Raw genomic sequence first — 56832 nt, forward strand, 5'->3', positions numbered from 1 at the left:
GCAGACGTAGAACGGGGCTTCGCCTCCAGCCGCGCCAGATCAACGACCCCGCAAGCGCCTGCCAGGCCGGCGCCGTCCATCGGTAAAACTGCGCCATCACGACTGCGATGGCATGCTCACGCCGGGATTTCATCCGGGAGTCTGTTCGTCGTAACGAGCGGATCCGGAAACATCGCCGCCGCGACCTTGCCCGCGGCGCTCCAGTTCTTCCGGCATCGCTGCTGCCCAATCAAAAAACATTGGTACTGTCTGGCGGGCCATAGATGCCATCAAACATGGCCCGCCACTTCCTCATCCGCGTCGCTGCCTTGCGCAGGCGTGGCCGGCTCTTCGGCTTCAAAATACGCGTCAGTGCGCAGCGACGTCTCCGTCCCCAGGGCTGGCCGCTCCCACAGGCGCCGCGTCATCGGCTGCGGCCATCTGGCCGACTTCGACAAGTAACGCCTCGTCGCGTGCAATCACCTTCGGCAGATGCGTACGTAAGAACTCGACCCACGTCCGCGTCTTCGCGTCGATGAACTTGCGTGACGGATACAGCGCATAAACGTTCGTCTTCTGCAGCGTATATTCAGGCAACACGCGGACTAAGGTCCCGTCACGCAACCCGGCGATCGCCGAATAAAGCGGCACCATACCAATGCCCATTCCCTCGCGAATTGCGACGATCAGCGATTCCGCAATATTCACGTGCACGGGTCCGTTCACTTCCATCGTCTCGCTGCCGTTGGGGCCGTCGAGTACCCATTCGTGCGGCGGAAATGCCGGCGTGTGCAGGATCAGACACTCGTGATGCGCGAGGTCACAGGGCTGTTGCGGCGCGCCATGAGCGCGCACGTAAGCAGGCGATGCGCACAGGATGCTGAAAGTTGTGCCAAGCGGGAGCGACACGAGGTCGGAATTCGGCAGAGTCGAGGCGCTGATCACGGCGACGTCGGCGCTCCCTTCGAACAGATCGGGCATGCGCTGCGACAACGCCAGCTCGACGGTCACTTCGGGATAAAGCGCGCGATACCGGGAGATGGCCGGCAGCACGTAATGCTGGCCGATACTGGCAAAGCTGTGCATGCGCAACGCGCCGCTCGGGCGCTCATGAGCGCAACTCGCTTCTTCTTCAGCGGTGTCGACATCTGCAAGGATCTGCTGAGACCGCTTCAGGTAACGCTCGCCCGCTGTGGTGAGCGCGAGTCGCCGCGTCGACCGGTTCAGCAAGCGAGTACGCAGATGAGCTTCGAGTTCCGAGACGGCACGGGACATCGCGCCAGTCGTCGAATTGAGCGACTGCGCGGCGGCGGTAAAACTACCGGCTTCGACCACGCGCACGAACACTCGCATATTTTGTAACGTATCCATCGATCCTTCTATTTCACGGCTGAAGCCGTATTGTCCGCCTGTCCCGCGCACGCATTGTTGTTCGTTCTGGAAGGGACGTTCCGCGCCAGTCCTATTAATGCGCACAGCGCATGCTCCTACAATCGGCGCCTTGCCTGCCGGTGTGCGCAGCGTTCACCGGTGCTTCTTTCAGCGACAAACCGGGACGCGTTGCTTTCTCATGAAACGCCAACATGCGATCAAACCGATGGCGGATTCCCGCCGGCAGTGGAGCGTCATGTTGTCAACGCTCAGTCCGGCCGTCCGCGACTGGGCGAACAGCGACGGTCTGATCTGGCTGCATCTGCTGAAAACGGTCACCGCGGGGCTGCTCGCGCTGGGTATTGCCATGTCGCTGGATCTCCAGCAGCCGCGAATCGCCATGACCACGGTGTTCGTGCTGATGCAGCCGTTCAGCGGCATGGTGCTCGCCAAGAGTTTCTACCGGATTCTCGGCACCGCGGTAGGCACGGTCGCGGCCCTGGTGCTCGGCGCGCTGTTCGTCCAGCAGCCCGAGTTGTACATGCTCGGCATGATCGGCTGGGTGAGCGCCTGTATCGCAGCAGCGGTCCGGTATCGGCATTTCAGATGGTACGGTTTTGTGCTGGCAGGTTACACGGCCGCGCTGATCGGCATTCCGAATGTCACAGCGCCTCACGACCTGTTTCTGGCGGCGCTCACGCGCGCCGCGGAGGTGGCGGTCGGCATCGTGTGTTCGAGCGCGGTGAGCGCACTGATCGTGCCGCAGCGTTCCAGCCTTGCGTTGCGGCGCGCACTCCATCTTCGATATACAAATTTTACTGCGTTCGCTGCTGACGTGCTGGGTCGAGGAATCGAGCGCGGGCAGTTCGAACGGCGCTTTGCGGAGCTCGTCGACGAGATCGTCGGCTTTGAAGCGACGCGAACTTTTGCGGCCTTCGAAGACCCAGCCATGCGTTCACGCAGTTCGCATCTCGGCCGTCTGAATGGCGAGTTCATGGACGCGTGCGCGCGGCTGCACGCACTGCACCAATTGCTCAAACGTCTGCGCGTGAGTGGCCCGAGCCGGATGGTCGACGCCATCACGCCGTATTTCAGCGAACTGTCGGCACTGCTGGCCTCCACCCAAGGCACGAACGCTGATGCATCGCGCGTCGCCGCCGGGTTGCGGCTCTTCCAGGCGAGTTTGCCGAGGCGCGTGCGCGAAACGAGGCGGCCGCTGGAAGCCGCACCCGCGGAATCGCTAGCGGACTTCGATACGGCTGCGGAACTGCTATATCGATTTGTCGACGAATGGATCCGTTATTCCGAAACCTACGCGTCCTTGGCGCGGCGCAAGCGGGGATCAGAGCAGCGCACCGCCGGCCGCTACGTGAGCAAGACAAACGGCTTTGTAGTCGCGTTCACCTTTGCCCGATCGGCGGTGGTCATGGCGATTGCCGGCTGGTTCTGGATCGCCACCGACTGGCCGAGCGGCGCTCTGGCGGTGATCGGCGCGGCGTTGGTCTGTGCGTTGACGTCGACCGCGCCGAATGCATCGAAAATGGCCGTGCAGATGGCAGTCGGTGCGGTACTGGCAACCATGACCGGCTACCTTTTCACGTGCTATGTGTATCCGAACATCGATGGTTTTCCGCTGCTTTGCGCGATGCTCGCCCCTGTGCTTGCGCTCGGCGCCTTCATCGCATCGCGTAAGCGCGCGGCAGGGTATGGCATCGGCTTTTCGGTGTTCTTCTGCCTGCTTGCCGGACCGGACAATGTCGTCACCTATGCGCCCGATCTGCTGATCAACAACGGCATGGCGATCACGGCGTCGCTCCTGCTTGCGGCGGTCGTTTTCGCGGTGGTTTTCCCTGCTGATATGCCATGGCTCACCGAGAGAATCAAAGGTGATTTGCGTGCGCAAGTGGTGTCTGCGTGCAAGGACGAACTGCCCGGACTCAATCAGCGCTTTCAGTCGAGCACACACGATCTGACCTCGCAGTTGCGCATGCTGCTGACGCGGCGTTCCCGACGCCGCCGTGATGCCTTGCGCTGGATGCTCGTCACCCTCGAAGTTGGGCATGCCGTGATCGATTTGCGTAATGAAGCGGCGCGTGCCGGCTACGCGCAGGCTCTTCATTCGCGCTGGAGTGGCAGCCTCGCACAGACTTGTGATGACCTCGCGCGGCTTTTCGAGCGGCCCGACGCGCGTGGTCTCGAGCGCGCGCTCGTATCCGTGCGCTCGGCCACGTGGATCGTGCAGGACGTACTGGAAACCGTTCATGCCGACCGCGACAAGCGGCACGACCTGCAGCGCATTCTGAGTTGCCTGCACTTCATCCGCACAGCGTTGCTCGACAAAGACGCGCCTTTTAATGCGCGTTGACCCATGCGCGTTGGATCGGGCGTGCGCCCCGATCCTTCTGCCAGATGGAAAGATCACTTCCGTCCAGCCCCATTTATCCACGTAGGCTGCGGTCATATAGTTTCATCACTGCCACGCAGTCTCCCACGAGGATTTCCTACTGGCCGTAATCGTAAGTACTGGAGAACGAAATGAATGTGTTGAAGATTGCCCTGATTGCCTGCTCTTTGTCCGCTGCTGTCGCTCATGCACAAACGGCGCCGGCCGCTCCGGAACAACAGGTCGCACAAGCGAATGCACCGCGCGCGAACAGCATCGCCCCGCAAAACCGTGTCGCGGCACCGAAGGTCAGGGCGGAAGAGTGCGTCGGGCCGGTGAGTTTCTGCAATATCTACTTCGGCAGCTAAGCAGCGCCACGCGCAGCACCCGCAGTACCTGCAGTACCTGTCGTGACAGTTTTGCACGCGACGAAACGCCTGGCCGCGACGCCGTCCCAGCGAGACGCCGCGGCTGGTGCGACAATCTGGCTACTGAGCGAAGCACACCAGAGACGTGCGCACCGGTAGACTGGACTAGTGACTATGGAGAGACTCAGTTTCATGTACCAAGACCGGATTCGTTGCTCCGCGCTGCGCGGAAAAATCACTTCAGCCGCCGAGGCGGCGCTTCTGATTCAGGACGGCATGATCGTCGGCGCCAGCGGCTTTACGCGCGCGGGCGACGCCAAAGCTGTCCCTGTCGCACTCGCCGAGCGGGTCCGTCAGGAAGGCAAGCCGTTGCAGATTACGTTGATGACCGGCGCATCGCTCGGCCATGACGTGGATCGCATGCTCACTGAGGCGCATGTATTGGCGCGCCGCTTGCCATTCCAGGTCGACAAGACGCTGCGTGATGCGATCAATCGCGGCGAAGTGATGTTCGTCGATCAGCACCTGTCCGAAACGGTGGAGATGCTGCGCGCCAATCAGCTCGGCAAACTCGACGTCGCCATTATCGAAGCTACCGCAATCACCGAAACCGGCGGCATTGTGCCGACCACTTCGGTCGGCAACTCGGCCAGCTTTGCGATCCTCGCCGACAAGGTCATCGTCGAAATCAATCTTGCGCAGCCGCTCGCCCTCGAGGGACTGCACGACATCTGGATTCCGGGCCGCAGGCCGGATCGCGAGCCGCTGCCGATCGTGCATCCGCGAGACCGTGTCGGCACGCCGGCCATCGAGATCCGGCTCGACAAGATCGCGGCGATCGTCATCACTGATATGGCGGACAGCCCGTCCACGGTGCTGCCCGCGGATGCTGAAACCGAGCTGATTGCCGGTCATCTGATCGAGTTTTTTCAACACGAAGTGTCGCACGGGCGTATGCCTCGCCACCTGCCGCCGTTGCAGGCGGGTATCGGCACGATTGCCAATGCGGTGCTGGCGGGTTTTGTCGATGCGCCTTTCGACGCCTTCGAAATTTACTCAGAAGTGCTGCAGGATTCGACCTTCGATCTGATGGACGCCGGCAAGGTGACGTTCGCCTCGGGTGCGTCGATCACGCTGTCGGCCGCGCGTCAGGCGCAGGTGTTCGGCGAGCTCGAGCGCTATCGTGATCGCCTGGTGTTGCGTCCGCAGGAGGTGAGCAATCATCCTGAAGTGATTCGCCGGCTCGGTCTGATTGCGTTGAATACCGCGTTGGAGTTCGACATTTACGGCAATGTGAATTCGACGCATGTGGGCGGCACGCACATGATGAACGGCATTGGTGGGTCGGGCGATTTCGCGCGCAACGCGTCATGCGCGATCTTTGCGACGAAGTCGATGGCCAAGGGTGGCCGCATTTCGAGTGTCGTGCCGATGGTCCCGCACTGCGATCACAACGAACACGATGTGGACGTGGTCGTAACGGAGCAGGGGCTCGCCGATCTGCGCGGACTGGCGCCGCGAGAACGCGCTACGCTGATCATCGAGAACTGCACGCATCCGCTGTATCGCGATCTGCTTCGCGACTACTATCGGGACGCCTTGCAATGGGGCGGGCAAACACCGCATCAGTTGGACCAGGCTTTCGCCTGGCATACGCGGCTGCGTGATACCGGCTCGATGTTGCCGGCGGTGGAAGCACCACTCTAAACGCTAAGTAAAACCGGCGTCAGGTGGCATTCGCTCCCGACGCCGTAAGACATCAGGTGCTACGCTCAGGTGCCGCGCCGGACGAGCCGGATAAGAAACAGCAGAATGACGGCGCCGATTACAGCGGTAATGATCGAGCCGATCCAGCCGCCGCCGAGCGAAATGTGCAGCACACCGGCAAGCCAGCCGCCGATGAACGCGCCGACAATCCCGACGATGATGTCGACGATCAGGCCAAAGCCGCCGCCCTTGACGAGCACGCCAGCCAGCCAGCCGGCGATTGCGCCGATGATGAGCCATGCAATGATGCCGTGTTCCATAATCGAGACTCCATGGTTGAGTGTGAAAAATTCACGGTGACAGAGCTTAGTCGAAGGTTATGGGACAGTCCATATTCAGGACGCGGAATTAACATTGTCTAAATCTATTGCAGACTAAGTGTAGACGATGCGCGCGAATATGGGGAGCTTACGCGTGGAGACTCACTCTGGCGTCGGCTCCGCTTCTTTAGCCGTCCAGCTGACGCTCGATACGCTTTTTTCCATGCTGATGCGGCTTGCCATCTGTTCGAGTTTCGGCTGGTCTTTCGGATGCAGCTTTAATGTTGCCGTAACGCGAATGCGTCCTGTATCGTCGTCGACGTCTTCGCTAGTCAGGCTCTGGAACGACAGCGGTGTCGAATACATCGAGTTGGATACGGCGGTACGAATGTGAATCTCGTCAGCCTCCCGGCATACGATCGTCAGCACATATTCGCGCACCAGGTCCGCGTTCGAAACAGGCGTCGCGTTGATCATACGGCTCACTTCACGTAGCGCCGTATTGGTCAGCAGCACGACCGCGGTGCCGGCGAGCGCCGGACCGTAATGCCCTGCACCGCACAATACGCCGACCGCCGCCGAGCACCATAAGGTCGCGGCGGTGTTGATCCCCTGAATGGAACCCTTGTCGCGCATGATCACGCCGCCGCCGAGAAAGCCGACGCCGGATACGACATACGCGGCAATCTGCGTGATGCCGGCTGTCCCGTTGCCGGTCAGCACACCGAGCGTGACGAACAGGCATGCGCCGCTGGCGACCAGCGTGATGGTGCGCAGGCCGGCGTTGCGTTGGCGCATCTGCCGTTCGAGGCCGATCGCGACGCCGCAGCTGAAGGCGGCCAGGAGCCGCAAGACGAATTCAATGGTCATCGGTAAGAAAGGTTGAGGCGCGTGTTCGCACAGTGTGAACCTTACGCGTGACAGCCGCACGTATCCATGCATGGAACGCAGCTGCGGTCAGGCGTGACGAGGCAAGCGAGCCTGGGGCTCGCGCGCTGAAAGTCATGGAGCAACGGCCGGGCATCGAGCCATGCTGCGCTTCACTGGCAGTGAGCGGATATAAAACGAGGTATAAACGACGTGCACCGTCAGGCCCGAAGGCAAGACGGCGACAGGGAAAAGCTGGCGCGGAAATCTTGCGGATCAGGCGATCGGGCGGATCGAAGCTCGACTGGTACTACTGCTACTGTCCAAGATCGTGATTCCGGTTAAATGAACTGGGCGAATTTTAGGCAGCTCTGCAAAGTTAAGTCAAGCCGGGATGAGACCGGGCGACGGAATGCGCTTTCGGCTGCTTCGGAAAATTCCGCGACAGACTCGGAGTTTTCCCTGCATAAATACGGACTCCGAATGTTGACGGTGTCCATCCCGGAAAACACACTGTTTGCACACTTCGAAACATGTCGTGCGTTTTGGCGCTCAATCCGCGTTTCGCTTCTAACGGCTGCTCACGGTTTTGCCCACAAATTTTTCGGTTGTCCTTGCGCCATGCCAGGCGCATCCGATCCGCACGGCATCGTCTCTTTTCCGCTGTTCACCCAATTGAGGAATGCATGAAAGATAAGGCTCTTGGCATCATTGCCGGTGCATTGATTGCTGCGGCTCCCCTCGTGTCGTTCGCCGCCGGTCTGCCCGCGCCGTTTGAAGGCAGCAGCACGCTGCAGGCAGAGGGTGTCGTGAAGGCAGTCGACCAGGCTAAACATTCGGTGACCTTGCTCGACGCGCAGGGTGGCGAAGCTGCATTCACGGTCACCGATACGAGCAACCTGGCGCAGATCAAGCAAGGTGGCAAGGTCCACATCCGCATGATGCGCAATGCCATGATCAGCGTAACGCGTGGCGCCGATGGCCATGGTGTGGCTGCTCAACCGGTACCGCCGAACACGGCGCAGCACGTGACGGCCGAAGTTCAGGCTATCGACCACGCGTCCGGCATCATGGCTCTGAAGGGCCCGAATGGCGCGGTGTTTCCCAGGGCCGCGAGCCGGCAAAGATCGCCGGCGTGACGCCGGGTATGCAAGTGTCGGTGGCGTACGCACCGCAGGTCCGCGTGGCCGTGGCGCCCGTGCAGTAAATCTCATTAGCTGAAGCGGCGCGTCAGCGCCGGAGCGCGGATGTTCTTGACGGACGTCCGCGCTTTTTTGCGCAATCCAACATGACCTCGGCGCGCCGATACCTCGCGCGTGGTTCGATACTTCAGTCGGGCTCGCCGGGCACAAGGCGCAGTCGCGTGATCTCCGAGGGGGCCCCCAAACGCTTCGGCGGTCCCCAATAGCCGGTGCCGCGACTCGTGTAGACCCACAGGCCGTTCAGTCGTGCGAGACCGGCCGTGAACGGCTGCTGGAAACGCACAAAGAAATTCCACGGGAAGAACTGGCCGCCGTGTGTGTGGCCGGATAGCTGCAGCGTGAAGCCTGCTGCTGCGGCTGCTTCGGCAGAACGCGGCTGGTGCGCGAGCAGTACCTTGATGAGCACGTCACCAGGGGCGCCTGCGAGGGCCGCAACCGGGTCGCTGCGATGCAATGGGTCATGATGGCCTGCCGAGTAATCGGTGACCCCGGCGATCACGGCGCGCGCGCCGTCGTGTTCCACGATCACATGCTCGTTGATCAGAACGTTCAACCCCAGGCGCCGGAATTCGTCGATCCAGGCGTTCGCCCCGGCGTAATACTCGTGGTTGCCGGTCACGAGGAACGCGCCGTGACGCGCGCTGAGTCGCGACAGCGGCTGCGTGTGCCGGGTCAGTTGCGGCACGCTGCCGTCCACGACATCGCCGGTGACGGCAATCAGGTCTGGCTTGAGACGATTCACCGCGTCGACGATCGCGTCGACATAACGGCCTTTGATGGTCGGGCCGACGTGGATGTCGCTGATCTGGACGATCGTGAAGCCATCGAGCGCTGCCGGCAAATCGTCGATCGGCACCTCGATCGTCACCACCTTGGCGCGACGCCGGGCGTTGAACAGACCGACAAGTGTCGAGAGCAGCGCAAGCAACGGGACCGCTGCCGCCGAGCCGATGCGCCAGTGCGCGATTGCAATCGTGTTTGGCCAGATTGCATCGACGGTGAGCAGCGAGGCGAGCGCGAGGTCTCGCGCGAACGTCAGCACCAACAGCGACGAGAAGAAGCCCATCGCCAGCAGGCCGATCCACGCGAGGCGGTCGCTGAGCGGCTGCTGTTTGATGGTGCGCGCCAGCATGCCGAGCGGTATCAGAAAGATCGACAGCACCAGCCACAACGCACACAGCCACCGGCCTGTGGTACTGACCGGCATGTCGGGAATCAGACGAAAGCCGACGTAGATATGCAGCAGGATGCCAATCAGGATGAAGCGAACAAGAAACGATGAGCGGCGCATAGAGAGGATGGAGGCGGGAAGGGGCCGGCACGAGCGAAAGGACGGCGGCGGCTCGCCAACCGCAACCACTGAAATAGTGGACGAGCCGGACCATTCTACCGAGATGTGCACCCCCTTGCCGACGGCGCCAGATTTGCACCTACGAGGCGGCCGAATACGCCTATGTTTGACGGGGGCAAGCGGATATCGCATTGCAGCAATTTTCGTTGAGCATGCCACCCGTCTGCACTGCTGCGGCACCCTAATTAAATGGGCTTTGAATTGTGTTTCTAGTGGAGTATTCTCAAATAGAACCGGGTCGCCTCAGCGCCATCGCGGCCCAGGGGCGGTTGGTTTTGTTGTTGGTTGAGGGCGAGGCAGGAGACGCATCATGAAACTGCTTGGATCAGGCAATCAGGTACGCCACGTACTTCATGGGCATCACGTCGGACGAGAGGGCAGCCACGTCATGCTGCCGCTCGTGGGCATATCGTTGATGGCGATCGCCTTGTACTTCGGCGTGCGCGACATCGACTTCTCCGAGCTGGGCAAAAGCGCGTTATTCGACGTAGTGATGGTGTGCGTTGCGCTTGGCATCGCAGGACTGTTCGGCGTCGTCGGCGCGTGGTTGCGTTCCAATGGCGACGACGCCGATGAAGGCTTCTGCTTTATCGGCGCGGTGATCGGCGCCGTGGTGTTCTACGTGGCGCTCTTCAGGTAAGCGCACCGGAGGCCTTAGGCCCGTCAGACGATCTGGGCGGCTTCGTCGAAGGAGAAGCGCGGGCTGCGCGGGAACAACTTCGACGGATCGCCGTAGCCCAGATTAATCAGGAAGTTCGACTTCACGGTCGTGCCGGCGAAGAAGGCTTCGTCGACCTTGGCGGCGTCGAAGCCCGACATCGCCCCCGTGTCCAGACCGAGCGCGCGTGCCGCGAGAATCAGATAGCCGCCTTGCAGCGTCGAATTGCGAAAGGCCGTATCCGCGATCGCCTTGTCGTTGCCGGCGAACCAGCTGCGCGCGTCGGCATGCGGAAACAGTTTCGGCAGATGCTCGTAAAACGCCATGTCCATCCCGACGATCACCGTGACCGGTGCCGCCATCGTTTTCTCGAGATTGCCCGGAGACAGGGCCGGACGCAGCTTCTCTTTGCCTTCGGGCGTTTTCACGTAGACGAAGCGGCCGGGGCTCGAATTCGCCGAGGTCGGGCCGAGCAGCACGAGCTCGGTGAGTTGCTTGAGCACGGCGTCGTCGACCGGTTTGGCCTGCCAGCCGTTATGAGTGCGCGCTTCGCGAAAGAGTTGATCGAGCGCCTGATCGGAGAGAATCATGGTGGTAGTCCGTTGAGGTAGGAGAGTGAGAAGCAGGATGAACGTGGCGGATGACAGCGCAAGCCACGGGCATGAGCGGCATCGTCGTTGCCGCCATAATAGCCAGGGTTCTCACTCGCGCGCGTTTCGCGTGCGCAATCGTATTCAGGCAATCTCATGGCGGACCTTTTTGACGACCTTCCCGCGCCGGACGTGGACTGGTATCCCGAATGGCTCGCGCCCGAGGCCGCGGCACACGCTTTGACGCAACTCATCGGCGAAGTGGAATGGCGGCAGGACATGATGGGCACGCCTGCCGGTCGTGTGCCGCTGCCGCGGCTGACGGCCTGGCAGGGCGAGCCGGACGCGGTCTACGTCTACTCCGGAATTCGCAACGTGCCGCAACCGTGGACGCCAACCGTCGCCGAACTGCGGGCCGCCGCCGAGACAGGCTGCCACGCGCGCTTTAACAGCGTGCTGATCAACCGCTACCGCAGCGGCACCGACAGCATGGGGTGGCACGCGGACCGCGAGCCGGAGCTCGGCGCCCAGCCGGTGATTGCGTCGATCAGCCTGGGCGTCGCGCGCACTTTCGACTTGCGGCACAACAGGACCGGCGTCGTGCAGTCGTATTCACTCAAGGGCGGCAGCTTGCTGGTGATGAAGGGCAACACGCAAGCCGAATGGCGGCATCGCGTGCCGAAAGAGCCGCGCGTGGCCGGCGAGCGAATCAATCTGACGTTCCGTTGGGTGACGCCGCGCGCGGCATACCGCTAGCTTGTGGGACGAACCATACCAAAATTGGTATCGCCAGCGCGAATCATATGATTGGACGGTTAACGCCCCAGACACTACGCTACATCACGATCCACGCACCGTGAGGGCCGCAATCGCTGGGCGGGTTCGATGGATCGCCTACACAACAACGATCAGGAGACAGTCATGGCGAATATACGACGCGCCGCATGTCGTGCGTTGGGCGCGCTCGCGCTTTGCTCGAGCATCGGTGCGCTGATGCTGACAACGCCGGCCGCTTACGCGCAGGACAAACAGATCACGCTCGGCTTCGCACAGGTCGGCGCCGAAAGCGCATGGCGAACCGCCAATACCGAGTCGGTGAAGTCTGCGGCTGCGGACGCGAAGATCAAGCTCAAATTCTCCGACGCCCAGCAAAAGCAGGAAAACCAGATCAAGGCGATCCGCTCCTACATTGCGCAGAAAGTCGATGTGATCGCGTTCTCTCCGGTCGTCGAATCCGGCTGGGAGCCGGTGCTGCGCGAAGCTAAGGCCGCAAACATTCCCGTGATCCTGACCGACCGCAACATCGACGTGAAGGATACGTCTTTGTACGTGACGATGATCGGCTCGGACTTCATGGAAGAGGGCCGCCGCGGTGGCCATTGGCTCGAAGATCACTATAAAAACGACCCAGGTCCCATCAACATCGCCGAACTTCAAGGAACAGTTGGCTCGGCGCCTGCCAACGACCGGCATGCCGGCCTGATCGAAGTGATCAGGAGCGATCCCAAATTCAAGATCATCGCGTCGCAAAGCGGCGACTTCACGCTTGCTGGTGGCAAGCAGGTGATGGAAGCATTTATAAAAACTTATGGAAATAAAATAAATGTAGTTTATGCGCATAACGACGATATGGCGCTTGGCGCCATCCAGGCGATGGAAGAGGCCGGCATGCATCCGGGCAAGGACATCACCGTCGTCTCGTTCGATGCGACCAAGGGCGGCTTCCAGGCGATGGTCGCGGGGAAGATGAACGTCGATGTGGAGTGCAGCCCGCTGTTGGGGCCGCAACTGATGTCGGCAGTCAAGGACGTGGTGGCCGGCAAGCCGCTGCCCAAGCGCATCCTGACGCAGGAGACCGTCTTCCCGATGAGCGTCGCGGCGCAGACTCTGCCGACACGCAAGTACTGAGGCTCAGTCCGGAGGGTGGTTAATTAGCTATCCATACGATAGGTGAAGGGCGAAAACGAAGTACGGACGGATCGCAGAAGTTTCTCCAGTGGTGCCTGACCGCCTGGCTGCTTCGGTAGCGGGCGGTCTCTTTTCCGCTGAATCAGGTTGCGCCCAACCTGGCCCACCCGAGCCTACCCGACCAACGTACCGCCGATCGAGCGAGGTCTATGACGCATCCCGCTTCAGAACCGAATCCGCCGCCCGCCGGCACCGTTGGCGCTGACACAGGCGACGCTCGCACAGGCGCCTCGAATGCACGCGAGCCCATCCTGGCCACCGTCGGTGTCAGCAAAACGTTCCCGGGCGTAAAAGCCCTGCAGCGGGTGGACTTCCGCCTGTTCCCCGGCGAGATCCACACGCTGATGGGGCAGAACGGCGCCGGCAAATCCACCCTGATCAACGTGCTGACCGGCGTCGTTGCACCTGACGCCGGCACGATCCGTCTGGGTGGCGAGATCGTGGCGTTTGCTTCGCCGCAGGAGGCCGAGGCGGCCGGCGTGCGCACGCTGTATCAGGAAGTGAACCTGTGCCCGAATCTGTCGGTGGCGGAGAACATCTTTGCAGGCCGCCAGCCGAAGCGTTTTGGCGCGATCGATTGGCCCGACATCAAGCGCCGTGCGCAGGACGCGCTGCTTCGTCTCGACGTGACGCTCGACGTCACCCGATCGCTCGACGCGTACTCCATCGCCGTTCAGCAGATGGTGGCGATCGCCCGAGCGCTGTCAGTCGACGCACGCGTGCTGATTCTCGACGAACCAACCTCAAGCCTTGACGATGGCGAAGTTGCCCAGCTTTTCAAAATACTTCGCCATCTTAAACAATCTGGCATCGCCATCCTGTTCGTGACGCATTTTATCGAGCAGACCTACGCCATCTCCGATCGCATCACGGTAATGCGTAACGGCGAGCGTGAAGGCGAATACCTCGCACGCGATCTGCCCGCCGATCAACTGGTCGCGAAGATGGTCGGTCACGAGCGCATGAGTGCGCGGTTGCGCGAAGCGGCACATGACGGGCACGGTACCCATGAAGGGCCTCAGGGCAAGGAAGCCGTCCAGCCATTCGTCGAACTGCGCGGCGTCGGACGGCGCGGCACGCTGCAGCCGATCGACCTCGACGTACAGCCGGGTCAGATTCTGGGCCTTGCCGGTTTGCTGGGGTCGGGCCGCACGGAGACCGCGCGCCTATTGTTCGGCGCGGACCGCGCCGATAGCGGCACCATCCTGATCGAAGGCCAGCCCGTCAGGCTGCGTTCGCCACACGACGCCGTGCGTCATGGCATCGGTTACTGCGCGGAGGATCGCAAGAAAGAGGGCATCGTCGCCGAACTGTCGATCCGCGAGAACATTCTGCTGGCGTTGCAGGCGCGGCGCGGCTGGTGGCGCAAGATCAAACGGCAGCGCGCGCATGAAATTGCGGACCTGTGGATCGAGCGTCTCGGCATCAAAGCGACGGACGCCGAACAGCCGATCGGACTGCTCTCCGGTGGCAACCAGCAGAAAGCGCTGCTCGCGCGCTGGCTCGCCACCGACCCCAAGCTGCTGATTCTCGACGAACCTACCCGGGGCATCGACGTCGCCGCGAAGTTCGACATCATGGACCGCTTGCTGGCGCTGTGCGCGAACGGTCTGAGCATCCTGTTCATTTCATCGGAGATCGGCGAGGTGCTGCGCGTGAGTCATCGCGTGGCGGTGTTGCGCGACCGCCGCAAGATTGCTGAAGTGGCTGGTAAGGCTTCGAACGAAGACAACATCTATCGACTCATCGCGGGGAGCGGCGAATGAAGCTATCGAACTGGTTCGTGCGCGACGGTGCGGAGCGTCCGCTGATCGGGCCGTGTGTCACGCTGGTGTTGTTGTGTGGCCTGAACCTGTGGGTGAACCCGCACTTTCTGTCGCTGCGGATGCTCGACGGCCATTTGTTCGGTGCGCCAATCGACGTATTGAATCGCGCGGCGCCGCTGGCGCTGGTCGCCACCGGTATGACGCTTGTGATTGCGACGCGCGGTATCGATATTTCGGTTGGCGCGGTCGTGGCGATTGCCGGTGCCGCTGCCGCCACGATCCTCGCGACGCAACCCACACCGAGCGCCAGCCTGATTGCGCAAGCCCTGGTAGCGGCGTTGATCGTCGGCGTGTTGAGTGGCATGTGGAACGGGCTGCTGGTGTCGTTCGTCGGCATGCAGCCGATCATCGCCACGTTGATCCTGATGGTCGCCGGTCGTGGCATTGCGCAATTGCTGACGGCGGGGCAGATCATCCCGATTGGCGCACCCGGCTATCTGTTCGTGGGTGGCGGCTATTGGCTCGGCATGCCGTGCTCCGTGTGGATCGCGAGCGTTGCCGTGCTGGCCACTGCGGTGCTCGTTGAAGGCACCGCGCTCGGGCTCTTCATTCGCGCGATCGGTGTCAATCCGGTGGCGACGCGTCTCGTCGGTTTGCGCTCGAAAGCGCTGGTATTCGCGGTGTACAGCTTCTCCGGATTGACCGCCGCGATGGCGGGCATCCTCATCAGTTCGAACGTGCGCAGCGCCGATGGTAACAACGCGGGGCTGCTGCTCGAACTCGACGCGATTCTGGCGGTGACGCTCGGCGGCACGTCGCTGCTCGGCGGCCGCTTCAGCCTCACCGGCACCGTGCTGGGAGCGCTGATCATCCAGACGCTCACCTATACGACCTATTCGATCGGTGTGCCGCCGGAAGCGACGCTCGTCGTCAAGGCGGCCGTGGTGCTAGCAGTGAGTGTGATCCAGTCGCCCTCGGCACGCGCGCTCGCCGTGTCGCTCTTCATGCAGCGCGGGGTGGCGCGATGAGGCGACTCGCCGAAGCCTGGGCCCATATCGTCGATCCGCGCACGCTGCCGATCGCCGTCACCGTCCTGCTGTTTTGCGCATTGTTCGGTTTCGGCTCGGTGATGTACACCGGGTTTTTCTCGTGGCAAGTACTGCTCGATTTGCTGGTCGATAACGCCTTCCTGCTGATCGTCGCAATCGGTATGACGTTTGTGATCGTATCCGGTGGGATCGATCTGTCGGTGGGCTCGGTGGTGGCGCTGACCACCATCGTCGAAGCGGTACTGTCCGAACATATGCATCTGCCGGTCTGGCTGATCGTGCCGATCGTCTTGCTGATGGGTACGGTGTTCGGTGCGGTACAGGGCGCGCTGATTCACTTTTTCCGCTTGCAGGCGTTCATCGTCACGCTGGCCGGCATGTTCTTCGCGCGGGGCTTGTGCTTTCTGATTACGACACAGTCGATCACCATCAACGATCCGACGTTCCAGAAGATTTCCGCGTTTCGCCTCAACATCGGCGTCGGTTCGGTGTCAGCCAATGTGTTGATCGCCCTCATCACGCTGGCCGCGGCGATCTATGTCGCACATTTCACGCGCTTTGGCCGCAACGTGTATGCGGTTGGCGGCAATCCGCGCTCGGCGTTGCTGATGGGCTTGCCAGTCGCGCGTACGCGGATCGGCGTGTATGCGCTGAGCGGGTTCTGTTCGGCGCTCGGCGGCGCGGTGTTCACGTTTTATGTGCTGTCGGGCTATGGCCTGCAAGGTCAGGGTATGGAACTCGACGCGATCGCGGCCACGGTGATCGGCGGAACCTTGCTGACGGGTGGCGTCGGCTATGTGATCGGCTCGCTGTTCGGCGTCGGTATTCTGGGCACGATCCAGACGCTGATTACCTTCGACGGCACGCTCAGTTCGTGGTGGACCCGTATCGTGATCGGCGCGTTGCTGTGCGCGTTCTGCCTGCTGCAACGGCTGATCGAGCGGCATGCAAAGTCGGTGGGGCGTCCGGGAGGCACCGGTGCCGTTGTGACGCCAGGCCGCGAACGCGGGCGGGGCGATGCTGCGGCGGCGTCCGATTCGCATGTGATCGGGCGTGCGCCGGAGCAGGCGCTATAGGAAGAATGCGCGGTGGCGCGGCTTAAACAGCGTTGAGTTCGCGTCCCCTGGTTTCCGGCAAGGTGAGCGCGGCGAGGATCACGACACCATAGGCTGCGGCGGCGAATACACCGATCGCGTGACCGAGCGTCATGGTCTGCGAGACGTGGCCGATCAGGAACGGAAACGTTGCGCCGACCGCTCGGCCGAAGTTGTAGCAGAACCCCTGGCCGGAGCCGCGAATGCGCGTCGGAAACAGCTCGGTGAGGAACGCGCCCATCCCCGAGAAAATACCGGATGCGCAGAAACCGAGTGGGAAACCGAGCACGAGCATCGTGAGGTTGTCGAGCGGCAGTTGTGTGTAGATCAACGCGATCGCACACGAGGCCAGCGCGAACGCGATAAACGCGCGCTTGCGGCCAATTTTGTCGCTGACGTACGCGCCCGTCAGATAGCCGCAGTACGAACCGACGATCACCACGCCCAGATAGCTGCCGGTGCCGATCACGCTCAGGTGCCGCTCGGTTTTCAGATACGTCGGCAGCCACGTGGTCACCGCGTAGTAGCCGCCTTGCACGCCGGTCGCGAGAATGGATGCGCGAAGCGTCGTCCAGACGATATCGCCGCGGAAAATGTCGAGCAGAGAAGGGCGCGTTTGTGCCGCGGCTTGCGCTTCTTTCTGATGCCGATGCACCTCCGGTTCTTCGACGAAGCGGCGAATCCAGATCACGAACGGCGCTGGCGCAATGCCGATCGCGAACAGCACGCGCCATGCGTAATCGGCCGGTACCCATGAAAACACGGCCATGAACAGGAGCGTCGACACGCCCCAGCCGATTGCCCAGCCTGCCTGCACCAGGCCGACCGCCTTGCCGCGGTCACGCGGGCGGATCACTTCGCCGATCAGCACCGCGCCTGCCGTCCACTCGCCGCCGAAGCCGAGCCCCATCAATCCGCGCGCCCACAGCAACTGTGAGAAGCTCTGCGCCAGTGCGCAAGCGAGCGTGAACACCGCGAACCAGAGAATCGTGATTTGCAAGGTTTTGACCCGGCCGATACGATCGGACAGTACTCCGGCCGCCCAGCCGCCGACTGCAGAACTCAGCAGCGTGACCGTTCCGATGAGTCCGGCGTCGCCGCGCGTGATGCCCCATGTCGCAATCAGCGTCGGGATCACGAAGCTCAGGAATTGCGTATCCATGGCGTCGAGCACGTAGCCGATCTTGCAGCTCCAGAACGCACGTTTTTCGCTCGTGGAAATCTGCCGATACCACGCGAACGGTCCTTTCCCGGTGCCGGGCACGTCGTAGCGTTCGGCGTCTGCGGTCAACTGCGCTTCGGTTTTCATGCCTGGGCTCCGGTCGTAATCAGTGGCGCGCATCCTGGCGCGCGGCTCGTGGTTGAGGTGGCGGATAAAAGCGCCGCGGCTAAAGGACCGCCAGCGTGGTGTTGGGAATATCTGTGACGAGCATGTGTCCCGGTTTGTGCGCGATCGCGAACGGCAAACGCGCGCTTTCTATTGCGGCTTGCGGCGTGACACCACAGGCCCAGAACACCGGTAACTCGTCGCCGCGCACTTCGACTGCGTCGCCGAAATCGGGCCGCGTGATGTCACGAATACCGATCAGCGAGGGATCGCCGATATGAACCGGCGCGCCATGTACCGCGGGGAAACGGCTGGTGATCTGAATGGCTCGGATCGCGTCGGCGGCTTTCATCGGCCGCATCGAGACTACGCGGTTGCCGCCGAATACGCCTGCGGCCACGTTGCGCTCGCGTGTTCGATACATCGGCACGTTGACCTGCTGCTCGATATGACGCAGCGGAATGCCTTCGCGCCGCAACATTTCCTCGAACGAGAACGAGCAACCGATCGCGAACACCACCAGGTCGTCGCGCCATAGCTCGTCGAGGCTATGCACTTCCTCGGTACGCTCGCCGTGGCGGTACACGTAAAACGCGGGGACGTCGTTGCGTATGTCGAGATCGGCGCCGAGCGACGGGACGCGCCATTCGCCCGGTTCGCCAATGCCGAGCAACGGGCAAGCCCTCGGATTGAGCGTGCAGAAGCGCAGGAAGTCGTCGGCGTATTGCCTGGGCAGGATGGCAAGATTGGCTTGCGCATAGTCGCCGCAGTAGCCCGCAGTCGGCCCGGACAGGCGGCGGCTGCGAATCTGCTGACGAAACTCGGAAGGCGTGTAGGACATGAACGGCTCGACTCCAGCTAGGTCTGGGTGATTCATGGAACCCAGATTAGTAACGCCAAAAATATCCATCCAGCGAGTTATTCTTGTGTTTTGTTAAATTAAACTTAACAGCGAAGAAGGGCTTTTGCGGCGATGATCGTGTGCTTCTGATTGCTGTTGGGAGAGCTAATGCAATGAATACCCGCTTTGTCGAAACGTTTCTGACGCTCGCCCGTCTAGGCAGTTTTCGCGCGACCGCCGCTGCGATGCATGCGACGCCCGCGGCGATTTCTCTGCGCATTAAAACGCTTGAGGCAGAGTTGGGCGTCGAGTTGATCGAGCGCGACGCCGCGGAGTTTCAGCTCACGACGCATGGCGAACGGTTGCTTGCACATGCGCGCTCGGTGGTGCAGGCCACGCGCTCGCTGCAACTGGCCGCGCAGGACGAAACCCAGGTGACGAAGCGGCTGCGGCTCGGCGTCATCGAGACGGTGGTGCATAGCTGGTTGCCGGACTACATCCGGATGCTGAACGTCGAGTACAACCGCATCGTCGTAGACCTGACCGTTGACTCAAGCGCCGTCCTGGGGCCGCGGTTGCGCGCTGGCGAACTGGATCTCGTCATCCAGGTGGAGGAAACCGGCGAGCAGGAAGCGTCGATCGTGTCGACCTTGCTGGCGAGCTATCCGGTGCGCTGGATCGCGCGCCACGATCTGATTCCGTCGAGCCGCGCGAAACATGTGCAGACGGTATTGCAGAAACCCGTGCTGACGTTCGGCCGTGGCACTGCGCCGCAAGTCGCCGTGGAAGCGATCGTGGAGACGCTCGCGAAGCGTGCCGGTGTGCCGCTTGCGGATACCCAGGTGACCTGCATGCCGTCGGTGGCGGTGATCGTGAAACTGTTGCGCGACGGCTACGGGATTGCGGCCGTGCCGGCCTTGTTCGTCGAGCCTTTCCTCAGCAGTGGCGAACTGGGGCAATTGCAGGTGCGTCCACTGCCGCCGCCGATCGACGTTGCCATGTATTACCGCGACGACGCCGACGTTGGCGTGCTGGCGGCCTCACGTGTCGCGCGTAGCGCGTGTGATCAGTATGCGAAGGCGATGGGGCGGCAGTTGATTGAGAGGCGGTGAAGCGGGCGATCAAAAGTACGCAAAATACGTCATTCGTCTTATGCCATTTGCCGTGCTACACTGTAATAACATTGTGTTTACTTTGGTGCCCCGACCGTTTGGGATTTCACTTCAGGTTCAGCCATGAAAACGACCATCCGCAGAATGGGTAATTCCCATGGTGTACTGATTCCGAAACCGATCTTGACCCAGCTGGGGCTGGAGGACGAAGTGGATATGCAAGTTGAAGGAAACGCTCTGGTGATAAGGCGTCCGCAGAAAAAAGCGCGTGCGGGGTGGGCGGACGCAAGCCGTTCGTTGGCGGCGTCGAACGAAGACGTGCTGGTGATGGGCGAGTTCCCCAACGCCGATGACGCGGGGCTCGAGTGGTAGCGCGCGGCGACGTCTGGCTCGTTGCGTTGGATCCGACCGTCGGCAGCGAGATTCAGAAAACGCGTCCTTGTGTCGTGGTGTCGCCGGCAGAGTTGCACGATCACCTGCGGACCGTGATTGTCGCGCCCATGACCACTGCTGGTCGCGCCGCACCTTTTCGTGTTCCGCTCACGTTCTTGCGCAAGAAGGGTTTGATCCTTCTCGACCAGATTCGCACGGTCGATAAGACACGGCTTGTGAAGCGCGCCGGCTCAGTGTCTGATGCGGCGCTATCGAATGCGTTGTCCACGCTGCAGGAAATCTTTGTCGAGTGAGCAATGAAGCGTGCGTCGGCTTACTGGCGGCGTGCCTGTGCTCAATTTGCCTCGAGGCGCCGTTTGGCAGTTGCCACCAGCTTTTCGAACGTAAAAGTACTCGCGGCAAGCGCGGTGGTATCCGGAAAGTGCTCGCGCGTGATGTCCGTCAGCACCTGGCCCGGCGGGGCTTCGATCAGCACGCGGGCACCCATTTCCTGCATGACGGTGAGCGCGTCGAACCAGCGTACGGTGTAGCGCATATTGGTCGAGAGATCGTCGCGAATGGCCTCTGCCGTGTACAAGGGGCGGCCGCCGCGATTGCCGATATAGGTGCTGTGCGGCCTGCGGAAGGGCACGTCCTGTGCATACGCAACCAGCTCGTCCGTGGCATGCGCGAGCAGTTCGCAATGTGATGGCACGCTTACCGCAAGACGAACCGCTTTGCGTGCGCCAGCGGCAAGCGCGCGTTCGATGAACGTGTCCAGCGCACCATTCGCCCCCGCCATGACGATCTGACGTGGCGCATTCACGTTGCCAACATAGACACGTTGACCGCTCGCATCCGCGTGCTGCACGGCGAGCGTTTCCAGTTGGTGTTCGGTCAAACCCGATACCGCCGCGAGACCGTAGCCGGACGGGTAGGCCGTCTCCATCAATTCGGCGCGTTTTCGCACCATCCGCAACGCGTCGTCAAAGCGAATCGCGCCGCAACTGACCGCCGCTGCATACGCGCCCACAGACAAACCCGCGCTGATCTCCGGCGTGAGTTGTTCATCTGCGAGTGCGCGCGTGATCGCCACGCCCGCGACGGTCAAACCGATCTGAACGGCTACGGTCGAGCGCAACGCGTCTGGCGTGTCGAGTGTGAGTATGTTGGTGCCGAGCACCTGAGACGCTTCTTCGAGTGTGTCGGTTACAGCGTGGTGCTGCGGCAGACGGCGCAGAAATCCGTCGGATTGCGCGCCTTGGCCGGGAAACAGAAGGGCGAGCATCAGGCATCGACGTGAGCGGGCGCCCACGGATCGGTCACCAACTGTGGGCTGCGAGCATGGCGCGCCATTACGCGTGCTTTGCCCGCTGCCCATTCGGCCAGCGCAACACCACCTGCGGGTGTTTCCAGTTGCGCATCCACACGAATGCCGGCGCGTTGCGCGATGGCTTGCAGATGGTTCAGCAACAGAATGGCCGTGTCGTGCGAGAGTTTTTCCGGCGCCCGGATCAGCAGATCGAGATCACTCGAGAGCGTGACCGTGGGTACCTGCGTTGCCAGTTCGAAACCTGTGCTGCCGGTTGGACCCCAAACGAATCGCTTCAATGCGCCGGCCGTGTCGCCGACGACCACGTCGCGTTGTAATGCCGCCAAGGCCATGAAAGCCGGTAACGCATTGCGCTCCGCAGAAGGGGCACGTCGCGCTAGCGCTTCCGGCGCCAAAGCAGTTTCAATATCGCCCAGATGTACCCACGTGCCGTAGCGCTGCGACCGCTCCATACCGCGCAAGCCGATCGCAACGAAACCATTGGCCGCCAGCGCGCGTCTCACGACCACATACGGCGCGCGTTCGAACGACCCGCGAACCCACGCTGGTTCGCCGTCAAACTGCGGCAAACGATGCAAGCGCAGCAGATCATGCGCTTGCCACCGTGCATCGCACGACAACGCGTGATCGACTGCAAACGGCGGCGGCGCGCAGACCTGCATTACACGGCATCCCATTGCTCGGCGAGACGCCGCCGCACTTCGATCGACGCCGCGCGATTCTTCTGAGCCGCAGCCGATTTCAGCCGATGCGACAGATCGGTTCTTCCATCGCGCGCGCTTTGAATCTGTTCGGTCAACACCTGGCGCACGCGCTCGATTTGCGCGGCATCCGGCGCATCGGCGTCGACGCCTTCGATCAGTTGATCGAGCAGGCCGAGTTTGGCAAATGACGTCATCGAGTACGACATTGGGACGATGGTTTCGCCGAGCGCGTCGAGTGATTCGACCGTGCGCCGTGTGACGCGGGCGGCCGCTTCCTTGCCCATGGCATGGACCATGGTGCCTGGCGCGTCGAGTGCGACGATCCGGTTGGCCTGATAGCCGTGCGCGAGGAACGCGCCCGACATGGCGGGCCCGACGATCAACGCAATCACCGGATGCCCGGCGTCGCGCGCCGACGCATACGCATCGACCGCGGCGGCGCAGGCGAGGTGAATGCCGAGCATTTCTTCGCGGTAACCATACGCCTGACTTTTGACATCGACGATCGCGACGATCGGGCGGCGCGTACCGCTCGCTGCGTCCTGCGCGATGACCTCGCGTACAGCGCGCGCGAGTTGCCAGCCTTGTTCGAGGCCGACGACGTTATCGGTTGCCCGCGGAAAGCGGTTGTCGGGATCGGGGACGACCGCGATAAAGCGCGCGGTCTCGCCGCCAAGCGACGCATCGCCGCTCCATATGGGCGCTTTACCAGACGGTTCGCCGGCCAGTGCATGGAACCAGCGCGCGCCGCGGCTAAGGGTGGTATCGCTCATGCCTGCTCCTTGCGGGTATTGTCCTGGCCATGCGGGTTGTACACGTCACGCATCGATTCCGGCGTGACGCTCGCCGGGTCGATCTGCGCGAGGCGGTTAAGGAAAATGTCGACCTGTTCGCTGCGATGCGCAGCCGGCACGCCATGCGCGAATGCCGAACGCACGGCGGCGCGCACCGCGTCGGCATCGTCGTCGACCAGTTGATCGGCGAGCGCCGTCGCTGCCCGTTGTTCGCCGCCGATCAACTGCCAGACGCGGCGCCGATCGCTTGCGTCGAGTTCTTCGATACCCGCTTCCTGTTCGATCACTTCGGGGCCGTTCATGCCGAGCCGCCCTTGCTTCGTCACGACAAGGATCGAGCATAAGGCCGCCGCCAGCGACATCCCGCCGAAGCAACCGACCATCCCCGCGATCACGCCGACCACCGGCACATGCCGGCGCAACGCGACGATCGCGGCCTGAATTTCGGCGATCACCGCGAGGCCGAGGTTGGCTTCCTGGAGCCTGACGCCGCCCGTTTCGAACAGCACAACGGGGCGGACGATCTTGCCGCGTTCGCAGTCGCGTAAGGCCATTTCGAGCGCGGCGGCGATCTTGCTGCCCGACACTTCGCCGATGCTGCCGCCCTGGAACGCGGACTCGATCGCGGCGACCACGGCGGGCTCGCCGTCGATGGTGCCGCGCGCGATCACGCAGCCGTCATCCGCCTGGCAGACGACCCCTTGCAGCGGCAGCCATGGCGACTCGATCTTGTCGAACGGTCCGAGCAGTTCGCGGAACGTGCCCGCGTCGAGCAGCGAGCGGGCGCGTTCGCGCGCCGGCAGTTCGATGAAGCTGTCGCGCAGCAGCGGCGCGGAATGTGCGGTGGCGACGGTGTTCATGCGTCGTCTCCCTGTTCAGCCGCTTCGATGGCTTCCGCGAGCCGCAGCGCCACGACGCCGGGTGTCGCACCGAAGTCGTTGATTTCGATTTGCGCGGCCCCGTCGTAGCGGGTGAAGAAACGATCGAGCACGCTCTTCCAGATGTGGCTGTAGCCGTCGACGCTGGTCCGCACGACCACGTGCGCGGTCAGGGAAGTGCTGTTTTCAGCAGGCGACAGCAGGACTTCCAGATCGCCCGAACCGACCACGCCGACATGCGCGCGGGTCGTGACGGCGCGTTGCGCCGGATAGTCGAAGGTCAGATGTTCCATGAGGCTGAGCTCCCGCTAGCGTCGTGATGCGCCAGCATATCGAGAAAGAGGGTGGCGGCGAGCAGATCGGCTGCGCCACCAGGCGATGCGTTGAGCGACAGCAAGTCGTGTTCGAGTGCGGCGAGGGCGGTGTGCCCGTCCGGTGTCGAGCTTCCGCCTGCGTGCAGCACACGGCGTGCGCCGCGTTGTGCCGCGTGCAAACCAGGCAACCCCGCGCGATGCAGCAGGCAGGTGTCGTCGAGCGACACCATGATCGAGAGCAGGGCGTCGATGCGCGCGGCGTTTTCGTCGACTCCGCCGGCTCGCGCGGCGAGCAACGCCGGCAAACCGATATCGATCACGTGCGGAAAACCGTCTTTTGCCTCACGGCGTGCTCCGCCCACCTGATAAAGCTGCCGCGCGCGTTCGCCGTGGCTATCGGCGGGCGCGGCGAAGCGATCCGGGAAGCACGCAATCTGCGCTGCGAGTGTGCAGGCGTGCGAAGCGTTCAGACCCGAGGCGCTTGCGGGCATCGAGGCTCCCGCCACCAGCAAGCCGACAATCCAGATCGCGCCGCGATGCGCGTTGCTGCCGCCGGTGGCATGCAGCATGTCCTGCTCGCCGGCGCGGCCGATTTGCGCGAGTTCAGTCCGCAACAGCGCCGATGGTTCGCCACGGCGGCGCGCCACGCGTGCGAGCGCCGCGAAGGTCGGTTCGAGCGCATGCGCCGAGCGCAGCATGGTCGCGAGATCGAGGTCGCGATGCGCGCCGCTGCCGCGCCGGTCGACCAGCGCGGGTTTCGGCGTGAGTTGCGCTTCTTCGATCAGCGCGGTGACGGCATAGCGTGCGAGTTGCGCATCGGACAGTGTCGTCTGCCGCGCCACTGCAGCGCTGTTTGCCGTGCTTGCCACATGCGCCGCCGTGCCCGTATAGCGTGCCGGCGCAACGGGCCAGCGCCGGGCGGCGAGTTCCGCTTGCGCCGCCTGCTGCTGTGAGTCTTCGACAGCACGCTCGAGCAAAACTTCGCGGGAGCCCATCTTCACCAACTCCTGAAGCGAGCCGGCGGTGCGTACAGGCCGCCCGACCACGTCACCAGATCGTCGATGCTGCGCGCGGCGAGCAGCGAACGCTTCGCTTCGCCACGCCGAATGCCGAGATCTTCCGGATACGCGACGATGCCTCGCCGGCGCAATTCGGCCGTCTTCTCCGGCTTGGCGCGCAGCCCGATCGGTGTGACCCCGGCCACGGCAGCCAGTGCCGCGCGCCGCTCGTCGATCCCTTCAGCTTTGTGCAGATACGCGATGCCTTCCTCGGTGACGACATGGCTCACGTCGTCGCCGTAAATCATCACCGGGGCGATCGGCATACCGCTTTTCGCACCGACCGCGACCGCGTCGAGTTCATCGACGAAGGTCGGTTCGCCGCCTTTCTTGTACGTCTCGGCCATCTGTACGACCAGCTTCTGCCCGCGCGAGACCGGACCCTGATCCTTCAGCAGCTTGAGCCACGCTTCGCTCGAATGACGCCGGCCGCGCGGATCGTGTCCCATGTTCGGCGCACCGCCGAAACCGGCGAGGCGGCCGCGCGTGACCGTTGATGAATTGGCGTCCGCGTCGATCTGCAAAGTCGAGCCGATAAACAGATCGACGCCGTATTGACCGGCCAGTTGGCAGAGCACACGGTTCGAGCGCAGGCTGCCGTCGTTGCCCGTGAAAAACACGTCGGGGCGCGCTTCGATGTACGCCTCCATGCCGACTTCGCTGCCGAAGCAATGGATGCTGTCGACCCAGCCCGATTCGATCGCGGGGATCATCGTGGGGTGCGGGTTGAGCGTCCAGTTGCGGCAGATTTTGCCTTTCAGGCCGAGCGATTCGCCGTAGGTGGGCAGCAGCAATTCGATCGCCGCGGTATCGAAACCGATGCCGTGATTCAGCGAGCTCACGCCATACGGTTCGTAGATGCCGCGAATCACCATCATTGCGGTGAGTACCTGCAGGTCACCGATATGCCGTGGGTCGCGCGTGAAGAGCGGCTCGACCGCGAAGGGCCGGTCCGCCTCTACGACCACGTCGACCCATGAACCCGGAATATCGACGCGCGGCAGTTCATCGACGATCTCGTTGACCTGCACAATCACGATGCCATGCCGGAACGCGGCGGCTTCGGCGATGGTCGGCGTGTCTTCCGTATTCGGACCGGTGTACAGATTGCCGTGACGGTCGGCCTTTTCCGCGCATAAAAGTGCGACGTGCGGCGTCAGATCGACGAACATCCGCGCGTACAACTCGACGTAGGTGTAGATCGCGCCGATTTCCAGTTGGCCGTCTTCGAGCAACTGCGCGACGCGCAAACTCTGCGGCCCGGCAAACGAGAAATCGACTTTGTGCGCGATGCCACGCTCGAACAGCGTCAGATGTTCAGGACGGCCGATGCTCGAAATCAGCAGATGCACGTCGTGGATTTTTTGCGGATCCACCTTGGCGAACGAACGGGACAGGAAGTCAGCCTGTTTCTGATTGTCGCCTTCGAGGGCGACGCGGTCACCCGGCTGAATGAGTGTTTCGAGCGCATCGACGATGCGGTTGGTCGGCAGGATGCCGTCTTTCAGCCATGGCGCAATGGCCGCGAGGCGACGGTTCTTTTCGTCGCGGCGGGTGGTCCAGGAACGTGCGGTGGTGGAAGCGCTGGCGGCTTCGGCGGGTCGGTTCATCGGCGGATTCAGCTCCCGGAAGTAGTGCGCGTGCGTCTGGCGCGCGGCTTGGGTTGATTCGCAAGCGCGGCTTCCGCCTGCGCGCGTTCGGTCAGGAAACGATGAAGCAGGTCGCCGGTGCCGAGCAGATGCGCGACGACCAGGGACTGTGCAGCAGGAATATCACGGCGTTGTACAGCGTCGAGCAAGGCGGCGTGCTCGTTGTCAGACTCGCCCTTGTAAGACGGCAAGCCGAACTTCAGACGCAAATACCGTTCGCCGCGCCGATGCAGCGTGCCGATCATGTCCTCGAGTTGCGGACGCGCGGCGGGTGCATACAGGCTCATATGAAACGCCTCATTGCGCCCGACGTACAACGACGGGTCCGACTCGCGTTCAGCGGCACGGCAAAGGCCGGCGGATTCGCGCAGCGTGGCGGCGGTGTGATTCGGAATGGCGAGCCCGATGGCAAGGCTCTCCAGCGCGGAGCGGATTTCGTAGATTTCGCGCGCTTCATCTGCCGACAACGGCGCGACGGTCGCGCCTTTATGCACGGCGGCTCTCGTCCAGCCTTCGCTTTCGAGTTGGCGCAAGGCTTCACGCACAGGAATTGCGCTGACCGAGAAATGCCGCGCGATGGCGTCCTGTCGCAGCGGTGCTCCCGGTGCCAGGGTGCCGTCGACAATCGCCGCGCGCAGCGCCTCCGCGATGACGTGGGACATGCTCTCACGCGGCGCCGCAGCCGGTAGAAGCGGGCTGCGCGCCGGGGCGTCCAGGGGAAAACCATCGATTGCGTCGCTCATGATATCGAATATTATATATGAAATTGCCCAATTTACAGACGGGCAAACCCGGAAAGTTTTTCACCATCGGCGCCTGCGGTGTCCTCCCAACGTTATACGAGGCACATCGATCCACTAGCAAGCGCGCCAGTTCGTCGTCGCCTTTACGTAAGCCATGTACGTCAACCGCAGGGCCGGAGGAGCATGATGAGTTCACTAACCGACCGCACATCGGTCGCGCGGCGCCGCACGCCGCTCAATCGTTCGCAGATCGCAGGGTTTTGGGGAGCATGGGCCGGCTGGACGCTCGACGGGATGGACTCGTTCATCTACGCGCTTGTGCTGACGCCGGCGTTGACCGAGTTGTTGCCGCGCTCGGGGTACGCAGCGACGCCCGCGAATGTCGGCCTCGCCGGTTCGATTCTGTTCGCGCTGTTTCTGGTCGGCTGGGGGCTGTCGTTCATCTGGGGGCCGTTGGCGGACCGCTTCGGCCGCACCAAGGTGCTGGCCGGCACTATTTTTACGTTCGCCATTTTCACGGGACTGGCCGCGACCTCGCACAACGTGTGGGAGCTCGCCATCTATCGTTTCATTGCCGGGGTCGGCATTGGCGGCGAGTGGGCGTTGGCGGGGACGTATGTGGCCGAGTCATGGCCGGAAGATCGCCGCAAGATGGGCGCCGGGTACCTGCAAACGGGCTACTACGCCGGATTCTTTCTGGCGGCGGCGCTCAACTACACGATTGGTGTGCATTACGGCTGGCGCGCGATGTTCCTGACCGGCGCGGTGCCGGTCGTGGTCGCGATTCTGGTGCTGCTGCGCGTGAAGGAAACGGAGAAGTGGGAGAAGGCGGAAGCGGGCACCGTGCGCACCAAACCGCTGCGCGAGATTTTCGGACCGACGTACAGGCGCCGCACATGGGTCGCGTGCATTCTGCTGACGATAGCGATCATCGGGTTGTGGGCGGGAGCGGTGTACGAGCCATCGGCGGTGATTCAACTGGCGACGAAGGCGGGCATGGCAAAGAACGATGCGATCAGGACGGCGTCGCTGGCAACCGGTTTGCTTTCGATCGCGACGATTCTCGGTTGTCTTGCGCTGCCGCCGCTGGCTGAGCGCTTCGGCCGCAAGAAGACGCTGGCGTTTTACTTCACGGGTATGGCGATATCGATTGTGGGTAGTTTCGGCTGGGCGTTCTATTTGCCGAACGGGCTCGCGCCGTTTATCGCGTGGCTCTTCGTGCTGGGTTTCTTCGGCGGTAATTTCGCGCTGTTCAGCTTGTGGTTGCCAGAGCAGTTCGAGACTCGGGTGCGTGCGACGGCGTTTGCGTTCTGCACGTCGTTCGGACGGTTTGTCGGGGCGGGGGTCAACTTTCTGCTCGGCGCGGCCGTGTTGCATATGCATACGCTTGGGGTGCCGGTGGCGTTGACGGCGCTGATGTTTATCGTGGGGCTGTTCGTGATTCCGTTTGCGCCGGAGACGAAGGGGGAAGTGCTGCCGCAGTGAGTCGCTTCCACTACGACGACTAAAACGAAAACCGGGCACGCTGCCCGGTTTTTCGTTTAACGCATCAACGCGTGCATCACGCGCCACGCGTTACATCCCTCACATATGCCACCTTGCCGACACCGTCAGCGTGCGCGGCGCGCCTGGCATGTTGTACATATCCGCGTTGCCGTGCGCCGCGATGAAGTACTTGCGGTCGAACAGGTTATCCAGTGTCAAGGCCACGTCAACGTTCTTGCCGTGATACCCCGCACCGAGATCGAACGTCACGAAAGAAGGCAACGTCACCGCATCGCTCGCCGATGTATAGCGCGCTGACTGGAACTGCGCACCGCCAGCCGCGTAGAACCCGTACTTCAGATCGCGCTTGATCCACACGCTCGCGCTATGACGCGGCATCAAGCCCGGGGTATTGTCGTGCAGCACCAGCCCTGCTGAACTCGCCTGCGGCGAGCCGTCGACGCTTCCGTTCAGGTACGCATAGCCCGCATACACGGACCACTTTGGCGCGATCTCGCCCGTCATCGAAAGCTCGAGACCGCGCGTGTGCTGTGTGCCGATCGGCAGCGCGTAAGTCGGGTTGGACGGGTCGGCGATCTGCTGATTGGTCTGCTTCATGTCGAACAGTGCGACGCTCGCGCTCGCGCGGCCCAGGTCGAATTTCGAGCCGACTTCGAAACTGGTCGTCTTTTGCGGCGCCAGCGCCGAACCGTTCGCAAACGCGCCGCTGCTGATCAGCGTATCGGCGAGCGGCGAGAAAGACTGGCTATACGACGCATACAGCGACACCCAGTCGAGCGGTTCGTAAATCAGGCCGACGCGCGGACTCCACGCGCGGTCGGTACGATCCAGATTCACGTGCGCCGAGGTGTAGTCGTTGCGGGTCTGCGTCAGATAGTCGAAGCGCAGGCCGGCGAGGATCTTCCAGTGCTCGGTCAGCGAGATCAGGTCTTGCGTGTAGACACCGGCGAGTCCGAGCACCGTCGCTGCATTCGTTTTTGCCGCGGTGCCCGGTTTCACGCCCGGCAAATCGATGAGCTGAGGGTCGTACAGGTTGTAGGTCGCGACCTTGTTGGTCGAGTAGATCGTGTCGAACTTCTGTTGCTGTGACAGTTCGACGCCGTATAGCAACTCGTGTTTCATGCCGAACAACGTGGTCTTCTGCGTCAACTCGAAGAGACCGTCCACGCCGTGATCCTGACGAAAGCGGGTCGACTGGTCGAGCGTCACGACCGGGTTCAGCGCCGTCTTGATCGGTTCATACGTGACGTAGTTTTTGCGTTCGAGCGAAAAGTCGTACGCGCGCACGGCAGTGTGCAAGGACAGCGAATCGTTGAAGCGGTGATCGAGCGATACGGTTGCGCTTTTCGCGTCGACATCGTTATACGACGTGTTGGCGGCGTCGGCGGAGCCGTAGTACGTGTTGATCGGCACATTGACCGGACGGCCGAGATAGGCGGGCAGTCCCTGATCCGAAGTGCGGCGGTCGTGCAGATAGTCGGCTTCGATATTGAGGATGGTGTCCCGATCGATGCGGAATTGCGCGGACGGCGCCACGGCCTGGCGATTCAACTGGAACTGATCGCGAAAGCTGTTCGAGTTTTCGGCGGCGCCGGTGATGCGAAATCGTGCGGCGTCGTTCGCATTCCAGCCGAGATCGAATTCGCCGCGCCGTTCGCCCTCGGTGCCGAGCGTCACGCCCACGGCTTGCTGTGGATCCGCCGTCGGCTTCTTCAGGACGCGGTTGATCAGGCCGCCGGCCGAGCCGCGACCATAGAGTACAGCCGCGGGCCCCTTCAGGACGTCGACGCGCTCGACATTCGACAGATCGCGGTAGTAAAGCGCATCGTCGCGGATGCCATCGACGTATTGATCGGTGATGTTGTTGAAGCCACGCATGGTGATCTGGTCACGCTGCCCGTCGCCGACCGAAAAGCCGATGCCCGGCACGTTGCGCAATGCGTCCTGCAACGAGGTCGCGTTCTGTTCGTCGAGCAGCGCGCGCGGCACGACGTTGACCGTTTGCGGCACGTCCATTAGCGACATGTTCATCTTCGTCGCGGTGTTCGAGGTGCTTGAGTCGTACGAGCGATCGGCGGCGGCTTGGACCGCGATGGCGGGCAGCGTGCTGTCGGCCGCGCCGGCGGCGGGTGTCGTTTGCTGCGCCAGCAAAGGTTTGGCGCTGGCAAGAGACGTGGCGAGCAGCAGTGCGCGGTAAGTATTCTTATTGACGTTCATGGCGACGTTCTTCGAGTGTGGATCGGTGGTTCTATTGGTTTTTGCGTGCAGCGGAAGCGGTGACGCAAAAGCGCCAGGCTGGCGCAGAAAAGGCGCAGGCAGGCGCGCACGGCCAGGCAATGGCCGTGTGGTCGGTCAAGCGAGATGAAATGGTGATTTCCCCTGTTGCAGTCGAATGAATTCGAAAATCAAAACGGCCGGGGCGCCGTGTGTCAGCGTGCGAGATGCGCTGACGTGACATCGGCTGCCTCGGAATGGCATGTCGATGTGGGGACGGGAGGTACCGCAGAAGCCGGATCAGTGCCCGGCTTGTAATATTCGGAAATTATAAACGAGAATAATTCTCGACTGTGCGAACTGAATGGAAAATGCGGGGTTTCTGCAGGGTTTTTTTCGGCGAAATGAAAGCCGATGCCGCCAACGCAATCCGTCGCACGGCGACGGCAAGCTGCGTGCAACTAGTCTGGCGCCGCCGGCCTGCTGCTCAAAGCTCAATCCGCGTGATGCCGTGCCCCTCCACCGGGACGCAGCAGCGAAAGCAACGGCCAGCCGAGATTCACGCCGAGGCTTGCGACGACGATCAGTACCATGCCCGCGAGTTGCGGCACCGAGAGCGCCCGCCCGTACACAACCGCATCGACCACGATCGCTGTCAGCGGATAGACGAACAAAAGCACGGCGATGATCGGCGTGGTCAGCTTCGGCAGCGCGCCGTAGATCAGCACATACGACAGCCCTGTATGCAACACGCCCATGCCGACTAGCCAGAACCACTGCATCGGCCCGATATGGACGGCAGTGAGCGGCGCAATGAACGGCAGGCACACCACGCCGACCGCGCATTGCGCGAGCGTCAGCAAATGCGGCCGCAAATTGCCGAGCCCTTTGGCGATCAGCGTGACGCTCGCATACAGCACCGACCCAGCCAATGCCTCGCCGATCCCGATCAGATAGCTCGTATGCCCCTGCAGATTCCCGGCGACCGCGACGCCCGAGGCCAAAACAAGGCCGACGAACGCAGTCGCGATCCAGCCGAGCCGGTCGGCGCCAAGGCGCTCGTTGAATAGCGCCGCGCCCATCAGCACGACCCAGAACGGCTGGACATGAAACACCACGGTCGCCACCGCAATGCTGGTGCGATGAATCGCGTCGAAGAAACCGACCCACTGCGTGACCATCAACACGCCGGAGATCAACGCCAGCGCGACGGTGCGCCGCGTGAAATGCGCGCGCGTGAAGAAACCTTTCCACGCGCAATATGCCGCGAGCGAGAGGAAACCGAACAGGCAGCGAAAGAACACCAGCGTCAGCGCGCCGAGCCGCGCTTCCTCGACGAAGATGCCGAGCGTGCCCATCAGAAGCCCGCCGCTGGCCAGCGTGATAGCGCCTTGTTGACGTTGGGTGAGGGACATGCGAAGCGGCTCCATAAGGGGGAGTCACAAGTATTGCGCGGCTTGCGCGGCACCGGCAAACGAATTAAATTGAGTAATTCCATAAGCTGGATTGATAAATCATGCACCCCGAATTCGACGTCGATCTGCTGCGCACCTTCGTCGCGGTGGTGGAAACGGGCAGCTTCACGAAGGCGTCGACTACCGTGCACCGCTCGCAGGCGGCGGTCAGCATGCAGATCAAGCGGCTCGAAACCATGCTCGGCACCACGCTGTTTGCCCGCAACACGCGCAATCTTTCGCTTACGCGGCCCGGCAATACGCTGCTCGAATACGCGCGGCGCGTGCTGGCGTTGCATGAGGAGGCGTGGTCGGCGATCGTACGGCCCGAGGTGACCGGGCGCGTGGTGCTCGGCGCACCGGACGATTACGTATCGTCGCTGCTCTCGCCGGTGTTGCGGCGCTTTTCAAATCTGTATCCGCACGTGGAGATCGAGATTGTCTGCGCCCAGAGCACGTCGCTCGCACCGATGCTGGCGGACAACAAGATCGATCTCGCTTTCGTCACGCGCGACCGCCAATTGCGCGGCGAATTCGTGCGCAGCGAGCCGATGGTGTGGGTGGGGGCGTCGGTCGATACGCCGGTGCTGGCGGCGTCGCCGTTGCCGGTCGGGCTTTACGAGCCGGGTTGTGTCGCGCGTCAGCATACGCTGGCGGCGCTCGACGGTGCGCGTATCCGCTATCGGGCGGCGTTCAGCAGCGCAAGTCTGATGGGTTTGGTGGCGACGGTGGACGCGGGGCTGTCAGTGATTGCGCTCACGCGTTGCAGCGTGCCGCCGCGGCTGGCGATTCTCGGCGAGGCGCAAGGCCTGCCGAAGATCGCGCCGCTGGAAATCGTGGTGGCGCGCAGCGCTAAATCGGACCGGCCGACGTGCGATTATCTGGCCGCGCAGATGGTGCAGGATTTGTCGCTGCGCCCGCAAACGCGCGGGGCGGCAGCGTCCGCGTAGCGTTTATCGCCTAGACGCGCGGATAAGCCGTCACTTCGCCATCCACAGCAAGCCGCACGTTTTCACCCGGTTGCGGCGACAGATACCCCGGCACGCGAGCGCGCACCACCGTCCTCGCACCCGACTGCAATTGCAGCGTGACGCCCGCGTCCTGCCCCTGAAAGATGACGTCTTGCACGACGGCGTCATAGGCCGCTGCGCCATTCGGCATCGTCTCGTCAATACGCAGCAGACGGATCTGTTCGGGCCGCACCATGACGTCGACCGGGCCATTGCCCATCGGCGCGCACAACGGCAAATCACCGAGCTCGCAGCTCACACGATCCTGCTTGACGACGCCCGGCAACGACACCGCTTCACCAACGAACGACGCGAGTTCACGCGTCACCGGCCTGCGGTACAGCGTCTCCGGCGTCGCGGTCTGGATCAGCCTGCCGTTCCACAGCACTGCGACCTCATGACCGAGCGAGAGCGCTTCCGATTGATCGTGCGTGACGAGCACGGCAGTCGCGCCGGTCGCGGCCAGAGCACTGGCCACCGCCTGGCGCGTTTCGAGCCGCAATGCAGCGTCGAGCGACGAGAAGGGCTCATCGAGCATCACCAGAGTCGGTGATGGCGCGAGCGCGCGAGCCAGTGCGACACGTTGCTGCTGGCCACCCGACAACTGCTGCGGCGCGCGCTCGCCGAAGTTCGCCGGTAAGCCGACCAGTTCCAGCAATTCGGCGACCCGATGTCGCGCGCGGCGTTGCGTACGCGGCAAGCCGAACACGATGTTGTCCGCCACGGAAAGATGCGGAAACAGCGCGCCTTCCTGCGGTACATAGCCGATGCGGCGCTGCTCGGAAGGCACATGAAGGTTGTCACCGGCGACGCGGCGCCCGTCGATTTCGACGCTACCGCTGTCCGCGCGTTCGAAGCCGCACAACAGGCGCAGCAAGGTGGTCTTGCCGCTGCCGGACGGTCCGAGCAGCGCGAGCAGCGTGCCGCGCTCGACGGAGAGATCGATGCCGTGTAGCACCGGGTGGCCGTCGAACGATTTTTGCAGTCCGCGGATACGAAGTTCGCTCATGAAAATCCGATGGAAAAAGCGCGCGATGGTGAGCGATGGTCAGCTACGTTCGCCGAGTAGCGCCGATTTGCCAAGCAACGCGAACAGGAGGCCGGAAGCGAATAGCGAAATGCCGGTGAGCAGCGCGGCATAGGGCGCTGCGGCGGCGAATGCCATCGTGGACGTGTCGGCCCAGACTTGCGTTGCGAGTGTTTGCGTGTCGATGGGGGAAAGCAGCAGCGTCGCATTCAACTCGGTGACGACCGAGATAAACACCATCGCCGCTGCCGCGCCAAGCCCGGGACCGGCCAGCGGCAACACCACGCGGAACAGGGTCTGAGACCAGGTCAGGCCGAGTGCGCGTGCAGTCTCTTCAAGGCGCGGCTGCGCCTGCATGAAGGCGGCGCGCACACTCACCAGCGCCACCGGCATGAACAGCATCGCGTAAGCGATCACCAGCAGCGTCGCGCTTTGATAAAGCGCTTGCAGTGCGTGCACCGCAAGCGACACGATGGCCAGCGCGATCACCAGCCCGGGTATGCCTTGTGCCAGAAACACGGTGCGTTCGAACAGCGTCGCGAAACGCGTCGGATAGCGCACCAGCAGGAACGCGAGCGGCACGACCAGCAGCGTGGTCAGTAGCGCGGCGGCGAGCCCGAAACCGAGCGACGAGATCGTTGCGTTGAACAGCAGTTCGGGCGACACGTCGGCCGGCGTAACGGCGGCCGCACCGGGTTGCGTGAGCCAGTAGCCGATCATGCCGAGCGGCACGCCGAGCGTCGCGATCGCCAGCGCGGCGAAGCCGGCGACGACGATCCAGCGCCATGCGCCGAGGTCGTAGCGCAGGACCGCGCGACGCGTCCCGCGATCGACGCGTTCGTAACGCGCGGCACCCCGCACGCGAAACTCGAACGCCAGCACGATGAGGCAGATCACGATCAGCAGGCACGCGAGCAGCGAAGCGCCGCCGCCGTCGAAGCTGGTGCGGTATTCCGCATAGATTTGCGTGGTGAAGGTGTGAAAGCGCAGCAGCGTAAACGCGCCGAATTCAGACAGCACGCCGAGCGCGACCAGCAGCATGCCGCCGAGCAGCGCCGGACGCAGTTGCGGCAGCACGACGCGAATGAAGGTGGACCAGCGATTGCAGCCGAGCGCGCGGGCGCTTTCTTCGAGCGCCGGGTCCATGCTGCGCAAGGCAGCGGCCACGGGCAGATAGACGAGCGGGAAATAGGCGGAACTCAGCACCAGCAGCGCGCCGTTGAAGTCCTGCAAATCCAGACTCAGCGACACCCATGCATAGCTCGAAATGAAAGCCGGCATCGCGAGCGGCGCGGCGGTGAGCACGGCCCAGATGCGGCGCCCTGGCAAATGCGTGCGTTCGACAAACCATGCGGCCGCTGTACCGACGACAGCGCAGACGGCCGTGGTGGATACCGTGATCAGCACGGTGTTGACGAGCAGTTCGCCGACCAGCGGCCGGAAGATCAGATCGACCGCCTCGCCGATACCGAAACTCGCCGCGCGCCAGAAGGTAAACGCAATCGGCAGCAACACCAGCAAAGCGCTGAGTGCTGCTGCCGCGAACAGACCGCGCGGCGCGCGCGAACGGGCGCGCGCCGGGGCGGAGGTTACAGCCGGAGGCCCGGCTGACACGGCTTCGCTCATTTACAGCAAGCCCGCCTGGCGCAGCAGTTTGCCGGCCTGGCTGTCGTCGCCGAGTTGCTGGATCGTCAGCGCCGGCGGGTTCAGTTCACCGAACGGCTTGAGGATCGGATCCGGGGCAACGCCTGCGTGCAGCGGATATTCGAACATGACGTGGCTGTTGGCCATCAGCTTCTGTGCGCGGTCGCTGACCAGATACGCGAGAAACTTCTGCGCACCGTCCGCGTTGTGCGCGGACTTCAGCACGGCCGCGCCCGACACGTTCACCAGCGCGCCGGCGTCGCTGTTGCCGAAGTGATAGATCGCGCTGCGGGTTTTGGCGTCACCGATTTCAGCGTGCAGACGCGCCCAGTAGTAGTTGTTGATCAGGCCGGTCTCGACCCCGCCACGATTGACGGCGGCCACCACGCCTTCGTCGTCGTCGAAGATCTGCGAGTTGGCCTTCAGGCCCTTCAGCCATGCGACGGTTTGTGCTTCACCCTTCAGCGCGAGCACAGCGCTCACCAGCGGCAGGAAGTCGCCGTCGCTCGGTGCAATGCCGACCTTGCCTTTCCATTCCGGTTTGGCCAGATCGAACAGCGACTGCGGCAGTTGCGACGGTTGCAGCTTGGTCGTGTTGTAGGCCAGCACGTTTTCGCGTGCGGTCACGCCGACCCATGCACCCGTCGGCGAGCTGAAGCGTGCCGGCACGGTGGCGAGCGTCGCGCCGTCCACTTTGCTCAGCAGGCCTTTCTCTTCGAGCAGCATCAGTTCCGGCGAGTTTTCCGTGAAGTAGACGTCAGCAGGCGTGGCGGTGCCTTCCGCGACGAGTTGCGCGGCCATGGCCGGGCCTTCGCCGCTGCGGATCTTCACCGAAATGCCCGACTCTTTTTCGAAGTCTTTAGCCAGCAGATTGACGACCTGCTCGTGCTGTGCGCTGTACAGCGTGATCGATGCAGCATGAGCCGTCGACGGCACCGTGATGAAGGCGGCCAGCGTGAGGGCGGCAGCGCTGCTGACGAGGCGCAGGCGGGTGCCAAACCAGGAATGAGCCATGATCCTAAAATCCGTTAGTGATGTTGTTGTTGGTCTTCGATCGGCCGCCGCCTGCCTCGCGGCTTGTCGGCGGCCTGCTTCGCGGCTTGCATTACGTCTCGAACAGCCCCGCGCCGATGTACGAACCCGGCTTCGCGCCCGGCGGCACAGCGAATACCGCGCTGCCGACGTGCGTCGTGAACTGGTTCATCATGTCGAACTTCGCGAGCTTCTCGTTGATCGGAATGAAGCCCTTGCGCGGGTCGCTCTGGTGAGCGAGAAAAATCAGTCCCGCGTCGTACTCGGTTTCCTGGCGCCACGGCGGCCAGCGCTCGATGTAGAAATTCGTGCCTTCGTTATACGAGTACGAACGGCGCAGAATCTGCGCGCCGTTGTTGCTCGCCTGATTCGACAGACGCACGTGCGAGTTCTCCGGAATCACCGGATTGCCGTCCTTGTCCTCTTCCTTCAGGTCCACCGGATCGAACTCGTTCTTCTTGCCGATCGGCGCGCCGCTGTACTTGTGACGGCCAAACACCTGCTCCTGGAAGTCGACTTCGGTGTTGTCCCAGTGTTCGAGCGTGATGCGGATGCGGCGAAAGACCGTATAGGTGCCGCCTTCCATCCACGGTGCGTCGGGGGTGGCGCCGGCCCAGATGAATTCGTTCATCAACTGCGGCTTGGCGGTCGACGGATTGTTGGTGCCGTCCTTGAAGCCCATCAGATTGCGCGGCGTCTGACCGCGCGGACCCGACAGGAAACCGGACTGGCCCCAGCGCATCGTCGCCACGCCGTTGGCGAGGCGCGACAGCTGCCGGACCGCGTGAAACGCGACCTGCTGATCGTTCGCGCAGGCCTGAATGTACAGGTCGCCGCCGGTCTTCTCGGCGATCAACTGGTCGCCGTTAAAGCGCGGCAGATCGACGAGCGCGGCGGGGCGGCGCGAGGCCAGCCCGTAGCGGTCTTTGCCGTCCTTCGTGAAGAGACCAGGGCCGAAGCCGAAGGTGATCGTCAGGCCGCAGGGGCCGAGGCCGAGCACATCGGCGGAATCCGGGGCGCCCTTATTGCTGGCTGCGTCATACGCGCCGTTGGCATTAGCCGCGCTGGCCGGATCAGCCGTAGCCGTATTGGCCGCGTCGGCTGGCGGCAACGGCGCGGCCGTCTTGCCTTGCGTCATGCGCGCCGCGGCGTCGGTCCAGGCGCGCAGCAGGGCGATCACGTCATCGCGTTTCTCGGTCGTGAGATCGAGGGCGGCGACATACGTGTGGCTTTGCTGCGGCGTGACGATGCCGCCTTGGTGCAGGCCGTAGAACGGCTCGACCGCGATGGTCGGATCGGCGGCTTGCGCCGGTGTCTTGCCGAGCGCGGCCTGGGCGACGCCGGTCGCGCCGAGGCTTGCGCCCGCCGCGACCGCCGCACTGCCGGCCTTCAGAAAGCCGCGCCGTGAGGGCCGCGGGGGTTGATCGTTTGCCATGATTACATCACCTTCATTTGGCCGTGGGGGGTGCCGGGGTTGCGTCCGGCTCGATGGCCGGATCTGCGTCCGTCTTTGCTTCTTCGTTTTACTTCGCGAGCACCAGGGTGTTCACGTCGTCCTGCACGTAGTAGAAACCGTCGCCTTCCGGCGTCATCGCGAGGCCGAACAGATCGCCGTTGCCCGGGGGCGATTGTGCCTTGTCGGTGTCGATCCAGCGAGCGTAAATCTGCTTGCCGCTGGCGGGATCGATTTCCACGATCTGGCCGTTCAGCGCGTTGGTGACGAGCAGGTGGCCGTTGGGCGCGGTGACCATCGCGAGCGGGCGGTGCAGCAGGCCGTCGGCGGTCAGTTGACGGCCCACGCCAGCGCTGGTGTCGCGCGTCATCGGTTCGTCGATTTCGGTGATGCGGTTGCCGATGGCATCGGACACGTACAGCAGTTTCTGATCGTTCGACAGCGCGAGTCCGGTCGGGCCGACGAGGAACACACCCTTGTCGGCCTGCGCGCCGAAGCCGCTGCCGATCACGGTTTCCTTCTTCACGACGGGCGGTTTGCCGGCCGGCACGTCGAGGTCCAGACGCAGCACGGTGGCCTGCTTGAACACCGGCGGATTACCGTCCGCACCGCCCACGCCGAAGCCCGCATTGCTGACGAACAGCGTCGCGCTCGTGCCGTTATCGACGACCGCCATGTTGCCCCACGGATCGTTGATGTTCGGACTGTTGATGGTCGACGCAACCTTACCGTTCGAATCGAGCACGATCAGACAGCCGGCGCCCTTGGTGCCCGTTGTACCGTCATTGCTTGGCGTGCTGCCAATAATCACGTAGCCCGACTTGAGCATCGTCATCGCGGTCGACAGGCCGATGCCGCCCGGGCACTCCTTCAGATCGCGCGGCACCGTGGCGAACACCGTCATCTGCTTGGTGTCCGGGTGATAGTTGACGATCGTGCTGCCGGTGCCTTGCAGATTGGTCGAGTTGTTGAAGTTGCCGACCAGCACGTCGCCTTGCTTGACCGTGCCTGCGGTGACCGGCGCGACCACGACCGCGTACGGATTCTGATCGCCATTGTCCGGCACGGTGTTGATCAGCGTGGTGTGATGTTTGATGGTTTCGAGGAAACCTTGCGGCTCGGCGTGCGCGACGCTGGCCGTTGCAAACGCGGCAGTGCTGACAGCGGCGGCGATCAGGGCCCGCGCGGCGCGCGGCGAGAATGTGCGCGTGGGATTGTTCATGATTGAGCCTCCGTGCCTGCGCACAAAGCGGTAGTTGCGGTCATGATCGAAAGCATGGGATTCGATTTGTCTTGAGCGTAGGTGTTAATGGCGAACGGCATCAGAAGGTGATGTTGGTCCGCAAGCCGATGACGAAGGTGTTGCGCAGCGGCTGCGTCGGGTCGCTCGGATTCTGGCCGGCGCCGGCATTGAACGTGTATTGCGCATCGGCTTGCAGCTGCCACCACGGGTTGACCTGGTACTGGTAGGTCGCTTCGAGCGTGGTTTCGCTGGTGCGCACGCCATATGGGCCGCCGCTGAACGCGAGGTTGTCCTGGTCGAGGCCGTTCGTGTGGTTGCCGATCTTGATGTAAGTCAGCGCGATGCCGGCGCTGTCATTGTCGCGGCCTGCGAACGGGGCTTTCAGTACGACGCCCAGGTTGGCGGCGACACTCACCAGGTTGCGGTCGCCCGGTGCGCCCATCACGCGCGCGAAGACGTTGAGGCTGCGTGGCTCGTCCGGATCAGGACGCCAGATCATCTGGTCGGCTACCGCGTAGAAGCTGTAGTCTCCGTGGTGATTCTGTGCGACGCCGGTGCTCGCCGGGTTCGCGAGCGACAGGCCGGTGTTGTCGAGGCGCTGATCAGCGAAGCTGCCGTTGTTGTACCAGAGGCCGAGCTTGTAGGTACCCGGCAAACCGCCGCCACCGGCGCCGACCATTTCGCCGTCGGCCGGCTGGTTGATCGCGTACTGCAACTCGCCGATGAACAGCGTGCCGTTATGCAGGTTGAAGTTGGTGCCGCTCTTATTGTTCGGGTTGTTGCCGAGCGGATCGCCGTCGAATACGCCGGCGAGCGCCGTCAACGAAGGCGTGATCTGTCCGCGCACGCGCACGCCGAGATCGGACAGCGGATACGCGGGACCGCCGGACGGCATGTCATAGGACGGCAGGGCAGGCCAGCCGAACATCGTATTGACGAACAGCGCCGAATTCGTGCTGGTGATGAATTCCTGGTCGATACTTTGCTGACCGATTTTGACGTCGACACGCTTGTTCAGGAACGACTGCTGATACCACAGCTCCCACAAACGGGTGGCGTCATCGGCTTCGATACCGCTCGCCGTATTCAGCGTGCCCAGCTTGTTGGCGCTGAGATTAGCCCCGTGGATCTGCAAGGCGCTGACGTTGAACAGACCGCCCGGCAAACCGAATGCCTTTTGCGTATCCATCTGCAAGGTCGCGGTCGTGAGGCCGTCGTAGTCCGCGCCGCGCGCCAGACCGCCGCGGAGGTTGTCGAGTACTTCACTGGTTTCGGTGAGCGCGAACGTCACGCCGTACTTGCCGAGCCACGGGCGCAGGCCGCCGATGTCGCCGAGCAACGTCGCGCGGTTCCAGACGCCGGTCCACTGATCCGTCTGGGTTGCCTTGATGTTCAGGTCGGCTTCCGGCGCTTCGGGTGTCGCGTCGGGATTGGCGTCGGCCATGGCGGCGCCGGCTGTCAACGAGGCCCATGCGAAAGCCGTGCAAAGTGCGGCGCGCCGCACCGAGGGCAAACGCGAACGGCGCATGGCGCCGACGCGCGAGACGGAGTCGCGAAGCGAACGCGCCTGGCCGGCGGGTTCAGTTGATTGGGCGAACTTCATCGAAATCCTTATTTGTGTTGTATCGACTGATCGGGCTATCGCGGCGTGACGTCACCGGGTGCCTGCGATTTGCCGCATCGGTTCGCGACGCCAGATGCAGCAGATGGCGAGATCGTACGCATGCGGAATAGGTGCGTCAATACTAATGAGAACGATTCGCATCAATATTACTAGTGTGTAATTTTGATTTTTACGTACTGCTACTAAAGGTTGTTTGGTTGTAAATTAAATGGAATAACAACGTAATGCTTTAGTATGGTTTGGTTGTGTGTGGCGGCGCGCGAGCGGCGTTGAAGGGCGGGGGGCATGAGTGCTTTCTGACGCGGGCGTCACCCGCTCGGGGGCGTCGCCAATCGACCAACGCGGATCACTACGAAAACAGGGAAGGCTGACATCTTGGGCAGACAACAAAAGCAGCTATGATCATCTTCCGAAGCCGCGCGGCGGTGCGAAGCCCTTAAGCACCCAGCGCCCAACACCAAACCGGGACGACACCGATGTCACACACAGTGAATCTGGAAAACTACTTCACCCGCATAGGCTACAAAGGCCCTCGCGCGGCGACGTTGGACGTGCTCCAGGCGCTCCACGAGCTGCACCCCAGATCGATCCCCTTCGAGAACCTGAACCCGCTCACGCGGCGTGCGGTAAAACTCGATCTCGAATCCGTCGAACAAAAACTGATCGCGCAAAAGCGTGGCGGCTACTGCTTTGAACAGAACGCACTCTTCGCGAACGTCCTGACGCAGTTGGGCTTCAACGTAACGCCACTGCTAGGCCGCGTCCTGTGGGGTCGCGAATCCGACGCCATCCCCCCTCGCACGCACATGGTCCTGCGCGTCGACATCAAGAACGAGGCATGGATCGCCGACGTTGGCTTCGGCAGCGTGACGCTCACCGCACCGTTGCGCCTGATTGCAGGCACCGCGCAGCCCACGCAACTGGGCACGTTCCGACTGGCCGACGCATCGCGCAACGCGCTTTACCTCGAAGTCCAATCTCGCGATGACACCTGGGCCCGCGTCTACCGTTTCGATCTGCACCCGGTCGAATGGATCGACTATGAAACCTCGAACTGGTACACCTCGACCGCACCGGATTCTGTCTTCCTGAACCACCTGATCGTTTGCCGGATACTGGCAGAATCGCGCCTGACATTGTTCGATGACCAACTGAACGAACGCGCGGCGGACGGCCAACTGATCAGCGAACGGCAACTCAAAACCGCAGCCGAACTCGCAACCTGCCTGCACGATCAATTCGGTCTGAACACGGGCGAGATCGACATTGCGGAAGTATTCGGCCGCGTGCGCGCACCGGCGACGGTCTCCGCCTGAGACAGACGGGTAACGGGCACCGGCCAAGCGCGCCGGCAACCATCAACCACCACCAACCACCACCAACCACCACCATCTACGAGCGCCACGAACTAACCATGATCACGCGCCTCATCCTGCAAACGGTGGTCTGGCTGGCCTGCATGGGCGCACTGCTGTTCGGCGCCGCGGGCACGCTCGCCTGGCCAGCGGGGTGGTGGTATCTGATCGAGACAGGCGGGCTGAGTTTATGGATTGGTTTCTGGCTGGCGCGCCACGATCCCGGTCTGCTTGCCGAGCGTCTTGCACCGATCGTTCAGGCGCAACAAAGCCGCTGGGACCGCTTTTTCATGGTGGGCGTCACGGTGATGTGGTGCGTCTGGCTTGTGCTGATGGGTTTCGACGCAATGCGCTATCGCTGGTCGGCGCCGTTGCCGGTCTGGCTGGTGAGCCTGGGCTCGCTTTGCATTTTCCTCTGCCTCTTCATGTGCCTGATCGTCTTCAGGGCCAATAGCTACGCCGCGCCCGTCATCAAGATCCAGGCAAGCCGCGGTCACAAAGTCATCGACACCGGCCCTTATGCCCATGTGCGTCATCCGATGTACGCGGCCGCGCTGCTACTGTTCATCGGCACGCCATTGCTGCTCGGCTCGTGGTGGGGGCTCGCCTGCGTACCGCTATTGGTGATCGGTCTCGGCTGGCGCGCGGTGCGCGAGGAGCGCGTGCTGGCCGCGCAACTCGACGGCTATACCGACTACACCATGCGTGTGCGCTATCGCTTCGTGCCGTTTGTCTGGTAGGGCGCGCAATGCGCCAACTCGAAGCGCGTCAGCGCTTCAGGCGCCAACCTGTCTAGACAAAACGCGCCACGCTGGCGGATCCCGCCGCCACCAACACAACGTCCCTCTGCGTTCAAAACGCCCTTAACTGCCTTATTGCGCGGGATTGTGCCGGCGTTGACTCGATGGCCGCCGCTTTATTTGCAATTCGGCTTGCGACTACTTTCTGACTCGTACAGACGTATCTATAAAGGTATGATCGCCGCTGGAACGACGCCACTGCTGCCGAACCCGGGTAATATCCGGCCCGTGCTGGACGCCTCAGTCAGCAGCGCAGATCGTGCTGCATTGGCGAGCGTGACGTATGCCACCCGCGTACCACCCACGAGGTCGACGTGAACACTATTACAAACACAAACGCGCAAACCGTAGAGACACAGGACCGTCCTGGTCACACCCAGGAGGCACCCGCCAAGGCAATGCCCGCCTACGAGCAGATCAAGCGCTACGTGATCAGGCGCATCAGCGAGGGGGACTGGAAGCCGGGCGGTTTGATCCCATCCGAAACGGAGCTGGTCAAGGAGTTCGGCGTCGCGCGCATGACGGTATCGCGCGCACTGCGCGAACTTACGACCGAACGCGTACTGACGCGTGTGCAAGGTTCCGGCACGTTCGTCGCGCCGCAGCGCTACGAATCGACGGTGCTGGAAATTCGCAATATCGCCGACGAAATCGCCGCGCGTGGCCATCGCCATTCGGCGCGTGTGCTGACGCTCGAACCGAGCGACGATCCGCACGCGCTTGAAGCGCTCGGCCTCGCCAGCGGCCCGGCATTTCATTCGTGCATCGTGCACAGCGAAGAGGGCGAGCCGATCCAGTACGAAGATCGCTACGTCAATCCGAAGGTGTTCCCCGACTACCTGCAACAGGACTTCACCGTCGAGACGCCGAATCATTACATGGTGCGGCTCGCGCCGATCCAGCGCGCGGAGTTTCGCATCTATGCGCAGAAGCCCGAAGCGTATGTGCGGCGGCATCTGATGATGGAGATCGGCGAGCCCTGCTTGCAGCTATGGCGCCGCACGTGGGTGGGTGACGACGTGGCGACGTCGGTGCAGTTGTGGCATCCCGCGTCGCGTTTCCATCTGGCCGGCAGTGTGTGAATGGCAGGACGCGGGCGAGGGCACGGCGTACGCGCCGCTAGCCCTGGCGCTGCGACAGATCCGGCGTGAATCGGCACCCCAGCCGGTACCGCGAGCCCGGGTGCACGAAACGCGCGAACGTGACCGCCACGCCGCTTGTCCATGTGCGGCGCATCAGCGTCAGGCACGGCTCATCGACGCGAATTTCCAGCAACTCAGCTTCGGCACGCGTCGGCAGACCTGCGTCGACGATATGCTCGACGTCGTGCGCCGGCACGGTCACGTACAGATATTCGGACGGCCTTGTTGTGGAGAAATCCTGTTTCAGGAAATCAGGCGCGGTTGCCGGATTGACGTAACGGTCTTCGAGTTGCACCGGCAAACCGTTCTCGCGATGCACGCAAATCACATGAAACACGGAAGCGCCGGGCGCGAGCCCTAGCGCGTTCGACACCGTCACCGGTGCGGCTTCACGTTGCGAGAGGACCGTGTCGTAGCTGTATTCGTGACCCCGCGAGCGGATCTCGTCGCCGATATGGGCGATCATCAGCAGCGTCGATTGTGGTTTGGTTTGCGCGACGAAGGTGCCAACGCCTGACACGCGGGTGACGAGGCCTTCATCGGCGAGTTCGCGCAGCGCGCGGTTTGCCGTCATGCGCGACACGCCTAACGCCGCGACCAGGTCCTGTTCGGACGGCAGACGGTCGCCCGCTTGCCGCGCGCCCGATTCGATGATCTGGCGGATGTGGTTTTTGACCTGTTCGTAGCGGGAGGCCGGTGCGTCAGTCACCACGTGCGCGGTTTTCATGGCTGCTCCGCATCGTCGGGCCCGCGCGCCCAGAAGGCATTGCGGTCGAAGTAGTTTTGCAGGAATTGCCGCAAACGTGGCTGGCCCGCGTCGTGAAAGACGTCGCGCGGTTTGCCCTGCACGGCGATGCGCCCCTGATCGATGAACATCACCTTGTCGGCAACCTGTGCGGCAAAGCCCATTTCGTGCGTGACCACGGCCATCGTCATGCCGTCGCGCGCGAGCTGCTTCATCACCTGCAGTACTTCGCCGACCAGCTCGGGATCGAGCGCCGAGGTCGGCTCGTCGAACAGCATGATGTGCGGTTCCATCGCCAGCGCACGGGCAATGGCAACGCGCTGCTGCTGGCCGCCCGAGAGTTTCGACGGGTAGGCATCGGCCTTATGCGCGAGGCCGACTGTTTCCAGCATCGCATGGGCGCGGCGGCGCGCTTCGTCACGCGACAGATGGCGCACGCGCAGCAACGCTTCCATCACATTACCGAGCGCCGTCATGTGCGGCCACAGATTGAATTGCTGAAACACCATGCCAACGTTACGCCGCACGCGATTGATCTCGCTTTGTGACGCTCGTACGCGTTTTCCATTGCGCTCGCTATAGCCGAGCAGCTCACCTTCGATGCGCACGTCGCCCTGATCGTAGGTTTCGAGCGCGGCGAGGCAGCGCAGTAGCGTGCTCTTGCCCGAGCCTGATGGGCCGATAATGCAGACCACTTCAGAGCGGGCGATCTCGAGATCGACGCCGCGCAGCACTTCGACTTCGCCGAAGCGTTTCTTCAGGTCGCGTACTTCGATCAGCGGCGCGCCGGGCGGTGTATCGAAGGCAGCGGTAGACGTGGAGGACGGCATGTCGGCGATAGCGTTCATAGGGTGGTCCGGATTTCCGTTCATGCCATGAAGCGTGCGATGCGGGTTTCGGCCCACATGCCCACGCGCGAGGTCAGTTCGACCAGCGCGAGATAGCACACGCACAGCACCAGCAGCGTTTCGACGAAAGCGAAGGTGGCCGAACCGATGCCGGTCAGCACGAACGTGAGCTCGGGTACGGTGACGATCGACAGCACCGCGGTTTCCTTGCTCAGCACGATAATCAGATTGGTCAGCGCGGGCACGATCAGCACCAGCATTTGCGGCATCTGAATGCGCAGGACGGCTTGCCAGCGGGTCAGTCCAAGACAGGATGCCGCTTCGAGATGACCCGGCGGCACCGATTGAAAGCCCGAACGGAATGCCTCGGCGAAATACGCGCTGCCATAGAGGCCCAGGCCGAGCACACCGGCTGTCATCGGTTCGAGCGTGAGGCCGATGGAAGGGCCGCCGTAGTACAGCAAAAATAGCTGCACGAGAAACGGCGTGCCGCGAAACAGTTCGATATAGAAGCGCAATACGCCGCGCACCCAGCGTCCGCAAAAGAGCTGGAGCACGGCGATCAGAAATCCGATCAGGATGCCGATTGCGACCCCCGCGGCCCAGGTGCCGAGTGTGGTCGCGAGACCGGCGGCAATCGGCTGCAGATTGTGCGTGATGACGGTTGGATCGAGCTTTTGCATGGCTTAGTTCAGTCTCAAGCTCAGGGTCGGTCAGGCGTGCTGCAAACGGTATTCGGCGGCATGCGCGACGAGCGCCAGACTTCCGCAGATTACGAAGTAAATCAGCCCCGCGGCGAGGTAGGCTTCGAGCGGCCGATAGGTACTGGCCGCGATGTTCTGCGCGGTGCGCGTCAACTCGGCCACACCCACCACCGAGATCAGCGAGGAAGCCTTGATCAGCAGCACCATCTCATTGACGAGCGAGGGCAGCGTTAAACGAAACGCCTGCGGCACCAGAATGCGCCGCAGCATATCGAACGGCGAAAGCCCGAGCATGCGCGCGGCTTCGATATGCCCGGGCGGAATGCTGAGGAAACCGCCGCGCAGAATCTCGGCGATATAGGCGGCGGAACACAGCGATACGGCACTGACTGCCGCGACGATGGGCGACACGTTGATTCCGGCGAATGGCAGCAGGTAATACACCAGCAGCAGTTGCACCAGCATCGGCACGCCGCGGAAAAAGAACACGTAGGCGCCGCCGAACATGCGCGCGGCGCGCTTCGGGGAAAGGCGTGCGGCACATACGCCAATCGCGACGAAGAAACCGATCAGGAGACCTGTTAGCGAAATGCCGATGGTGGCGAGCGCCGCATGCAGCAGCAGCGGCAAGCCCTGTAGAAAGACGGTTGTGCTGAACATAAGCGTCGCACTCGCTAGAACGGGGAGGGCGATGCGGCTCGCCGAAGAGCGCGCATCGCAACCATCAGGAACGCCTGCTGCAAAACATCAAGCCATCAGTGCATCAATAGTTCGGCGTCGGCATCGTTGTCGGCGCATCCATCGCGACACCGAACCACTTTTTCTGCAAGGCCGCGAGGCGCCCGTCGTTGTGCATTTTCACAAGCGCCGCGTTGAAGGCATCGGCGAGCGGCTTGCTATCCGCGTCTTTACGCAGGCAGTAGGCAAAGTACACTTTCGCGCCGAACGGCGGCTGGACCACGGCGAAAGTATCGGGGCGTTGTTTGGCGACGTACGCGATGTTGGTCATCGAGTTCGCGACCGCCACGATGCGGCCGGCGGCGAGATCGGCGTAGGCCTGATTGTTGTCGACGTATTCGCGGATCTCAGGCGGTTTCGGCAAGGTGGCGACGTACGTCTTCAACTGGTCGAGCTGGGCCGAGCCTTTGCCCGCGCCGACAGTCTTGCCGGCGATATCCGACGATTGCTTGACGGAGGTGTCGTTGGCGCGCTTGAGCAGCGCGTCGGTGGCGTCCGCGATCGGCAGGGTGTACGTGTAGCGTTCCATGCGCGCCTTGGTGACCGTTAGCGGGCCGCCCACCATATCGAACTTGCCGGCTTCGAGACCAGGCAGCACGCTCGGCCACGGCAAGTCGATGAAGCGCACCTTCACACCCAATTCCTTGCCGACCTCGGCGAACAGGTCCTTGTTGAAGCCCGCTTGCTGGCCGTTTTCAAGGAAGTCGAAGGGCGCGAACTGCATCTCGGTACCGACCACCAGTTCGCCGGCTTTCTTCACTTTGGCGAGCTGGTCTTCCGCGTGGGCGCTGACGCTTGCCGCGCACAACGCCAGCATGACCAAACGACACTTCCAGCCTGCAAGGATGCTCATGGGATTCTCCGGTTGGCAAAGCGGTGTCGCGCGAAAGCGGTTTGTCAGCGGGCCCTGCGCGAGTCATGCGAGGCAGTATATACCGCAGTTTCCACGCGAAATAAATAAACGCGCGAGTAGAGAAAAGCCCTTACGTGAAGCCCTGCGAAGCAGCTTGCGAGTGCGCTTTTGGCGGTATATACAACGAAGACGCACGAGGATGCACGAGGCCCGCAAGCTTCTCGCGAGTGATGTGTGAGCCTCTTTCCTCAGTTGAATTGACCGGCCTTCCAGGGAGCAGCGCAATGCCCGTGACCCGCATTCCGATCATCGATCTTGCCGGCGTTCGCGCGGGCGACCCGCAGGCTTTGACGCGCGTGGCACATGAAATCCGCGAGGCGTGCACGACGATCGGCTTCTTCTACATCGTCAATCATGGCGTGCCGCAAACGGCAATCGATGCAGCCGAACAGGCTGCGCGCACCTTCTTTGCGTTTCCCGTGGAGACGAAGCGGCGCGCGGCGGTCAATCAGAGGCATCGAGGTTTCAACGCGCTCGGCGACGCCACCATGTATCAGGCGAAGCGCCCCGACTACAAGGAGTTCTTCAGCATCGGCCTGGAGTTGCCGGAGGACGACCCCGATGTGCGCGCGGGCCAGGCACTGCGTGGTCCGAACAACTGGCCGGATTTCATGCCCGGGTTGCGGGCCGCCCTGTATGGTTACTACGAAGCGGTCGCGGCCTGCGGCGCCGATCTGCTGCGGGCGGTGGCGGTGAGTCTCGGCGTCGACGAGCATTTCTTCGCGCCGCGCTATACGAAGCGGATGCAGCGCACGCAGATGGTCTACTATCCGCCGCAGCCGCCCCAGTCGGACGCGGATCAGTTCGGCGTCGCACCGCATACCGACTACGGCTGCATCACCTTGCTCTGGCAGGATCGGGTGGGCGGCTTGCAGGTGCGCGAGATCGCCAACGATACGTGGGTCGATGCGCCGCCGGTAGAAGGCAGCTTCGTGGTAAACGTCGGCGATCTGCTGGCGCGCTGGACCAATGACCGTTTCCGCTCCACCTTGCATCGCGTGATCAATGCGTCGGGGCGCGAGCGCTATTCGATCGCGACGTTCTATGATCCCACTTACGGTGCGATGGTCGATCCACGTGAACTCGGCACGAGCGACGCCGACCTCAAGTACCAACCGGTCGCCGCGGGCGACTATATCCTCGGGCGGATCAACGATTCGATGGGTTATCGGAAGAAAGCAGCCGTTGAAGGAAAGCAAGGAACCATTGCATGACAGATAACAGTTTGGCAAGCGGCATAGCAGGCAGCAGCACGGGCGGCAACGCAACTCCTGGCGCTGCGCCGCTTTCCGCAACGCTCGATGCGCTACGCGCCGCGCTCGGCGCCGATGCGGTGCGGGTCGGCGAGCAGATCGGCGAACACGCGATGACCGACTGGACACGCCACGCCCCGACACGTCCAGCCGCGCTGCTCTTGCCGCGCAGCACGGAAGAAGTGTCACGCGCGCTGGCGATTTGCCACGCAGCGCATCAACCGGTAGTGCCGCAGGGCGGTATGACGGGTCTCGCCGGCGGTGCGATTGCGCGTGCGACCGATATTGCGTTGTCGCTCGAACGGCTCACCGGCGTGGAAGAAATCGACACCGCTTCGGCCACGCTAACCGTGCGCGCCGGCACCACCTTGCAAACGGCGCAGGAAGCCGCCGCCGAAGCCGGCTTCGAACTCGCGCTCGATCTGGGCGCACGTGGCTCGTGCCAGATCGGCGGCAATCTGGCCACCAACGCGGGCGGCAATCGCGTGATCCAGTCGGGCACCGCGCGCGACCAGGTGCTCGGCCTCGAAGTCGTGCTTGCCAATGGCGACGTGCTGACTTCGCTCGGCAAGATGGTCAAGAACAACACCGGCTATGACCTGAAACACTGGTTCATCGGATCGGAAGGCACGCTCGGCGTGATCACGCGCGCGGTGCTGCGGCTTCATTCGCAACGGGCGGCGCGCCACACGGCGCTCGTCGCACTCGATGGTTACGATGCCGCCGTGAACCTGCTGCGCCGCCTGTCGACGAGCTTTGGCAACGACATCGGCGCGTTCGAGATCATGTGGCCGGATTTCTACGGTTTCGGCGTGAAGCTGACGGGTACGCGCTCACCGTTCGCCGACTCACACCCGCTTTATGCACTGATCGAGCACGCGAGCTTCGACGCCAGCGACGACGGCGAACGCTTCTCCGCCGCGCTGACTGAAGCGCTCGACTCAGAAGCGATCCGCGACGCGGTGATCGCGCAATCGGTCGCTGACGTGCGCGCGTTATGGGCGATTCGCGAGTGCACCGCCGAGTTTCCGGTGCGGCTGGATGCGATCAACTTCGACGTGAGTTTGCCCATCGGCGAGATCGGCGCTTTTGTCGACCGTTGCCGCGCGGCGCTCGATCAGCGCTGGCCGGGCAACGTGTCGTATTTTTTCGGCCATATCGGCGATTCGAATCTGCATGTCACCGTCGACGGCCATTCGATCCCCGGTGTCGATCATCACGCGGTGTATGCGTTCGTCTACGAGATGCTCAGGCCGTTGCACGGCTCGGTGTCGGCGGAACACGGAATCGGCTTGCTCAAGCGCGAGTTCTTGCCGATCTCGCGCTCGCCGGCTGAATTGGCCGCCATGGCGGCGATCAAACACGCATTGGACCCGCACGGCATTCTGAATCCGGGCAAGCTGTTTTGAGCGAGGTGGCGCGTACGTGGCCCGTTCAGGGCGCGGGCTCGCCGATGGGCTGTTCGCTGACAAGCGTGCGCAGTTCGCTAGCGAAACGGGCGTAGAGCCACGACAGCGTGACGGCGCTCAGCACCGAGAACAGTGTACTGAGAAACCCCTGGCCCGCCGCGGTAAGCATGAGCTGCTGTACGGGATGCAATCCTGCGAGGAGCGGTTTGAGGACGACCGCGATGACAATCCCGATCAGCATCAGCGGCGCCGCCACGACGAACATCATGCCGGCGATTTGCCAGAAATGCGTTCGACTGTCGCGCCAGGCGGCCTTCAACGCAAAGCGGCTGCCAAGCGACAACGCGGGGAACAGAAGACTGACCCGTACCGCGATGAACAGGCCGGCGGCGAATGAAAGCAGTAGCGTGACTGCCGAAACAAGAGGAAGATTGAAAACGGCCTTTCCGATCACCATGATGGCGATGGCAAGCAACAGCGTCGCTATGCCGATCACCCCGTAGAGCCCAACATAGCGCGGCACCACCCCGCGTTGGACGGGAAATAGCGGCTTTTCTCCCTCACCTAGCAGCACCGTGCGATGAATCTTGACAGATAGCAGGGCGCCGATGACGACGCGCGCGAGATTCATCAGGCTCGATCCGGGCGCGGCTCGCATCGCCTCGTGAGCGCCTGCATCCGGCGGCGCCGCTGCGGCGGCGAGAATGTCAGGAAAGGCGAACGTGCACGCCAGTGCGGCCATGAAGCTCAGTAAGAAGAACGGCATCGTGGTCACAATTTGCCACGTACTCAACCACGATTTGCCGGCGCACTCGCCGAAACTCATTTGCTGCATGTCGGTCACTCGTATCGTTCGTTAATGTTGTTACCCAGCCGGGCAGATTCTATGCCGCCTTGCGGACCTCGAAGGAGGGGCCCAATGCTGTTTTTCAAGGCAATGTGGATGGGATGATACGTGTTTGGCCGGACACGCCCGGGTTGTTTCGTCAATGCGCCGCGACAGAGTCCAACCCGGTCGATCTAACATCGGGTTGCGCCGCGGGTGAAGCGAGGTAGTCGAGCAGCGCCTTCGCCTCTTTCGGATGCTCCGCGCCAACTGGAATGCCTGCGGCAAATCGCGTAACCGATTGCACCGACTCCGGAATCTTTCCAACGAAGGTGGCGCCCGGTACCGGCAGCAATTCGCTGACCTGCTGGAATCCCACCTCGTAGTCGCCATTGGCTACGACCGACGCGACCGGGATCCTCGGCACCATCGTCGCTTTGGACTTCACCTGATCCTCAATGCCGAGTTTCCTGAAGAGCTCGCGTTCGATATAGACACCGCTTGCGCTGTCCGAGTAGGCGATGGATTTTGCGTGGAGCAAGGTCTCCTTCAGCGACTCGACAGAGCTGATATCCGGTTTCGGTGCGCCGTTACGCACCACCATACCGATGCGAGAATCGGCAAGCTCGACTCGCGATCCGGGAATCACCTTGCCTTGCTTGATCAGATCGTCGAGCGCGTAGCCGACCATGATGACCACGTCCGCGGATTCGCCGCGTTCGAGCCGGTTCGGAATGGCTTCCGGCGATTTACCCATCGACGGCCCGAGTATGGTGTCGAGGGTATTGCCCGTCGACGTCGTGAACTTGGGGCCGAGCAGTTTGTATGCGGCGGTGAAGCCGCCCGAAGTCATCACGTGGAGTTCGGCTGCCTGTACGTCTGCAGTTGCAACGGTGCTGGTCAGCAGCCCAGCGGTCAACATGGTCAGAAAGAAGGTTTTCATCCGAATGGGCGTAGCAGTCTGATGTGGATAAAGGCGTGATGGGCTCACGAGGCCAGGTGCGTCGACCCGCTTCCTTGATAGATACCACACCTGAACCGGCGCGGGAACAGCGAGCGGCGCGCAACCCGTGCACGCGCCGGCCGGATTCCCCGACCCTATGGCAACGCCGCGCTCAACTTTCGTCAATGCGCATTCAGATACCGCGCAATCACCGGATAAACATCCTCTGCTGCATTCTTGCCGAAGATACAGTCGATATGCCCGTAGCCGGGAATCAGATGCCGCTCATAGGGCTGCTCGGGGAAGCGATTGACCAGCATGTCGTACGTGAGCTCGGTACTCTTTGGCAGATAGGTTTCGTTTTTTTCGCCGTGGATGAAGCCGATCGGCAGGCGCATGCCTTCCAGACCCCGCATGCCGTCCGCGCCGCTCAGGTAGACGTCCCGGCCTTCGGCATCGACAACCTTGCCCGCCCGCACCATCGCAGCGAGATGCTTAAAGACGGAGACGTCGTGCACGCCGAGCAATTCCTGCAGGTTCGAATGAAGCGTCTCGTTCAATTTTTCATGTTCGTAGAGCAGGCCGTAAAGGAAGGTGCCCCTGTGGCAGATCGGGCTGCCGCAGCCCTGTTTGTGAGTGAGCGGGTAGAGCCGCAACGCTTCATCGAGCAGGTTATGGGGCCACGACCTGTGCTCCGTGAAGGCGGTCAAGTCGAGTACGCCGAGATGTTGCATGATGTCCGGGACGTGCAGCCCGCACTTGATCTTTTCGAGCGTGCCCGGCACCGGATGTGCTGATACCTGCGAGATGACCACCGAGCGCACGCCCTCGAGGCCGTACAGCAGCGACATCGTCAACGCCAACCCACCCATGCAGTGGCCCAGCACCTGAATGTCCGGCAGGCCGGTCAACTCCCGCACTTTGGCGACCGCGGCCGGAATGTCCTCGCGAGCGACCTTGTCGACGTTAGTCGGCACGAGCACGCTCGGCATCTCGATGCTGACGCGGAGATCGACGAGCCACACGTCGTAGCCTGTCGCACAGAGATATTCCACCAGGTTGGTCGTGATCAGATCGGTAGAAAAGATGCGGCTCGACACGCCTGAGCCGTGGATCAGCAGCACGGGGCGCAGCGGCGTGTTGGGCGGCCCGGCGTAGCGTGTGAGCCGCAGCGTGGTCTTATCGGGCGTGTCGAAGAAGACCACTTGCGGCGCGGGTGCGCGCAGCACGCGCTTCAGACGCGGCGGCGCCTTCGGATCATAAAACTGCAAGGGCGCAGCCACGCCTCCGTATTCGCTGAACAGCACGCCCGCGAAAAACTTGCCGAACTTCAGCGTCCATTCAAGGCGCGTTGTCAGATCGGGTGCGTTGGTGACTTCAAGCGTGCGTTGCTGCTTGAGGAAATTCTCGGGCGTGATGATCAGCGTTGCTTTGCCGATCGCCGGCGGATCCGCTTCTGCCGACTCGCGAATTTCGGCGTAGAGCGTGTTGGTCTGATCCCAAAGATTGATCGGCGACGTACGCGTGATGATCTTCTGCCCGCTCAGGTAGTAGGTCTTGCCTTCGGTCGAATTAAGCGTCATGCGGTAATTCATGTTGCGCTCGTCCACATCCGATTCGTTGACTACGAACAGGTTGAAGGTGCCGTCCGTGATGGTCATCGGTTGCGCGGAGAGCGCGGGGCAGGTCAGCGTGCCCGTGGTGTGGGCCAGATGTTGCGGATTGCTCAGCATGTCGGCCAGATCGTCCGATTCGACGGTCAGGGTGAATTCGATCGGACTGGTGGCGGCATCGCCCGCTACGGCCGGCGTATAGGTGCCGATCATCGTTTCGGTGAAGCGCAGGCCGATCTTCTGGGGCGGGGGCGTACCGGCCGTGCCCACGGCCTGGTAGTCGATCTGCCAGTCTCGCGCGTTCGCAAGCAGCGCGCAATTGCGCTCCGCCAGCGCGGAAATCGTCAACAGCGGATTGACGCCGAGCGACATCGGCATGACCGCGCCATCCATCACATACAGGCCTTCGTGCACGGCATCTCCTGTCGTGCCGCTGAAGACCCGGCCCTGATGGTCGACGACACCGCGCTCCGCATCCTCGCCCATCCCGCAGCCGCCGAGCGGATGCACGGTGACGGTGCGGTTCTTGAGCATTCTGGTCGAAATCGGGTTGCGCACGTATTTGCCGCCGAGCGGCGCCTGCGCCTTCTCGAGCGTTTCTTCGACGGTGCGGAAGATCGGCTGCTTGCCGGCGTTCGGCCAGTCGATGCGTGGCCTGCCTTTGTCATCCACGCTGATCTGGCCGCTTTCGTCGTCATGCGCCATGACCAGGTAGGTTTGCGTATGGTTGAGGGCGCCGTGATAGGGGCCGCGCAGGAAGCTCTCGATCACGCGAGCGTCGTAATCTGCCGGTTCCCCGGCGGCGCGCGGCGCGGGAATCTCGACGCCTTCGAGCGGCGCGGCGCCGCCGAGCAGGGCGACCATCGCAGCGCCGACCGGCCCGGCGAGCGAGCCTTCTTCGATCACGAAGCCGTCCGTCACGTCAGGGGTGTTGCGGTGGTCGATGATGCCGGTAATGGTCGGCCCGACCGGCGGGATCTCGCCCAGCAGGTGCACGCCCCAGCCGACACCGTTGATCACCTCGTCGGTGTTGTACGCGAAGGCCAGTACGTCGCCATTCCCGGTGAAGTGTTGGCCGAGCATGTCCGAAACGGTTAGCCCCGCCTCGCGCGAGCGCAGCAGCAGGGCGGTCGAACCGATCGTGCCGGCCGACACGATGACGATATCGGCGCTCACGAACAGATCCGGCGCTTCATAGCTCTCGCGGCCCAGCTTCACCTCCTGAAAACGCACGGTCCACTGTTGCGTGGCCGCATCGCGCAACACCGAGTGCACCGCTGCGGCCGTGAAAATATGGGCGCCGTGCGCAACCGCATCGGGCAGATAGTTCAGGTGCGTCGAATTCTTCGCGTCGTAGTTGCAGCCGGAGTTGCAATCACCGCATCCGACGCAGGCGTGCTGCGCGACGCCCGCAGCGTTGATGCGGTCCTCGAAGGTGACGGTGACCGGCGGCGGGTAAAAGCGATCCTCCATACCGAGCGCCTGCGCGGATTGTTTGAGCGCCTGCAGTTTCGGCAATTGCAAAAAATCGCCAGACA

General features: G+C 62.7%; 50 protein-coding genes and 1 pseudogene (1 of these 51 only partly in view). 20 read left to right on the forward strand and 31 right to left on the reverse strand.

Annotated features, from left to right (window positions below; genetic code table 11):
• Positions 1-348: 348 nt before the first annotated feature.
• Positions 349-1350, reverse strand: a complete 1002-nt coding sequence (locus PQQ96_RS17445) for a LysR family transcriptional regulator (RefSeq protein ID WP_408294134.1) — start codon at positions 1348-1350, stop codon at positions 349-351.
• 199 nt (positions 1351-1549) lie between these two features.
• On the opposite strand from PQQ96_RS17445, the gene PQQ96_RS17450 reads away from it, so the two are divergent.
• The 3 genes from PQQ96_RS17450 to scpC all read left to right on the forward strand — a co-directional run bounded on the left by PQQ96_RS17450 (position 1550) and on the right by scpC (position 5808).
• Complete coding sequence (locus PQQ96_RS17450; RefSeq protein ID WP_408294137.1) at positions 1550-3715, forward strand: FUSC family protein; 2166 nt, start codon at positions 1550-1552, stop codon at positions 3713-3715.
• A gap of 170 nt (positions 3716-3885) precedes the next feature.
• Positions 3886-4101, forward strand: coding sequence for a hypothetical protein (locus tag PQQ96_RS17455; protein WP_408294140.1), 216 nt, complete (start codon positions 3886-3888; stop codon positions 4099-4101).
• A 192-nt stretch (positions 4102-4293) separates the two neighbouring features.
• On the forward strand, positions 4294-5808 hold the full coding sequence (gene scpC / locus PQQ96_RS17460) for a succinyl-CoA:acetate CoA-transferase ScpC (protein ID WP_408294143.1): 1515 nt from the start codon (positions 4294-4296) through the stop codon (positions 5806-5808).
• A gap of 65 nt (positions 5809-5873) precedes the next feature.
• Here scpC and PQQ96_RS17465 read toward each other — a convergent pair whose 3' ends face one another.
• Complete coding sequence (locus PQQ96_RS17465) at positions 5874-6128, reverse strand: GlsB/YeaQ/YmgE family stress response membrane protein (protein WP_028197420.1); 255 nt, start codon at positions 6126-6128, stop codon at positions 5874-5876.
• 162 nt (positions 6129-6290) lie between these two features.
• The gene (locus tag PQQ96_RS17470) at positions 6291-6998 is read right to left on the reverse strand and encodes an MgtC/SapB family protein (RefSeq protein ID WP_408294146.1); all 708 of its coding nucleotides are present in this window, start codon (positions 6996-6998) and stop codon (positions 6291-6293) included.
• Positions 6999-7681: 683 nt separating this feature from the next.
• On the opposite strand from PQQ96_RS17470, the pseudogene PQQ96_RS17475 reads away from it, so the two are divergent.
• Positions 7682-8202, forward strand: a pseudogene (locus tag PQQ96_RS17475) (hypothetical protein).
• Positions 8203-8324: 122 nt separating this feature from the next.
• Here PQQ96_RS17475 and PQQ96_RS17480 read toward each other — a convergent pair.
• Positions 8325-9488 carry a metallophosphoesterase gene (locus tag PQQ96_RS17480; protein WP_408294149.1) on the reverse strand — a complete coding sequence of 388 codons (1164 nt, stop codon included), beginning with the start codon at positions 9486-9488 and terminating at the stop codon, positions 8325-8327.
• A 370-nt stretch (positions 9489-9858) separates the two neighbouring features.
• On the opposite strand from PQQ96_RS17480, the gene PQQ96_RS17485 reads away from it, so the two are divergent.
• Positions 9859-10188 (forward strand): hypothetical protein, encoded by a 330-nt coding sequence (locus PQQ96_RS17485; protein ID WP_408294151.1) that lies wholly within the window; start codon positions 9859-9861, stop codon positions 10186-10188.
• A 23-nt stretch (positions 10189-10211) separates the two neighbouring features.
• Here PQQ96_RS17485 and PQQ96_RS17490 read toward each other — a convergent pair whose 3' ends face one another.
• Positions 10212-10796 (reverse strand): malonic semialdehyde reductase, encoded by a 585-nt coding sequence (locus PQQ96_RS17490; RefSeq protein WP_408294153.1) that lies wholly within the window; start codon positions 10794-10796, stop codon positions 10212-10214.
• A 156-nt stretch (positions 10797-10952) separates the two neighbouring features.
• Between PQQ96_RS17490 and PQQ96_RS17495 the strand changes: the two genes are divergently transcribed.
• From PQQ96_RS17495 to yjfF, 5 genes are all read left to right on the forward strand, one after another.
• Positions 10953-11552, forward strand: a complete 600-nt coding sequence (locus tag PQQ96_RS17495; protein WP_408294156.1) for an alpha-ketoglutarate-dependent dioxygenase AlkB family protein — start codon at positions 10953-10955, stop codon at positions 11550-11552.
• Positions 11553-11717: 165 nt separating this feature from the next.
• A complete protein-coding gene (locus PQQ96_RS17500; protein ID WP_408294159.1) occupies positions 11718-12704 on the forward strand; it encodes an ABC transporter substrate-binding protein in 987 nt (328 codons plus the stop codon).
• A gap of 209 nt (positions 12705-12913) precedes the next feature.
• Complete coding sequence (locus PQQ96_RS17505; RefSeq protein WP_408294162.1) at positions 12914-14530, forward strand: sugar ABC transporter ATP-binding protein; 1617 nt, start codon at positions 12914-12916, stop codon at positions 14528-14530.
• Complete coding sequence (locus PQQ96_RS17510) at positions 14527-15558, forward strand: ABC transporter permease (RefSeq protein ID WP_408294165.1); 1032 nt, start codon at positions 14527-14529, stop codon at positions 15556-15558. The genes PQQ96_RS17505 and PQQ96_RS17510 overlap by 4 nt, the downstream gene beginning before the upstream one ends.
• Positions 15555-16655, forward strand: coding sequence for a galactofuranose ABC transporter, permease protein YjfF (gene yjfF / locus PQQ96_RS17515; protein WP_408294168.1), 1101 nt, complete (start codon positions 15555-15557; stop codon positions 16653-16655). The genes PQQ96_RS17510 and yjfF overlap by 4 nt, the downstream gene beginning before the upstream one ends.
• Before the next feature lie 22 nt (positions 16656-16677).
• On the opposite strand, the gene PQQ96_RS17520 is transcribed toward yjfF, so the two are convergent.
• Together PQQ96_RS17520 and PQQ96_RS17525 are read right to left on the reverse strand one after the other, a co-directional pair.
• Positions 16678-17982, reverse strand: a complete 1305-nt coding sequence (locus PQQ96_RS17520) for an MFS transporter (RefSeq protein ID WP_408294171.1) — start codon at positions 17980-17982, stop codon at positions 16678-16680.
• Positions 17983-18061: 79 nt separating this feature from the next.
• Positions 18062-18841, reverse strand: coding sequence for a putative hydro-lyase (locus tag PQQ96_RS17525; RefSeq protein WP_408294173.1), 780 nt, complete (start codon positions 18839-18841; stop codon positions 18062-18064).
• A gap of 173 nt (positions 18842-19014) precedes the next feature.
• Here PQQ96_RS17525 and PQQ96_RS17530 point away from each other — a divergent pair, with 173 nt between their 5' ends.
• From PQQ96_RS17530 to PQQ96_RS17540, 3 genes are all read left to right on the forward strand, one after another.
• The gene (locus PQQ96_RS17530) at positions 19015-19953 is read left to right on the forward strand and encodes a LysR family transcriptional regulator (RefSeq protein WP_408294176.1); all 939 of its coding nucleotides are present in this window, start codon (positions 19015-19017) and stop codon (positions 19951-19953) included.
• 123 nt (positions 19954-20076) lie between these two features.
• Complete coding sequence (locus PQQ96_RS17535; protein ID WP_408294179.1) at positions 20077-20325, forward strand: AbrB/MazE/SpoVT family DNA-binding domain-containing protein; 249 nt, start codon at positions 20077-20079, stop codon at positions 20323-20325.
• Positions 20319-20639 carry a type II toxin-antitoxin system PemK/MazF family toxin gene (locus PQQ96_RS17540; protein WP_408294182.1) on the forward strand — a complete coding sequence of 107 codons (321 nt, stop codon included), beginning with the start codon at positions 20319-20321 and terminating at the stop codon, positions 20637-20639. The genes PQQ96_RS17535 and PQQ96_RS17540 overlap by 7 nt, the downstream gene beginning before the upstream one ends.
• Positions 20640-20680: 41 nt before the next feature.
• On the opposite strand, the gene mdcH is transcribed toward PQQ96_RS17540, so the two are convergent.
• From mdcH to PQQ96_RS17580, 8 genes are read right to left on the reverse strand one after another with little or no spacing between them, the layout of a single operon-like run.
• Entirely contained in the window at positions 20681-21613 is a 933-nt protein-coding gene (gene mdcH, locus PQQ96_RS17545; protein WP_408294185.1) for a malonate decarboxylase subunit epsilon, read from the reverse strand.
• Positions 21613-22320 (reverse strand): malonate decarboxylase holo-ACP synthase, encoded by a 708-nt coding sequence (locus PQQ96_RS17550; RefSeq protein WP_408294188.1) that lies wholly within the window; start codon positions 22318-22320, stop codon positions 21613-21615. The genes mdcH and PQQ96_RS17550 overlap by 1 nt, the downstream gene beginning before the upstream one ends.
• Entirely contained in the window at positions 22320-23135 is an 816-nt protein-coding gene (mdcE, locus tag PQQ96_RS17555) for a biotin-independent malonate decarboxylase subunit gamma (protein WP_408294191.1), read from the reverse strand. Before mdcE ends, PQQ96_RS17550 begins: the two co-directional genes overlap by 1 nt.
• Positions 23132-24016, reverse strand: coding sequence for a biotin-independent malonate decarboxylase subunit beta (locus PQQ96_RS17560; RefSeq protein WP_408294194.1), 885 nt, complete (start codon positions 24014-24016; stop codon positions 23132-23134). The genes mdcE and PQQ96_RS17560 overlap by 4 nt, the downstream gene beginning before the upstream one ends.
• The gene (locus PQQ96_RS17565; protein ID WP_408294197.1) at positions 24013-24327 is read right to left on the reverse strand and encodes a malonate decarboxylase subunit delta; all 315 of its coding nucleotides are present in this window, start codon (positions 24325-24327) and stop codon (positions 24013-24015) included. The genes PQQ96_RS17560 and PQQ96_RS17565 overlap by 4 nt, the downstream gene beginning before the upstream one ends.
• Entirely contained in the window at positions 24315-25343 is a 1029-nt protein-coding gene (locus tag PQQ96_RS17570) for a triphosphoribosyl-dephospho-CoA synthase (protein ID WP_408294199.1), read from the reverse strand. The genes PQQ96_RS17565 and PQQ96_RS17570 overlap by 13 nt, the downstream gene beginning before the upstream one ends.
• A gap of 2 nt (positions 25344-25345) precedes the next feature.
• On the reverse strand, positions 25346-27016 hold the full coding sequence (mdcA, locus tag PQQ96_RS17575; protein ID WP_408294202.1) for a malonate decarboxylase subunit alpha: 1671 nt from the start codon (positions 27014-27016) through the stop codon (positions 25346-25348).
• A gap of 8 nt (positions 27017-27024) precedes the next feature.
• Entirely contained in the window at positions 27025-27798 is a 774-nt protein-coding gene (locus tag PQQ96_RS17580) for a GntR family transcriptional regulator (RefSeq protein WP_408294205.1), read from the reverse strand.
• A gap of 186 nt (positions 27799-27984) precedes the next feature.
• Here PQQ96_RS17580 and PQQ96_RS17585 point away from each other — a divergent pair, with 186 nt between their 5' ends.
• Complete coding sequence (locus PQQ96_RS17585) at positions 27985-29283, forward strand: MFS transporter (RefSeq protein ID WP_408294329.1); 1299 nt, start codon at positions 27985-27987, stop codon at positions 29281-29283.
• Between the two features lie 99 nt (positions 29284-29382).
• On the opposite strand, the gene PQQ96_RS17590 is transcribed toward PQQ96_RS17585, so the two are convergent.
• Positions 29383-31521 (reverse strand): TonB-dependent receptor, encoded by a 2139-nt coding sequence (locus tag PQQ96_RS17590; RefSeq protein ID WP_408294208.1) that lies wholly within the window; start codon positions 31519-31521, stop codon positions 29383-29385.
• Between the two features lie 491 nt (positions 31522-32012).
• Positions 32013-32933 carry a DMT family transporter gene (locus tag PQQ96_RS17595; RefSeq protein ID WP_408294211.1) on the reverse strand — a complete coding sequence of 307 codons (921 nt, stop codon included), beginning with the start codon at positions 32931-32933 and terminating at the stop codon, positions 32013-32015.
• 101 nt (positions 32934-33034) lie between these two features.
• Here PQQ96_RS17595 and PQQ96_RS17600 point away from each other — a divergent pair, with 101 nt between their 5' ends.
• Positions 33035-33922, forward strand: coding sequence for a LysR substrate-binding domain-containing protein (locus PQQ96_RS17600; RefSeq protein WP_408294213.1), 888 nt, complete (start codon positions 33035-33037; stop codon positions 33920-33922).
• A 10-nt stretch (positions 33923-33932) separates the two neighbouring features.
• Here the strand turns inward: PQQ96_RS17600 and PQQ96_RS17605 are convergent, their stop codons facing one another.
• The 6 genes from PQQ96_RS17605 to PQQ96_RS17630 form a co-directional block, all read right to left on the reverse strand.
• Positions 33933-34991, reverse strand: coding sequence for an ABC transporter ATP-binding protein (locus tag PQQ96_RS17605; protein WP_408294215.1), 1059 nt, complete (start codon positions 34989-34991; stop codon positions 33933-33935).
• Between the two features lie 39 nt (positions 34992-35030).
• Entirely contained in the window at positions 35031-36635 is a 1605-nt protein-coding gene (locus tag PQQ96_RS17610) for an ABC transporter permease (RefSeq protein ID WP_408294217.1), read from the reverse strand.
• Positions 36636-37667 (reverse strand): iron ABC transporter substrate-binding protein, encoded by a 1032-nt coding sequence (locus tag PQQ96_RS17615; protein ID WP_408294220.1) that lies wholly within the window; start codon positions 37665-37667, stop codon positions 36636-36638.
• Between the two features lie 91 nt (positions 37668-37758).
• Entirely contained in the window at positions 37759-39120 is a 1362-nt protein-coding gene (gene efeB, locus PQQ96_RS17620; protein ID WP_408294222.1) for an iron uptake transporter deferrochelatase/peroxidase subunit, read from the reverse strand.
• A gap of 88 nt (positions 39121-39208) precedes the next feature.
• The gene (locus PQQ96_RS17625) at positions 39209-40360 is read right to left on the reverse strand and encodes an NHL repeat-containing protein (protein WP_408294225.1); all 1152 of its coding nucleotides are present in this window, start codon (positions 40358-40360) and stop codon (positions 39209-39211) included.
• Positions 40361-40460: 100 nt separating this feature from the next.
• Positions 40461-41984, reverse strand: a complete 1524-nt coding sequence (locus tag PQQ96_RS17630) for a carbohydrate porin (protein WP_408294228.1) — start codon at positions 41982-41984, stop codon at positions 40461-40463.
• Between the two features lie 497 nt (positions 41985-42481).
• Between PQQ96_RS17630 and PQQ96_RS17635 the strand changes: the two genes are divergently transcribed.
• From PQQ96_RS17635 to hutC (PQQ96_RS17645), 3 genes are all read left to right on the forward strand, one after another.
• Positions 42482-43321: an arylamine N-acetyltransferase family protein gene (locus PQQ96_RS17635; protein ID WP_408294230.1), complete on the forward strand. Its 840-nt coding sequence runs from the start codon at positions 42482-42484 to the stop codon at positions 43319-43321.
• Between the two features lie 98 nt (positions 43322-43419).
• On the forward strand, positions 43420-44100 hold the full coding sequence (locus tag PQQ96_RS17640; RefSeq protein WP_408294232.1) for a methyltransferase family protein: 681 nt from the start codon (positions 43420-43422) through the stop codon (positions 44098-44100).
• A 458-nt stretch (positions 44101-44558) separates the two neighbouring features.
• On the forward strand, positions 44559-45242 hold the full coding sequence (gene hutC, locus PQQ96_RS17645) for a histidine utilization transcriptional repressor HutC (protein WP_408294332.1): 684 nt from the start codon (positions 44559-44561) through the stop codon (positions 45240-45242).
• A 37-nt stretch (positions 45243-45279) separates the two neighbouring features.
• Here the strand turns inward: hutC (PQQ96_RS17645) and hutC (PQQ96_RS17650) are convergent, their stop codons facing one another.
• From hutC (PQQ96_RS17650) to PQQ96_RS17670, 5 genes are all read right to left on the reverse strand, one after another.
• Positions 45280-46029 carry a histidine utilization transcriptional repressor HutC gene (gene hutC / locus PQQ96_RS17650; protein WP_408294234.1) on the reverse strand — a complete coding sequence of 250 codons (750 nt, stop codon included), beginning with the start codon at positions 46027-46029 and terminating at the stop codon, positions 45280-45282.
• Positions 46026-46895 (reverse strand): amino acid ABC transporter ATP-binding protein, encoded by an 870-nt coding sequence (locus tag PQQ96_RS17655; RefSeq protein WP_408294237.1) that lies wholly within the window; start codon positions 46893-46895, stop codon positions 46026-46028. The genes hutC (PQQ96_RS17650) and PQQ96_RS17655 overlap by 4 nt, the downstream gene beginning before the upstream one ends.
• Before the next feature lie 20 nt (positions 46896-46915).
• Positions 46916-47578, reverse strand: a complete 663-nt coding sequence (locus PQQ96_RS17660; protein WP_408294240.1) for an amino acid ABC transporter permease — start codon at positions 47576-47578, stop codon at positions 46916-46918.
• Between the two features lie 30 nt (positions 47579-47608).
• Positions 47609-48259 carry an amino acid ABC transporter permease gene (locus tag PQQ96_RS17665; RefSeq protein ID WP_408213261.1) on the reverse strand — a complete coding sequence of 217 codons (651 nt, stop codon included), beginning with the start codon at positions 48257-48259 and terminating at the stop codon, positions 47609-47611.
• Positions 48260-48362: 103 nt separating this feature from the next.
• Positions 48363-49190, reverse strand: coding sequence for a transporter substrate-binding domain-containing protein (locus PQQ96_RS17670; protein ID WP_408294242.1), 828 nt, complete (start codon positions 49188-49190; stop codon positions 48363-48365).
• Between the two features lie 284 nt (positions 49191-49474).
• Here PQQ96_RS17670 and PQQ96_RS17675 point away from each other — a divergent pair, with 284 nt between their 5' ends.
• Complete coding sequence (locus tag PQQ96_RS17675) at positions 49475-50464, forward strand: isopenicillin N synthase family dioxygenase (protein WP_408294245.1); 990 nt, start codon at positions 49475-49477, stop codon at positions 50462-50464.
• Positions 50461-51912 carry an FAD-binding oxidoreductase gene (locus tag PQQ96_RS17680; RefSeq protein WP_408294248.1) on the forward strand — a complete coding sequence of 484 codons (1452 nt, stop codon included), beginning with the start codon at positions 50461-50463 and terminating at the stop codon, positions 51910-51912. Before PQQ96_RS17675 ends, PQQ96_RS17680 begins: the two co-directional genes overlap by 4 nt.
• A gap of 25 nt (positions 51913-51937) precedes the next feature.
• Here the strand turns inward: PQQ96_RS17680 and PQQ96_RS17685 are convergent, their stop codons facing one another.
• The 3 genes from PQQ96_RS17685 to PQQ96_RS17695 form a co-directional block, all read right to left on the reverse strand.
• Positions 51938-52543 (reverse strand): hypothetical protein, encoded by a 606-nt coding sequence (locus tag PQQ96_RS17685; RefSeq protein WP_408294251.1) that lies wholly within the window; start codon positions 52541-52543, stop codon positions 51938-51940.
• Between the two features lie 355 nt (positions 52544-52898).
• Positions 52899-53681, reverse strand: coding sequence for a substrate-binding domain-containing protein (locus PQQ96_RS17690; protein WP_408294253.1), 783 nt, complete (start codon positions 53679-53681; stop codon positions 52899-52901).
• Between the two features lie 182 nt (positions 53682-53863).
• On the reverse strand, positions 53864-56832 hold the 3' portion of the coding sequence (locus tag PQQ96_RS17695; protein WP_408294256.1) for an alpha/beta fold hydrolase. 442 nt of this gene lie beyond the right edge of the window; 2969 of the gene's 3411 nt are visible here — the last part of the coding sequence; the start codon falls outside the window, past its right edge — the gene reads right to left on this strand; its stop codon occupies positions 53864-53866.

Source organism: Paraburkholderia sediminicola (assembly GCF_046027825.1).
In the GTDB taxonomy this organism is placed as follows: Bacteria; Pseudomonadota; Gammaproteobacteria; order Burkholderiales; family Burkholderiaceae; genus Paraburkholderia; species Paraburkholderia sediminicola_D.

Bases quoted from the DNA above. Each gene is read 5' to 3' on its own strand.
- PQQ96_RS17445 (WP_408294134.1), bottom strand. From the start codon at position 1,350: ATGGATACGTTACAAAATATGCGAGTGTTCGTGCGCGTGGTCGAAGCC.
- PQQ96_RS17450 (WP_408294137.1), top strand. From the start codon at position 1,550: ATGAAACGCCAACATGCGATCAAACCGATGGCGGATTCCCGCCGGCAG.
- PQQ96_RS17455 (WP_408294140.1), top strand. From the start codon at position 3,886: ATGAATGTGTTGAAGATTGCCCTGATTGCCTGCTCTTTGTCCGCTGCT.
- scpC (WP_408294143.1), top strand. From the start codon at position 4,294: ATGTACCAAGACCGGATTCGTTGCTCCGCGCTGCGCGGAAAAATCACT.
- PQQ96_RS17465 (WP_028197420.1), bottom strand. From the start codon at position 6,128: ATGGAACACGGCATCATTGCATGGCTCATCATCGGCGCAATCGCCGGC.
- PQQ96_RS17470 (WP_408294146.1), bottom strand. From the start codon at position 6,998: ATGACCATTGAATTCGTCTTGCGGCTCCTGGCCGCCTTCAGCTGCGGC.
- PQQ96_RS17480 (WP_408294149.1), bottom strand. From the start codon at position 9,488: ATGCGCCGCTCATCGTTTCTTGTTCGCTTCATCCTGATTGGCATCCTG.
- PQQ96_RS17485 (WP_408294151.1), top strand. From the start codon at position 9,859: ATGAAACTGCTTGGATCAGGCAATCAGGTACGCCACGTACTTCATGGG.
- PQQ96_RS17490 (WP_408294153.1), bottom strand. From the start codon at position 10,796: ATGATTCTCTCCGATCAGGCGCTCGATCAACTCTTTCGCGAAGCGCGC.
- PQQ96_RS17495 (WP_408294156.1), top strand. From the start codon at position 10,953: ATGGCGGACCTTTTTGACGACCTTCCCGCGCCGGACGTGGACTGGTAT.
- PQQ96_RS17500 (WP_408294159.1), top strand. From the start codon at position 11,718: ATGGCGAATATACGACGCGCCGCATGTCGTGCGTTGGGCGCGCTCGCG.
- PQQ96_RS17505 (WP_408294162.1), top strand. From the start codon at position 12,914: ATGACGCATCCCGCTTCAGAACCGAATCCGCCGCCCGCCGGCACCGTT.
- PQQ96_RS17510 (WP_408294165.1), top strand. From the start codon at position 14,527: ATGAAGCTATCGAACTGGTTCGTGCGCGACGGTGCGGAGCGTCCGCTG.
- yjfF (WP_408294168.1), top strand. From the start codon at position 15,555: ATGAGGCGACTCGCCGAAGCCTGGGCCCATATCGTCGATCCGCGCACG.
- PQQ96_RS17520 (WP_408294171.1), bottom strand. From the start codon at position 17,982: ATGAAAACCGAAGCGCAGTTGACCGCAGACGCCGAACGCTACGACGTG.
- PQQ96_RS17525 (WP_408294173.1), bottom strand. From the start codon at position 18,841: ATGTCCTACACGCCTTCCGAGTTTCGTCAGCAGATTCGCAGCCGCCGC.
- PQQ96_RS17530 (WP_408294176.1), top strand. From the start codon at position 19,015: ATGAATACCCGCTTTGTCGAAACGTTTCTGACGCTCGCCCGTCTAGGC.
- PQQ96_RS17535 (WP_408294179.1), top strand. From the start codon at position 20,077: ATGAAAACGACCATCCGCAGAATGGGTAATTCCCATGGTGTACTGATT.
- mdcH (WP_408294185.1), bottom strand. From the start codon at position 21,613: ATGCTCGCCCTTCTGTTTCCCGGCCAAGGCGCGCAATCCGACGGATTT.
- PQQ96_RS17550 (WP_408294188.1), bottom strand. From the start codon at position 22,320: ATGCAGGTCTGCGCGCCGCCGCCGTTTGCAGTCGATCACGCGTTGTCG.
- mdcE (WP_408294191.1), bottom strand. From the start codon at position 23,135: ATGAGCGATACCACCCTTAGCCGCGGCGCGCGCTGGTTCCATGCACTG.
- PQQ96_RS17560 (WP_408294194.1), bottom strand. From the start codon at position 24,016: ATGAACACCGTCGCCACCGCACATTCCGCGCCGCTGCTGCGCGACAGC.
- PQQ96_RS17565 (WP_408294197.1), bottom strand. From the start codon at position 24,327: ATGGAACATCTGACCTTCGACTATCCGGCGCAACGCGCCGTCACGACC.
- PQQ96_RS17570 (WP_408294199.1), bottom strand. From the start codon at position 25,343: ATGGGCTCCCGCGAAGTTTTGCTCGAGCGTGCTGTCGAAGACTCACAG.
- mdcA (WP_408294202.1), bottom strand. From the start codon at position 27,016: ATGAACCGACCCGCCGAAGCCGCCAGCGCTTCCACCACCGCACGTTCC.
- PQQ96_RS17580 (WP_408294205.1), bottom strand. From the start codon at position 27,798: ATGAGCGACGCAATCGATGGTTTTCCCCTGGACGCCCCGGCGCGCAGC.
- PQQ96_RS17585 (WP_408294329.1), top strand. From the start codon at position 27,985: ATGAGTTCACTAACCGACCGCACATCGGTCGCGCGGCGCCGCACGCCG.
- PQQ96_RS17590 (WP_408294208.1), bottom strand. From the start codon at position 31,521: ATGAACGTCAATAAGAATACTTACCGCGCACTGCTGCTCGCCACGTCT.
- PQQ96_RS17595 (WP_408294211.1), bottom strand. From the start codon at position 32,933: ATGTCCCTCACCCAACGTCAACAAGGCGCTATCACGCTGGCCAGCGGC.
- PQQ96_RS17600 (WP_408294213.1), top strand. From the start codon at position 33,035: ATGCACCCCGAATTCGACGTCGATCTGCTGCGCACCTTCGTCGCGGTG.
- PQQ96_RS17605 (WP_408294215.1), bottom strand. From the start codon at position 34,991: ATGAGCGAACTTCGTATCCGCGGACTGCAAAAATCGTTCGACGGCCAC.
- PQQ96_RS17610 (WP_408294217.1), bottom strand. From the start codon at position 36,635: ATGAGCGAAGCCGTGTCAGCCGGGCCTCCGGCTGTAACCTCCGCCCCG.
- PQQ96_RS17615 (WP_408294220.1), bottom strand. From the start codon at position 37,667: ATGGCTCATTCCTGGTTTGGCACCCGCCTGCGCCTCGTCAGCAGCGCT.
- efeB (WP_408294222.1), bottom strand. From the start codon at position 39,120: ATGGCAAACGATCAACCCCCGCGGCCCTCACGGCGCGGCTTTCTGAAG.
- PQQ96_RS17625 (WP_408294225.1), bottom strand. From the start codon at position 40,360: ATGAACAATCCCACGCGCACATTCTCGCCGCGCGCCGCGCGGGCCCTG.
- PQQ96_RS17630 (WP_408294228.1), bottom strand. From the start codon at position 41,984: ATGAAGTTCGCCCAATCAACTGAACCCGCCGGCCAGGCGCGTTCGCTT.
- PQQ96_RS17635 (WP_408294230.1), top strand. From the start codon at position 42,482: ATGTCACACACAGTGAATCTGGAAAACTACTTCACCCGCATAGGCTAC.
- PQQ96_RS17640 (WP_408294232.1), top strand. From the start codon at position 43,420: ATGATCACGCGCCTCATCCTGCAAACGGTGGTCTGGCTGGCCTGCATG.
- hutC (WP_408294332.1), top strand. From the start codon at position 44,559: ATGCCCGCCTACGAGCAGATCAAGCGCTACGTGATCAGGCGCATCAGC.
- hutC (WP_408294234.1), bottom strand. From the start codon at position 46,029: ATGAAAACCGCGCACGTGGTGACTGACGCACCGGCCTCCCGCTACGAA.
- PQQ96_RS17655 (WP_408294237.1), bottom strand. From the start codon at position 46,895: ATGAACGCTATCGCCGACATGCCGTCCTCCACGTCTACCGCTGCCTTC.
- PQQ96_RS17660 (WP_408294240.1), bottom strand. From the start codon at position 47,578: ATGCAAAAGCTCGATCCAACCGTCATCACGCACAATCTGCAGCCGATT.
- PQQ96_RS17665 (WP_408213261.1), bottom strand. From the start codon at position 48,259: ATGTTCAGCACAACCGTCTTTCTACAGGGCTTGCCGCTGCTGCTGCAT.
- PQQ96_RS17670 (WP_408294242.1), bottom strand. From the start codon at position 49,190: ATGAGCATCCTTGCAGGCTGGAAGTGTCGTTTGGTCATGCTGGCGTTG.
- PQQ96_RS17675 (WP_408294245.1), top strand. From the start codon at position 49,475: ATGCCCGTGACCCGCATTCCGATCATCGATCTTGCCGGCGTTCGCGCG.
- PQQ96_RS17680 (WP_408294248.1), top strand. From the start codon at position 50,461: ATGACAGATAACAGTTTGGCAAGCGGCATAGCAGGCAGCAGCACGGGC.
- PQQ96_RS17685 (WP_408294251.1), bottom strand. From the start codon at position 52,543: ATGAATCTCGCGCGCGTCGTCATCGGCGCCCTGCTATCTGTCAAGATT.
- PQQ96_RS17690 (WP_408294253.1), bottom strand. From the start codon at position 53,681: ATGAAAACCTTCTTTCTGACCATGTTGACCGCTGGGCTGCTGACCAGC.